Below are 57671 nucleotides of genomic sequence, written 5' to 3'. Positions count from 1 at the left end.
ATACTTACTTAATAAGATTATGAAAAAACTTAATTTATCAGAAAATCAATTTGGAGTTGGTAAAGCTGAATTTTCAACTGGAATAATTTTGAAAAATGACGAAAGTTACTATCTCAACGATGTAGAAGTTGATAAGATTTACGATGTGTTTGAAACATATCAAACCGCAAAAGAGTTTGTGATAAATAAGGTTCAAAGTAATACAAAAATTGAATGTTGGATAATTAATTCCAAAAATCAAACGGTATTTTATTATGACCAAAATGGCGAAAGAAAACTAGAATAAATAAAGTACTACCGCTAACATCGTCTATAAATTATGTCTTGGTTTGGGCAACCTTCCGAATTTTCTCCGAAAATTCAAAAGTTTGCGTTACATTTGTTTTAGTTCGGTCTTGGCAATAAGCCACAATTTTATAGACGAGGACCGTTGTAAACAATTTTGAATAAAAAAATCGCTAAATATGGAATTATAAGCATAATTGGAATCATTTTGATATACCAATTTCTTCCAATTGGTGATTATTGCTCTGGACTTCTCAACTTTTTAAATTCTTTATTCCTTCTTGGATTATTAATAATAATTCTTCTCCTTTTGACAATTCGGAATCTAATCCGAATCAAAAATAAGAATGGGAAATTTGACTTTACCCCTTTAGTTCTTGTTTTGTTTTTTGGAACTATTTGGTATTTGATAATCGATATTCCCGACAGAAAATTCTGGACAGAAAAATCACTGATTGGATTTGTAGAAGAGGAAGGAGCACCCAAAAGTGGGACGTTAGTACTTTTTAAAAATGGCTCATTCGGAGCTTCATACCATCGAGCTGACTATAGTTGCACGTATCAAGGAGAATATAAAATAATTGACAATCGACTAACTCTCAAACGAACTGATTTAACTGAATTAACTGATAGTATTTTTACGACAGAATACTTGATTAATAGAAAGACAGTATTTTAAAACCAATAGAAAACGGTTTTTTGGAAATCGGAATCTCAAAAATGGCTGAATGAAAAAACTGTTTACAACATCGGCTATAAATCATGGCTAGGTTTGCGCATTTTTCCGAATTTTGCTGCGCCAGTTCGCACTTTTGTGCTCGGGTATCCGAAAATTCGAAATTAAATTCTATATTTGGTAACGCTCGGTTTGTGGTTTTCGCCACAATTTTATAGCCGAGGACCGTTAGCAAACATAATTTCTCAACAGAACGTAAAGAAATTTGAAAATAAATCTTTATTTTTGAATTAATAAAAATTGTATGCTATGGATATGACAGCACAAATAAAAAAGAATTTAATTTCTAGAATAAAAGATTCTGAAGATTTGAATTTTCTAAATGCGCTTCAAACAATATTTGATTCGTCAGAACAAGCTTTGTATCAAATATCTACAAACCAACAATCATCTATTGAAACGGGTAGAAATGAAATTAAAGAAGGAAAGTTTCAAAACAACGAAGAAGTAATTTCAGAAATGCGAAAATGGCTGAAAAAGAAATAGTTTGGTCAGAAATTGCAAAACTTCAATTTGCAAATATTTTAGAATACTACGTTGAAAGAAATGGTAGTGAAACATATAGTCTGAAACTAATAGATGAAGTAGAGGATTTATTAAATACACTTTCAAAATCAGAATTAATAGGAAGATTAACTTCCAACAAATTTACTCGTGTAATTTCTATGAAAGTCTATCTTATTTTCTATGAGATTAATGGGAATAGGATCGAGATTGTATCATTTTGGGATAACCGTCAAGAAATTGAACGTAGAAAAGTAAAATAATTACGTTTGCTAACATCGGCTATAAATTATGGCTAGGTTTGCGCATATTTTCCGAATTTTGCTGCGCCAGTTCGCACTTTTGTGCTCGGGTCTCCGAAAATTCGAAATTAAATTTTATATTTGGAATCGCTCGGTCTGTGGTTTTTCGCCACAATTTTATAGCCAAGGACCGTTGTACATGATTTTAAGAATTTGGAATTGTTACCATTTTTTGGTAACTTTATAAAAAATTTAAAGTCATGGGGAAAAACACTTCTGTTTCATTAGGAAATTATTTCGAAAATTTTGTAGAAACTAGTATAAATGCAGGAAGATTTAAGAATGCAAGTGAAGTAATTCGTGCTGGACTAAGACTTCTTGAAGAAGAAGAAAACAAAATTTTTGCTTTGAAAAATGCAATCAAAGAAGGTAAAGAAAGCGGAATTGCAACAAATTTTGATGCTAAAAAACACTTAGAAGCAATTAAAGCTTTAAAAAATAATGGGTAGTTTTAATTTAACAAATAAAGCTGTCGAGGATCTTACTAACATTTGGAATTATACTTTTGAAGAATGGTCCGAAAATCAGGCTGACACTTATTATTTTCTACTTTTAGAAATGTGTCAAGATTTAGCTGATAATCCAACAATTGGAAAAAGTTACAAGGATATTGGTATAGAGATTTTTGGATTTAAAGCTCATAGACATATTATTTTTTATGAAATAAAATCAAAAAATGAAATAGAAATCGTAAGGATTTTACATGGTAGAATGGATATAGAAAATATTCTAAAATAAAAAACCATGTACAACATCGGCTATAAATTATGGCTGGGTTTACGCACATTTTCCGAATTTTGCCGCGCCAGTTTGCACTTTTGTGCTCGGGTCTCCGAAAATTCGAAATTAAATTCTATATTTGGAATCGCTCGGTTTGTGGTTTTTCGCCACAATTTTATAGCCGAGGACCGTTGTAGTTAATTATATGATTGAATGAAAAGAAAATTAATAATAATCTTAGTCATTGTTGGAATTTATTTTCTTGCTTCTAATTTTCCAAAATACTTTTGTGAATATAAATCGAATGATTTTTCAATATCGATTAAAATCTTTGAAAATGTTCTAACTTTTAGAGATCCTGAATATACAAAATGTATAATTATTGAGGATAAAAAAGAAACTCTAAAACTAAAATATTGGTCAGAAAATTATTCATTTAAAATCTATAAAAGAAAAAACAATAAAGAATCCTTTTGGGTAATAGAAGATTATTATCAAGGAATTAGTAGAAGCAAAAATGGAGAATTTAGCAAATTCATTTGTCCAGACTGTTCTGGAATTGAAAATACTGTTGGAATTAATGAAGCTGAATATTCATTTGAAAATGACAAATTAATCAAAATTGAGAAAAAATAACTAACTACAACATTGGTTAGCTGGCATTGTGGCTACTAGCCCACTTCCGAATTTTTGCTGCGCCAGTTCACTTCGTTCGTGTCTCTGAAAATCCGAAAGTATTCGTATATTTGGTTAGGCTAGTAACAAAATACCACAACATCAGCTAATCAAGAATCGTTGTGAAACATTTAAAGAAGACGAAATGATAAAAAACAATCTAACCATAATTTTACTTTTTTTCTTTACAACATTATTTGCCCAAGAGACAGTTGTAATTCCAAGGTTTTTAAATAGTCCGATGGATTCTATCACAAAACAGAATTTCAATCAAAGCTTGGAATCCTTTTTTTCAGAAATGACAAATGGTAAAATAGATGAAAGTCTATTAACACCTAAAAAAGCAGAACTCACTCAATCACAACTTCAAGAACTAGTAAATTACGAAACAAAAAAAGATGGTTCCGTATTGAAACATAAAGACAAGCAGTTGATAAATGTTTATCCGGTTTCAAATAATGAATATTTTATCTCGGTTTCATACACTTATCAGACACCTGAATCCGAACCGATTCTGTTGTATATTATCAATTTAATTGCAACGAAGGATGATCATAAATTTACCTTTTCAGTCCCGATTGATTATTTAACTCGCTACTGGAAAACACAAACTATTGGTAATACCACTTATCATTTTCGAAACAACCTTAATACCGAAAGAGCAAAACTATTTGACAAAAAAAATTCTAAAATAGCTAAAAAATTAGGATTGGAACCAGAGAAAATAGATTTCTATATGACTGATAATTTCCAAGAAATATCAGAACTTTTAAGTTTTGGATATTCTCTTTTTTCTAATGGAAAATACAGAGATGGTTATGGCGTTGATTCAAAAACAATCTTTGCGATAATGAATAACGAAGATTTTTCACACGATATATTTCATTATTACTCAGGGAAAATTAATAAAAGGGAAAATCGAAACTGGATAACTGAAGAAGGCATCGCATATCTGTGGGGAAATGCATATTATACTGACAAAAATGGCGAAATGATTACACACGAAAGATTGGTAACCGAATTGCAAAATTATCTTTCTAAAAATCCAAACACGAACCTTTATGAACTTTTCAATAACAATGAAAAAATTTTCAACGATATAGCACCCGAAATTTCTGTACGTTCTACAATCTCTGGAATTATCGCCCAAGAAGTTGAAACCAAAAAGGGAAATGAAGGTACTACCAAATTAATAAATGCTGGGCAAGAAAACAGACTGGATAACTATTTAAAAGCTACCGATGAATTAATTGGAATCAACAAAGAGAATTTCAATATAAAAGTAAAAAAGCTGATTGAAGAACATTAAAAAACGTTGTACAACAATGGCTATAAGTAATTACTTGTTCTCGCCTACTTTTGAAAACCCTTACAGATTTTCAGTTCGGTGTGTACTTGCAAAGTTTAGTGCTAACCCAAGCAACTGCCCATAGCCGATACCGTTAACATCAATTTTGAATGAAAAACTTGATTTTCAAAACATTAGTAATCATTTTTCTAATTAGTAGTTGTTCTACTGAAAACAAAACTATTTTAAATAGTGATGAATTTAAAACAAAAAATGAACGTATTGAAAATCTAAAAAAAGAAATAATATCCAAAAGTGAATTCTATGATACTGAATTCGAATTATTTAATGTAAACGGATTTACAAAGAGTAGAAATTATGTTCCTGGAGCAACATCTTTAGATTATAAATTTGTGCTAAAAGTAAATCCCAAGGATGTTGACAAATGGACAATTGGAATGATTAAGACGAATTTAAATGATTCAGAAATTAATTGGACAAAAAAAATTGTTGAAAAAAGAATCAATGAATGGAAAACTTTAAGCTCTCCTGAATTTTTTAGTATTGAAAACAAAAAAGTTTTATTGATTCTTTACAGATCAGAAGGAATAATTTATAAACGAATTATTTCAGAATAAAAACTGCTGGTAACATCGTCTAATCAATTATGGCTTGGTTTGCGCATATTTTCCGAATTTTGCTGCACCAGTTTGCACTTTTGTGCTCGAGTCTCCGAAAATCCGAAAGTATTCGTATATTTGGTTTGGCTAATAACAAAAAAACACAACATCTGCTACCAAGGATCGTTAGCGGTACGGTAATACGAAAAACCTAAGAAACAAAGAAATGAATAAGTTTTACCTAATAACATTTTCCGTTTTGTTTTTGGCTTCTTGCAAAAAAGGAAATCAAACAAAACAAACCCAATCAGACGTACCAAGAGATTCGCTGACTACCGAAATCACAGATTTTAGCAAAAACGGAATATTCAATGGTTTTGCCGTATCAATTGTCAACGAAAAAGGAACTTTGTATCAAAAAGGATTTGGATTTTCAGATGTAAAACAAAATAAGAAATATACAAATTCAACGATACAGAACATCGGATCAGTATCCAAAACCTTTGTAGGCATTGCATTACTTAAAGCTCAAGAATTGGGAAAACTTAAATTGGACGACCCAATCAATAAATACTTGCCTTTCAAAGTCGTTAATCCCAATTTTCCGGATACCGAAATAACCATAAGACATTTAGTAACGCATACCTCAAGTATAGCGGACAACGACTTTTATTTGACTAAAAATTATTTTTTGAAAGAACATCAAAACTTGGATGGAATCAGTTTGGTTTTTGATGAAATGCAGATGTTCAATCCTGCCGATTCAATGATATCAATGCAAACCTTTCTCAAAAATACACTAATTAAAAACGGGAAATGGAATACCAATGAAACCTATTCAAAAAACAAACCTGGAGAAATCTACGAATATTCGAATACGGGAACTTCTCTGGCTGCATTTGTTTTGGAAAAGGCTACTGGGGTATCTTTTGATGTATTCACCAAAAAACACATACTTACACCATTAAAAATGTACGCTTCGGGTTGGCATTTTGATGATATTAATTTTAAAAATTATTCCAAACTCTATGCAGACCCAAAAACTGTTTTGCCATTTTATAGTATGGCAACCTATCCTGACGGAAACTTTATCACTTCCATAAGCGATTTAAGCTTGTATCTGACAGAACTGATAAAAGGCTACAATGGAAACGGAACAATTTTAAGCAAAAAAAGCTATAAAGAATTTTTTCGCCCACAATTGGAAGCGCATAATTTTACTGAAAGAAATGAAAACAATCCGTACAATGAAAGTTACAACGTTGGGATTTTTATGGGCTTCGGCTATTCGGGATATATTGGACACGCGGGTGGTGACCCGGGAATTGCCTCAATGCTATTTTTTAACCCTCAAAATAATATCGGACGTATTTTAATAACAAATACCTCGTTTTCAGGAAAAGAAGGAAGTAAGACATTTTATGGAATATGGGACATATTGGAAAAATATCAATCTAAATTAACTAACTAAAAAAGTACTACTGCCATCATTGTATAAATCTAATATGGGAAAAAATACTAAATAGAAACGAATAGAACATTAACAAGCAATCGTCAAACTGAAATTGAAGTGCTTCTAATCCCGCGCTACGCTTATAAGAAATCGTTAGCAGTAATACCATTCAAACAACGTGCAAAAACAACCCGAACGATATGCTACATAAAAAATATTCCTTTCAATTTTTGATAATTCTATTATTCTTAACAAATAAAATATGCGCACAGCAAACTATCGTAAACCAAATTGACAGTTTAATGAATTGGTCGCACAATAACAAAATGTTCAATGGGAATATTCTTGTTTCAAAAAACAATAAAATCATTTATAGTTCCTCATTTGGATTTGCTGATGCTAATAAAACAACAAAATTAACTAGCGATTATAAATTCAATATCGGGTCGATTACAAAAGAATTTAGTGCAGTTGCCTTGATGCAATTAATAGAAAAAGGAGAACTGAAATTAAATGATAAAATTTCAAAGTTTTTTCCGGAATTGCCAAAATGGTCAAATAAAGTAACTATAAAAGATTTATTACAATATACCAGTGGAATACCTGATGTAAACTGGAAAAAAATTAAAAGTAACAAGGATATTTTTGAGGATCTAAAAACAATCGACACATTGAATTTCAACCCGGGAACTCAATACGATTATAATAACAATAATTTTTTTCTCAGACTGTCAGTTATTGAAAAGATTAGCGGAATGAGTTATAAAAATTATGTTCAGCAAAACATTTTCAAACCTTTGAAGATGTATTCGGCAGAAATAACTCCTATTCAAGAAAATAATAATATTGCTAAAGGTTTTAATGACAAATTGGTTGAAGACAAACCCGATTTTTTGGTTGGCGGAGCCTTCTTAACAGCAACTGATTTATTAAAGTTTTCAAACAATCTTCATTCAAACAAAATTATCAGTAAAAATTCATTATTTGAATTAGGTCAACATTTCAATAAAGAAGATACACAATCTGCTTTAGGTGAAGCAAAATTTAAAAACAAAAAATTGATTGAGCATTCACACGACGGACGAGGAGGAAATTATGAGGCACTAATGATTACGGATATAAAGAATGGTTTTAGTATCATACTTTTAAGTAATAACTATCAAGGCAAGATTTTTGAAATTTCTAAGGCGATTATTTCAATATTAAAAAATCAAAAGCCCAATGATAATTAAAGACAATGCAAATTAGCAATACCCTAAACGTTAGTGACAAGCTTAACCGAATAGAACTCAAAAACATAAATGACTTACAATTTTGAAATAATACAGACAACTGAACTAAACGAACAAGCAAAGCAGAAAGCGCTTGACTTATGGAATACTGAATATCTTGAAAACTTAGCCAAACTCAAACATTTTCTGTAGACAAATGACACAAAACTTATTTTTGGTTGAGCTTTGACATTTGAAAGAGATAATGAAATATGGTTCACTATTATTTTATCTGAAAAAGTACAAGGAAAAGATTTAGGACGAAAAATACTTGATGAGCTGAAACAAGTGGAACCAATTTTGAATGGTTGGGTAATTGATCATAACAATGACAAGAAGAAAAACAGACTAATATATGTTTCACCATTGAAGTTTTATGAGAAATATGGATTTGAAATTCAGACTGATAATAAACTTAAACTGGACAAAATTTCAGCAGTAAAAATAAAATGGGACAAACGAAAAACAATAAAATCATCCACTAGCATAATCTTGAAAAATGAAAATCAGTTTTCCTTCTTTTTTTACTTCTTTAATAGTAATTGTAGTTACATTTTCAAGTGGTAATTTATTTTTTAAATTTCTAGCTAAATTGTCTGATGGATCTAAATTTTCATGGGAAATAATTGGAATTCTTATTATTGTTTTGGTATTTCCTATTTCTTTATTTTTTATAATTCTCAAATGGAAAATTATTTTAATAAATAGACATAATATAAAAACAATTTATCCATTGAGATTAAAAATACTTAATATTAATATTAAAGACATAAAAGAAATAGATTGGTGGATTTTAAGTAATCACAGATTTGGAGATTATTTAATACTTGATTTAGTTGATTCTAGTGGGCGAAAAATTTTGATTTCAGATTTAGAGTTTCAAAATTATAAAGCTTTAGAAAAAATTGTTATTGAAAACATTAAAATAAAACCAAACTTAAATAAACGAAAAAGATTATTACTCGAACAAGCCAAATCTAACTTAATTTTTAATTTAATATTTTTATTAGCTTCATTTTACTTAATTTACATTGAACTTTCAAAAGTATCAAAGGGAGAAAATCTTAAAAATATTGATTACTTAATTATAATTTTGAGTATTCTATCTATTATTATACTAATTTTACAAGTAATCGAATATATAAAAACAATAAAAAACTATGAACAACATCGGCTATAAATCATGGCTGGGTTTGCGCATATTTCCGAATTTTGCTATGCCAGTTTGCACTTTGTGCTCGGGTCTCCGAAAAAATCGAAATTAAATTTATATTTGGAATCGCTCGGTGTGTTATTTTTCGCTACAATTTTATAGCTGAGAACCGCTAATAGCAAGTTTTTTTTTATAGCAAATAAAATTTATGAAAAAGATAATTTTACTCATTCTCATCACGCAATTATTCACAAACTGTTCTAGTAAAAAAATCAATTCAAAATTTGAAAAAATAACTTTTCACACATCCAAATGCTTTGGAACTTGTCCAGAGTATCATTTAGAACTTAAACAAAATAGAAAAATTAAACTTTACATAGAAAAAGCTTATAAAGATCATAAACTTGATACAGAAAGAATTGGTTTTTATCGTGGTAAACTTAATAAAGAAACTTACAATGAATTTTTAAGTATTCTTAAAAAAATTGATTTGGAAAAATCTGGAATAGAATCGCCTCCTATTGAAGCTAATACAATTATTTTACGAGAAGGATCTCAGTTAACTTTGATTTTATATTTTGATAATGAAAGAAAACCAATTAAATATATTTATCCAGCAGGGCTTTGGCAGGAATTAATGAGCTTTCTTTATAAAATAGCTGATGACAAAAATCTTTTGAAGGTCAATGAAGAAATCGAAATAGAATCCTTTAATTAAACATCAGCTATAAATTATGGCTAGGTTTATTCCGAATTTTGCTGTGGCAGTTCGTACTTTGTACTCGGGTCTCCGAAAATTCGAAATTAAATTCTATATTTGGAATCGCTCAGTTTGTGGTTTTCACCACAATTTTATAGCCGAGTACCTTTGTAGTTAATTTGGAAATGACAACGGAAGATTTTAAACAAAACATTAAATGGTGGGAATCTAAGAGGATATTTTACAATATTGCAGTTGGACTTTTTGGCCTTATTGCTTTATATGATGAAATATCAAGAGATGATTTTTTTTGGACTTTTGATGATACTTTAGGAATTTTAATTTGGGGAATTGGAGCAAATTTATTTTTCTTTTCTGGTATTTTAATTAGAACTTTTTGATTGGTATTATCTGAACAATAAAATTGGAATAAAAAGATTTCGCTATTTCTTTTATTTAGTTGGTCTTTCATTTAGTTGCTTTTGGACATTGTTTTGTGGTTGGCTTCAATTTTCGAAGCCTTACTTATGGTAAAAAAGCTAACTACAGCATCAGTTTGGGCTCAGCACTTGGCTTTCGCTTTCTTGCCTAAAAAAATTCACTCCGAAGTTTTATCGTATGTTTTTTTGCTATCTTTGGGCTTAATCATGTACCGAATTCAGCAAGCTAAGAGTCGTTATTATATACAATTTTAAAAAAACTCATAATGAACAAAATCTTTTCAATTCTATTTTTAGTAATTTTTACTACATCAATTTTTGCCCAAACAGAGAAAGTAAATTTCAACAAAAAATTTAAAAAAGAATATGATGGAAAATGTATTGTAGAAGTTAATAAAACCAAGGAATTATTGATTATAATGTTAGCAATTACAGATTATGGATTGGGCAACGATGATATGTTTGAACAAAGAGGAGATTATTACCAACGTGTTCTTGAGCAATTCAAGCCATTCAAAAATGAGCCAATTATTAAAAAAATGGATTCATTAATGAATATAACTCCAATAAATTATGTTTTTTTTATTGCTAATTCCGTTTCATATAATTTTAACAAAAAAGGAAAACTTATTCCTGATAAATATTTTATTTTTCCAGGAAACTCTCTTGCAGGAGTTAAAATTTCAGAAAACCCAATAAAGACTTACAAAACTGAAATTGAAGATTTTGCAAAAAAAACTAATTTTGAACAATTCTTTAAAAACGAAAATGATTTTTATAATTCATTAACTAATGATTATAAAAAATATGCAAATATTGAAGGCCAATGGAAATGGTTAGATTCTAATTTCAACACAAAAATGAACGCATATATTGTTTCAATATCTGCTCTTATTTACGGTCTTAATTTTAATGCAGGATTTGAGGAAAATAATTTTAAAATGGCTTATTTATCTCTTCCACCAGTTGAGATCAAGGGAAATGAAATAGAAACAACATCTATAAATTCAAGAGCTTCTTTTACCGAAATTGATCATAACTTTGTAGCATTTCCAAGTGAAAAATATGAAAAAGAAATCAATAGTGCTTTAAAAGATAGAGAAAAATGGGTAAATACAAAAATGGAAGGTACACAATACTACCCTACTGCTTTAAATGTATTTAATGAATATATAACATTTGGTGTTTTTGTCTTATATGCAGAAGAAATGTATAAAAAAGATCCTAAACTTGTTGAATACATAAACAATGATGTAGTAAATACAATGGTAAACAGCAGAGGTTTTATAAAAATGAAAGAGTTTAATGAAGAACTAAAAAGACTAAGAAAAGAAAATATGGATAAAAAAATAGATAATTTATATCCAGAACTATTGAAATGGTGTGCAGGACAATAAAAACTGCATATAAAAATGTATAAATGCAATAGCTAGGTATTTTCCTAATGCAAAGTTTTAATTTTTGAAATCGCTACTGAGATTTCATCTTTCTTTTGTAATTTAATGTAAATTTTACTGGTTTATACTAGTAATTAACAGAGAGATTTTGGAAATTATGAAACTGCTATTACATTTATATTTTCTCATTGTATGTCAGCTAAAAAAGGAACTGAACAATTAATTTAACAAAAATGAATGTCACAAATAACATAAGAATACAAAGTAATAGACTTCTGCTAAGACCTCTTGTTGAAAGCGATATTGAATATGTATTCAAAGGACTTTCTCATCCTGACATAATTAAATATTACGGAGTTAGTTTTGACAGTTTGGAAGCAACAAAAGAACAAATGCATTGGTTTTCAAGCCTTGAGAAAGAAGGAACAGGAATGTGGTTTGCAATATGCTCATTAGATAATAAAACTTTTTACGGAGCAGGTGGGCTTAATGATTTGAGTAAAGAACATAAAAAAGCTGAAATCGGATTTTGGTTACTGACCGACTTTTGGGGAAAAGGAATTATGACCGAAGCCATGCCACTAATTTGTAACTACGGATTTGATGAATTAGGACTCCATAGGATCGAAGGCTTTGTCGAGTCGAATAATACAAATTGTAAAAATGCAATGGCAAAACTTGATTTTCTACACGAAGGAACAATGACAGACTGTGAAATTAAAAATGGAGCATTTATAAGTTTGGATATTTACTCAAAAATAAAAACAGAATAAAGAAGCCGAACGCAAAACACAAGTTATAACCGTAATGAGGAGTTAAATTTTTGTGCTTGTCATTTGATTCGCCTTTTGTATATTTAGTAAAATTGAATATTCAAAGATTCTACTTTACTCCGTACTAATTTGAAAGTTTCAGATTTCAAATCCCGCACTACGCATCTGAGACCGTTGTGTGTAATGTACCTCCTAATTACGGCAAATTAGACTATATCCGAATCCACTCAGAATTATTATCTTTAATCTCATAACTAACGGTTATCCCAACGTTATACTTTAATCTGAAACCTGTTGAAATAATTATCTATGACTATGATTTTTAACAATGAATAGAGAATTTATATTAAATATTTTCTTCCTAATCTTGCTTTAATATTAACATTCGTTACAATTGATCAATTTTATTCGTCAAAACCTAACAAAAGTTATTTAAAAGAAATTGTTGGAAAAGTTACTTCGATTAAAAAAGAAAAATATCAACATTATAAATATACTAAATGATAGAATAACTATTTATTTTGAAGGATTAAAGATAAAATTGAAAAAACTTTTGACTAACTAAAACAGGCTCCAATTGTTAATTTTCGAATGGTTTGATTGAAGATATACCAAAACCTATTAAGCATAACTAATTATCATTCCGCAAAATAATGGAAAGTGACTTTGAATACAAGATTATAAAACCCGATACATCACTTGCTGATTTTGTAGAAAGTTTTTGGCTACTGAAAAACCATTCAAATGACGGCAAGGAAATTATTATATTACCAGATGGACGTATTGACTTAACTTTTTTTCAATCAGCAAAAATACCTTTTCAAGCAGTACTTTCAGGAATAGAAACTCATGCGGATAAGGCTGTTCTTGCTTCCAAAACAACTATGTTTGCTATCAGTTTTAAACTACTTGCTACAGAATACATCCTTCAAAGTACAATTTCTGAATTACTCAATAGTGCAAAGTATTTACCTGTTGGTTTTTGGGATTTTGATGTGAATGACTTAGAAAACTTTGATTTATTTTGTAAAAAAGCTACCAAAAAAATTCAAACTCTTTTACCTTGCGAAATTGATTCCAGAAAACAAAAACTTTTTGACCTTATTTATGCATCAAACGGAACCTTAACTGTTAATGAACTTTCTGAAAAAGTATCATGGAGCAGTCGGCAAATTAACCGCTATTTTAATCAGCAATTCGGTATTTCACTAAAAACATATTGCAATATTCTACGTTTCCGAGCTTCATTCAATCATATTAAAGAAGGGAAGTTATTTCCAGAACAGAATTTTACAGACCAGTCACACTTTATCAAAGAAGTAAAAAAATTATCCGGCGTTTTACCAAAAGAGCTAAAACAAAATCAAAACGACCGATTTATACAATTTACTACCCTGCCCAAGAAGTAATTTTGTACTATTAATTTAAATAATACAGTTATGAAATTACAAAATAAAAAAATAGCTATTGTCGGAGGTGGTCCCGGTGGACTTACATTAGCAAAACTTTTACAACTTCAAGAAGTAAATGTTACAGTATATGAAAGGGATTTGAATAAAAATGCCCGTGTACAAGGTTCTCCTCTTGATCTACATGATAGTTCAGGATTGGCAGCAATTAATAAAGCCAATTTGTTAGACGAATTCAAAAACAATTTTCTTCCTAAAGCAGACAGAAAAAAAATAATGAATGAAAAAACAGAAGTTTTCTTTAGTGATCATGAAAGCAAAATAGAAGAGAATTTTGGTAATCCTAATTTTCGCCCTGAAATAGATAGAGGAGCTTTGCGAAAAATTCTTTTAGAATCGTTACAGCCCGGAACTGTTGTATGGAACAGTCATTTTATTACAATGGATAAGCAAAATGATGGTTGGTTACTTCATTTTAAAAACGGAGATTCAATATATGCCGATATTGTTATTGCTGCTGACGGAGCAAACTCAAAAATTCGTCCCTATATTACTGATATTAAATCTTTTTATTCCGGAATTACAATGGTTGAAGGTACTATTTATGATGCAAAAAATACAGCTCCTAATATTTCAACATTACTAAATGGTGGAAAAATAATGGCTTTCGGAAATCTAGTAAATATATTAATGGGACAAAAAGGCAACGGAGAAATCGGTTTCTACATAAGCTTCAAAGCGAATGAAAATTGGGCAGTAAATAGCGGTTTAAATTTTAATGATAAAGCAGCATTGCTCGAATGGTTTAAAACAACATATTCTGAATGGAGTACTGTTTGGTACGAACTGTTCAAAAGTTCATCAATACCTTTTATTCCCCGTCCGATATATTGCATGCCCTTAGATCAAAACTGGAAAACCATGCCAAACCTGACAATGCTAGGCGATGCAGCTCATGTAATGCCTCCATTTGCAGGTGAAGGTGTAAACATGGCCATGCGAGATGCGCTAGAATTAAGCGATTTTTTGACAGCTAAAAACTATGGTACCTTAGAGACAGCTATTTCTGCTTATGAAGCAAGTATGAGAACAAGAGCAGCAAAAGTGGCAAAAGAATCACTTGAAAACGGAGAATTGATGCATAGCGAAGTTTCCTTGAAAACAATGCTCAATTTTTTTAGTAATCATTGAAAACAATTTAAGACCGGATAATGTATACTGAAAAGTACTTTTTTTATAAGAATACTATAGATTAATCCGACAATTTTTAGAAGAAAAAATAGATATACAAAGTATTAGGCTCATTATCAATACAATGACAAAAAAGTTTCATAACTGGTTTATTTTTAGTACTTTTATTAGAAATAAAAAAAATGTCTTCCAGTAGATTCAATTCAGCTATACAAAAATTATATGTTGCTTTTCATGGCGACACATTACATCCTGAATGTTGTAACCAATGTGCTGTGGGAAATATTTTAGACAATAACGATTTTTGGAAGAATTTTTCTGATACACATGGTTCTTTACAATTAAATTATTTAGGAAGAGTACATCAAAATTTGGGGAGAAAATATAATGGATATTCTCCTTCTGAACTGTTACAAATTGAATACACTTTTTTGAAAGCTATAGGTTATCAACTTCCAATACATCATTTGCATAAAAAACCCGAAAATCCAAAAGATAAAGACTTGTTATTTGAAGGACTTTCGGCTGTAGTAACTTTTCTTTGTGAATTAGACAATCAAAAAGATATTATGGATTGCTCTGTTTTGTTCCAATATACTAAAAAGAAGGGTTCAACCGAATCTATAATGCTATCTTAATTTTTTTAAAATGTTCAGACATCAGGGCAAGAACAGGACGTTTAAACACAATTTGCGAATTGCCACCTTATTATCATTTGTTGCCGGTATTATTAATGTTAGTGGCTTTTTGGCGATACAACATCTTACTACTAATGTTACAGGACATTTTGCTCTATTTATAAATGATTTTGCGCATTTTAAATTTTGGGAAGGAACAGTTTATCTTTTATATATTATTTCTTTTTTAATTGGTTCCTTCTCTTCCAATTTTTTAATTGAATGTTTCAAAGAAAAAACAAAATTCAATGTTTATACAGTTCCTGTAAGTATTGAAATTTTTATTTTGATTATTGTTGCTTTTCTATATTCAAACGAAATTGTTACTTCTACTAACTTTATAGCATGCCTACTGCTATTTGCTATGGGATTACAAAACTCGTATGTTACAAAAATTTCTAATGCAGTGGTAAGAACAACCCATTTAACCGGACTTTTTACTGATCTGGGAATTGATCTATCTCAATTATTATTTCCTAAAAGATATACTGATAGAGACAAGCTGATAACAAATATAAAACTTCGGCTATTTATTATTTTTGGATTTTTCTTCGGAGGTTTGATTGGCGGATTCCTCTTTTCTGAATGGAACCTAAAAATGGATACACTTTATATTCCTGCTTTAATTCTTGCTATCAGTTTAATTTATGCACCACTAAAGTTTAGTTTTTTAACACATAAAAGAATAAAAAAGCCGCTTTAAAAAATAAAGCGGCTAATTCAGGTTAATAGCTATAAGTAAGGAATATTCCTTTTATCGTCAGTTCCATCCGCCTCCAAGCGCACGGTAAATGTTCACCATTGCATTCATCTGCTTCATTTTGATCTCTATCAAATCAAATCTTGCTTCTAAAGCATCTCTCTGCGTTAATAATACTTCCATATAATCAGCTCTTGTTGCTTTGAACAAGTCATTAGAAATAGTTATTGATTGGGTTAAAGCATCAACCTCTTGTGTTTTTAAATTAAAACTACTCTCTAAGTTTTTAATTTTTGACATTTGATTGGCTACTTCAATATAAGCATTCAAAATAGTTCTTTCGTAATTATAAACCGCTTGAATTTGTTTTGAATTAGCAGAATAATAAGTCGCTTTAATGGCATTTCTATTAATTAAAGGTGCTACTAAATCACCTGTTAATGAATACAATAATGATTCTGGTTTGATCAAATAACTAGGATTAAAAGCTTGATAACCAATTCCTGCAGAAATTCCCAGTGAAGGATAGAACATAGCTTTGGCTACTTTTACATCTAACTTCGTTGCTGCTAATTCTAACTCAGCTTGTTTAATATCCGGACGATTTGACAACAAATCAGCTGGTAAACCTGCATGAACTACATTAGGAACTAAATTGTCAAAACTATCTGAACTTCTGTTTACGTGCTGTGGAAATCTACCTACTAAGAAATTAATTCTGTTTTCAGTTTCTACAATTCTCTGTTGAATTTCAAATTGCATTTCTTGAGTTTTCAATACCTGAGCTTGGAATCTTTTCACCGCTAATTCGTTAGAACGAGCAGCTTGTTTCAATAATTTTACAATTTCCAAGGCTCTACTTTGAATCGCAATATTTTGGTTTACCACTTCTAACTGATTGTCTAAAGCTAATAATTCATAATAAGAATCTGCAATCTCAGCAATTAAATTAGTCATCATAAAGTTTTTACCTTCAACAGAAGACAAATAACGGCTTACAGCTGCCTTTTTAGCATTATGTAATTTGTTCCAAATATCAATTTCCCAAGTGGCATAAGCTCCAACCATATAGTCTTGTAAAGGTTCAGGCATTTCTTTTCCTTCTTTAATATCTGTCGTAGCTTCCATGGCACCAATATTGGTATAACGTGCTGCTTTTTCGAATCCTGCACCACCTTTTAGCCCCACAAAGGGCAAATATTCACCTTTACGTGCTCTGATTTCATTTTTAGAAATTTCAATCTCCTGTAAAGTGATATTTAACTCCTGATTGTTAACTAATGCAGTATCAATCAACGTTTGTAAATATTGGTCTGTAAAGTAGTTCTTCCACTGTAATTTTCCAGAATTCACAGAATCTTTAACTAGATTTCCGTAAGCTTCCGGCACAGTATTGTTTTCTTGCCTTGGCGTTATATTACTAGGTAATTTACAAGATGCTAAGGCTAACAATACGCAGGCAATACCTGCGTATTTGTATATTCTTATTTTATTATTCTTCATGTTCAAAAAGTTCTATTTCTTCACTTAAAGGTCCTTCTTCTTCGTTCTTGATGATCTTACGTCCGTCAGCCATTTTACCGAATATGTAATACAATCCTGGTATAATAATTACCCCAAATACAGTTCCGAAGAACATACCTCCTAATGCTGAAGCTCCAATGGTGTGATTACCAATTGCACCTGCTCCTGAAGCAACAATCAACGGTACCATACCTGCAATGAAGGCAAAAGAGGTCATTAAAATAGGTCTGAAACGCATACGTGCACCTTCAATAGCAGCTTCATAAATACTGACACCCTGTTGACGCCTTTGCACCGCAAACTCAACAATTAACACAGCATTCTTACCGAGCAATCCAACCAACATAATTAATCCAACCTGAGCGTAAATATCGTTTGCTAATCCCATAGCTTTTAGCATAAAGAACGAACCGAAAATACCTACAGGTAAGGATAAAATTACCGCTAACGGAATAATGAAACTCTCATACTGCGCAGCTAATACTAAGTATACGAAAACCAATACCACTAAGAAGATATACACCGATTCATTTCCTCTTTGAGCTTCATCGTATGATAGACCTTCCCAAGCGATGTCATAACCGTGTGGTAAGGTTTTAGCAGCTACTTCTTTGATGGCTTTAATAGCATCGGCAGTAGTGTAACCCGGAGCCGGAAGTCCTCTAATAGCAGCTGAGTTATATAAGTTGAATCGTGTAATCTCATTAGGTCCCTGTGTTTTTTTCAATTTCATAAAAGAAGAGTAAGGAACCATTTCTCCTGAATCATTTTTAACATACATGTTTAAAATGTCAGAAGGTAATCTTCTAAACTCAGGTGCAGACTGAACATATACTTTAAAGAACTGGTTGAAACGAATAAATCCTTGTTCGTATGTACTACCAATCATGATGTTCAAGTTATCCATGGCTTTACCTAAAGAAACACCTTTTTGCATTGCTGCCTGATTATCAAAAACTAACTCATATTGAGGATAATTTGCGGCAAAGAAGGTAAATATACCGGTAAGTTCCTTTCTCTTCCCTAAATTTTCCATGAACTCTTTGTTTATTTTATCAAATTCATGGTAATCAGTAGTTGTATTTTTGTCTAATAAACGTAAAGAGAAACCTCCTGATGAACCAAAACCAGGAATTGCAGGTGGTTCAAAGAACTCAATTACAGCTCCTAAACCTCTGGTTTTTTCCTCTAATTCCTCCATAATTTCAGTCACAGTATGCTCTCTATCTGACCACGATTTCAAGTTAATCAAACACGTACCTGCATTTGATCCCCTACCTTCAGTCATGATCTCATAACCTGCTAATGATGATACTGATTCTACTCCATCAATTTCTTCACAAATTTTTTGTAGTTTTCTGGAAACAGCATTCGTACTTTCTAAAGTTGATCCCGGAGGCGTTTGAATAATCGCATAAATTGTTCCTTGGTCTTCACTTGGAATGAAACCTCCCGGTAAAAACTGATTTTCAAGGTAAATTCCGGCACAGAAGATTAATAATACAGCCCAAGTAACTGTTTTTCTATCTACAATTTTTCTAAGGATACCTGTATATCTTCCGGTTAATTTATCAAATCCTTTGTTGAATTTATCTATAAACTTGGTAAACCAATTTTGTTTTTTAGGTTGTCCGTGATTATTTTTCAATAACATCGCTGATAATACCGGAGTCAATGTCAATGCAATTAAAGCGGAAATCACAATCGAACTTGCCATGGTAATAGAGAACTGACGATAGAACGTACCAACAGGTCCGGTCATGAATGAAATAGGGATAAACACCGATACCATTACTAAGGTAATCGCGATAATAGCACCACTAATTTCTCCCATTACTTCGCGAACAGCCAGATAAGGCGACAAATGCTTCTCTTCCATCTTGGCGTGGACGGCTTCCACTACCACAATCGCATCATCGACCACAATACCAATAGCCAATACTAAAGCAAACAACGTTACTAAGTTAATAGATAATCCAAATAACTTGATTACAAAGAAGGCTCCGACCAAAGATACTGGAACAGCCAAAATAGGAATTAATGTAGAACGCCAGTCCCCTAAAAATACAAACACTACTAAAGCTACCAAAATAAAGGCATCACGAAGTGTATGAATTACTTGTTCAATGGAAGCATCAAGGAATTTTGATACGTCATAACTAATTTTGAAATCAACTCCTGGAGGGAAGTTTTCTTTCATTTCAGCCAATTTTTCTTTTACGCTTTCAATTACCTCACTAGCATTACTTCCGTAATTCTGTTTTAATACAATTGATGCTGATGGATGTCCGTCTAAATTCGAATAAATATCGAAGAATTCACTTCCTAACTCTACTCTACCAATATCTTTTAAGTGAACTTTCTCACCTTGTGTATTTGCTTTAACGATGATATCATCGTATTGTTCAGGCGTATTATATTGTCCTTGGTACGTTAATACATACTCTAAAGATTGAGCAGCAATACCAGAACTTTGACCAATTCTACCGGGACGCCCGATAAAACTTTGTTCTTCTAACGCTTTCATTACCTCGTCTACAGAAATGTCATAAGCTCTCATACGGTCTGGGTTCAACCAAACACGCATTGCAAATCTACGAGTACCTAAAATTTGAGCACGAGCAATACCGGGAACCCTGTTAATCTCAGGAATCATACTAACTGTTGCATAGTTGTACAGGAATTTTTCATCCATACTCTTATTAGTACTATACAAGTTAACATACATCAACATACTCGGTTGAACTGGCATAACCACAACCCCTTCTTTCTGAACCAAAGGAGGTAATAATGGTAACACCTGGTCCACACGTGTTTTTACAAGTACAACGGCAATATTAGGATCAGTACCAGGTTCAAAAATAACGTTAATAGTTGCTTCACCGGCACTCGTTGCATCAGCAGCAATGTATCGCATTCCTTGTACTCCGTTGATCGCATTTTCTAGTGTAATCAAACTTGATTTTACTAATACATCAGCACTTGCACCAGGAAAGTCAATTCTAACCTGAACGGTTGTTGGTGCAATATCTGGGAATTGTGATGTAGGCAATTGCTTGATAGCCAAAGTACCTACAAAGACTATAATGACCGAAATTACAATCGCAAAGACCGGTCTATGTATAATTTTACTAAACATATTTTCTTTTTTGGATACTTTTCTTATTCAGCGTATAGCTCAAGACTATTCAATACTTTATTAGGATCTTGGAAATTGATTTCAATTTTTTCATTTTCTTTAACCATTCTAAGACCTTCTAATAAAATTTTATCTGTTTTTTCAAGACCTGATTTCACTACAAATAAATGTGGAAGTTCAGCTTCAATTTCAATTTCTCTAGCTTTAACTACGTTATCTTTAGTAATTACATAAACATATTTTTTATCTAATACTTCGTAAGTAGCTTTTTGAGGAATCAACATAGCGTCTTTAATTGGAGTTGTAATAACCACGTTACCGGTTTCACCAAAACGCAATAAACCATTTGGATTTGGAAATGTAGCACGAAAGGCAATATTACCTGTCTCATTATTAAAATCAGCTTCAATAGTTTCCACAACACCGTCTTGGTCAAATAGTTTACCATTAGCCATTAACAATTTAACATGCATTAAACTGTCTTTTTTAACTTGATTCATATAGTCAAGATATTCAGCTTCCGGAACATTGAAATACACCCACATTTTGCTGTTATCTGAAAGTTCAGTTAATAAATCTCCTTCATCAATTAAACTTCCTAATCTCACATGAAAACGATCCATAATACCATCAAAAGGAGCTCTGATATCTGTAAATTGCAAATGAACTTGCATTAACTGTAACTCTGCTTTTGCTTTTTCATATTTAGCTTTTGCCATTGCTAACTCATTAGGCGCAACAACATCATTATCAGCTAGTTTTTTGGTATTTTGATATTCAATTTCAGCATACTTCAATTCTGCTTCTGCACTTTTTACATCAGCTTGATATAAATTAGGCATAATCTTGAATAACAATTGACCTTTTTTAACATGTTGACCTTCATCAACATAAATGTTTTGTAAATAACCTTTCTCTTGTGCTCTTAATTCAATGTGACTAATTGAACGGATTTGGCACACATAATTTTTATTAATAATAGTGTCTGCGATTGCAGGACTTGTTACCAAAAACTTGGTATGTTCTCCACTTTCTTCTTTTTTTGAATGACAACTTGTATTAATCAATACAACTGACAAACTCATTAACATGAGAATTCTCTTCAACATAATTTTGGGTTTTATTACGATATGGTTTTCTTAATTTTTTTATAAGAAAGGTACTAATAATACAGCATAAAACATTTAAAGTCTCATACTTTATCGATAAGTACAATAAAAAATAGGGTTAAATGTATAAAACCTAGATTAAAAGCCCAGGCAATACAGAAATAGAAAGATAGGAATCACAGTCTAAATACTCTGAAGACGATATAAAGTGATTCTAAAGAGGAATAAAAAAGATGTGCTTTACCGAAAGGTAAAGTTTTACCAAGTAAATAAGAATGTGGATCTGAGATTTTTATACAAAAAAGTCCGAAATAGTTATTATAGTCAAGATATTTCTTAACGTGAAGAATTTCTTCTTCTTCAATCTCTCTTTCAGTAATCTCTATTTTTTCACGACTTTTCTCTCTAGCTGTTAAGGAATGCTTATTGTCAGAAGTATCATCTGTTTGAAAATCAGCCTTGGTTATCAATCCTAAACTCTGAGCCATTGCCTCTTGAGTTGTATTTGACATTTCCTTTACTGTGGTATGTGAAGACACATGTGTATACCCTCCTAAAAGGATAATACATAATAAAAGGAAATATTTTTTAAAAGTCTGCTTCATTTCGGAAACAAAATTATGTAAAGTTATTGTCACATACAAGAGCCTATTCTTAAAATATAGTTAAATCATTTTAACATTTTTAAAAATGTCTTAAATATTTAACAGATAAAAAACAATAAAAGCGCTCGTAATTAACAAATTAATTAAAAAAAACAACAATATAAATACTAATTTACAACGTTATAGTTCATTTAAAACAGAGTAAACTAATGCTCTTATTACTTTTATCTTTTTCCCAAAAAAAGACCTTGATTAAATATATCGGGCAAAATTATGTTTTTTTTAATACCAAATTGAAATCTTAAGTTTTAATTTAGTATCCAACCCGATTTTTAACATTATGAAAGTACTTATTACCCGAGAAGTTCCACAAATTGTGTATCATTTATTAACCAAAGAGCATATTGAATACATCGTTTGGAATAAAGATCAGAACCCAACAACTGAAGAAATTTTAGATTTATGCAAAGATGTCCAAGGGTTACTAAGCGCCGGAATGTTTAAAATGGATGCTCATTTTATGGAAAAAGCCCAACATTTGAAAGTCATTTCGCTATTATCTGTCGGGTACGATCATGTAGATTTAAATGCTGCTAAAAAATTTGATATTAAAATCGGAAATACACCAAATGTTCTTAGTAACGCAACTGCCGACACTGCATTCTTATTGCTTTTGGCAACTAGTCGAAAAGCTTTTTATCACTACAGAAGAATAACCGAAGACAATTGGGGAATGTTTAAACCCACCGAAGGTTTAGGAATTGAATTGTATGGCAAAACATTAGGCATTTTTGGTTTGGGAAAAATAGGGTTAGAAATGGCTAAACGTTGTGCTGCTGCTTACCAAATGAAAATTATTTATCATAATAGGAATCGAAATTTGGAAGCCGAAAAAGAGCTCAATGCACAGTATGTAGATTTTGACGAATTATTAGCTCAAAGCGATGTTATCTCACTCCATAGCGCCTTAACAGCAGAAACTAAAGGAATATTCAATCTTGACATTTTCAAAAAAATGAAGAAAAATGCTATTTTCATCAATACCGGAAGAGGTGGATTACATGTTGAAGCCGATCTAATTACTGCATTAGAAAACAAAATTATTTGGGGTGCCGGATTAGACGTTTTTGAACAAGAACCTACGCGTTCATCTAATCCTTTGCTGTACATGGAAAGTGTTTGCTGCCTGCCACACATTGGTTCCGCTACAGAAGAAACCCGAAATGCTATGGCTAAATTGGCAACTGAAAACTTAATTGCAGCTTTAAAAGGATTATCGATGCCTTCAGAAGTTTAAAGATCAGTAACCTCAGCCATTTTGCACCCATTTTTTAAATTCTGAAACTTTCAGGCGGCTTACTATAATTTTGTCCTGAAAGTTAACTTTAGTATGAATTAATATTTTTCGGTTAAAATAAGGTTCAAAAGCTGTGACGGTATTACGGTTTAAAATAATTTGTCTGTTTACCCTAAAAAACAAGTGCTCTTCACAAACAGAAGCCACATAGTCTAATGTTTTATACAATGGATATTTTTTACCGTCAAAGCAATACATATAGGTCATTTCAAATTCAATAGCAAACAGAGCAATATCTTTAATTTTAATAATGATCGATTTTTCCCGATACTGACTTAAAAATGATTGTTGTGAAACGGCAGTATTTTTTATTACTACCGGTGTCAGTTTCCCTTTGATGTTATTTCTAAAACTTTTATACTTGAGCAAAGCTTTCTCAATTTCTTCTTCTTTAAAAGGTTTCAGAATATAATCTATTCCATTGTTTTTAATAGCCTGTAAGCTATATTCATCATAAGCTGTGCAGAATATTACAGGAACAACAACATCTATATGCTTAAATATTTCAAAACTATAGCCATCAGCTAGTTGTATGTCAAAAAATAATACATCTAACTGGTGTTGATACCTACTTAAATAGATTACTGCTTCTTCTACAGATTCTAAACAATCTACTACTGTAAAATCAGTATTCTTGCTAACTATTTCTTTCAGAAGTTGAGCTGTATGTTTTTCATCTTCTACTATTAAAACATTCATACAGCTATTAATTTTAATGTTACTTCAAAGATCTCATCCGTTTGGTCTGTTATTACACCATCTTTAATATTCAATAATTCATAACGTTTGTTCAAATCCGTTAATCCAAAGCCTGATTGTTCTTTCACTTCTAATTTTGGTTGCGAATTGTTGCTGATTTTTATTGTATTTCCATCGCTTGTCCAAACTCTGATAAAAATGGGCTTTTTAGCTGTCATGGCGTTATGCTTAAAACAATTTTCCACTACCGTTTGTAAAGCCAAAGTAGGAATTAGGTAAGAAGAATATCTTTCATCTACTGAAATAGTGATTTGAACAGCATCTTCATTACGACTTTTCATTAGAAAAAAGTAGGATTTCAAAACTTCAATTTCATCCTTTAGAGGAATTGTCGTAAATTCATTGTATTTCAAAGTTTCTCTATAAAAATCAGATAAACTCAATACAAACTGTTCGGCATGTTCGTGTTTATTTCGAATCATTGTCCGCAAAGTATTTAAAGAATTAAACAGAAAGTGCGGATCTACTTTTGTCCGTAGTGCATCTAATTGTACTTTGTAATTTTCGGTTTTCATCTGTTCGTTAATCAATTGCAGACGTATGATATTTTCATTTGCAAATAGAGCGTACTGAATTACTAAGAAAAGAATGGAAGCAAATAAGAATTTGAAGATAAAATTCCATTTAAAACCGGGTATGACAAAAATAGTATAGGATAAAAACAGATAGACAAAAAATAAGAGACAGAAAATGGATATTGTAATTTTAAACCAGTTGAATACACTTCCTTTTTTTGTGATGATCCTAACCACAAACCATAATATAAATAGTGTTATTGAAGTAACGAACCATCTCCATAAATAATCGAAAAGACTAGTTGCCGAGTCGCTCAAGATTTCTTTATTACTGATTAAGTTAATAACCGGCAACAGGAACGATAATGCAAAAGGCAGTATTTTATTAATTGACGTTTTCATTTTTTCATGGTATTACAATACAAAACGATAACCTATTTGAAACTTAATTCCTTTCGTTTTCAATTCACTAATCGGTTTTACGGATTTATTTAAATCAAAAGTAAATAAAGTTACTGTATTAGCCTGATTGTCATTGTAAAACTTCAGATTATAAATAAAATCAAATCCTGCTCCAAATGAGAACATGTGGTGTTTTCTAACTAAAAATTCCATTTTGCTTAAATAATACCAATTATTGATTCTGATAAAACTATTGTTATATTCTGTTTCTGATAACCTGAAAGTAGTTAAATTACCAAAGAATTCATTGCTCCAACTTACTTTATCATTGATTTGATACATTAATTTCGGGCGAACAGGGAGTAATCCTGTCAATTTTAATTTCGGATTAATTTGATAATCAATATACAAAAAAGGATTAATCTGATGTCCTGAAAATTGCTTGCTATACCCTATTCCATATCCCATTTTTAGCTTTTCATGCCAATAATTCAAATATCGCATTCCTATTGAATACCTAAAATCTTTTCCACTAATATCTTCTAAATCAGAAAAAATTCCTATTTGTGTAAAAAGGTTCAATTTGTTTTGATTACTCAAATTCTTATCCCAAAAAATATTGGTTTCAATGCCATATAACGTATGATTATAGGCGTCATCAAGATCTGCTATGGTCTGCGATGTGAATTGTGTTCTTCCTATAATTTTTCCTTTTTTCAATTTTTTTATCGGGTAACTCAGAAAAAAATCAAAATTATTTACTTGTCCTACTGTATCACCTTTTTTTAAACGATCATATTGATATGTTACACCTACTAAAGGGAATTCATTAGACTGAGCTCTTAAAAAAGAAGGACAACTAAGGAAACTTAATCCTATTAAAAAAATGATTAACCTACTCACTTAATTTATATTAACTTAAAATTTTACCATCAACAAGTTCTATTATTCTGTCACAATTAGCAGCAAACTCATCGTCGTGTGTAACGGCAATAATTGTTTGGCCTCTTTCTTTAGCTAGCTGTCTGAAGATCTCAAAAACAATTTTGGTATTTTTAGAATCTAAGTTTCCCGTAGGCTCATCACCCATAATGATAGCAGGCTCATTAATTAAGGCTCTGGCAATGGCCACACGTTGTTGTTGTCCTCCTGAAATTTTTGAAGCTTTTTTTATTTCATGTCCTTTTATATCTAATAACGTTAATAGTTCCATTGCCCGATGTTCAATCTCTTCTTTAGAAGAACGATTAAGTTTTAAAGCAGGCAGCATTACATTATCGAGTACTGAAAAATCAGGTAGTAAGTAATGAAACTGAAATACAAAACCGATGTGTTGGTTTCGAAAAGTAGCCAATTGGTTTTGAGATAATCCTGTTACTTGCTCTCCGTTAATGGTGATCGTTCCGTTGTAATCGGTATCCATTGTTGATAACAAGTACAGAAGAGTCGATTTTCCTGAACCTGATTTTCCTATAATTGAAACAAACTCTCCTTTTTTCACATCAAAAGAAATTTCTTTTAACACTTGAAAATCAAGTGGCTCGTGAAAAAATTTATTAATATTTTTAGCTGAAAGTGCAAAATTCATAATTCTTTTTTTTATCCTCTTAAAATATCTACCGGATCAATTTTAGAAGCTCTTCTCGCAGGAAGATATCCTGCTACAAAAGTGATAATCAATCCAAAAAACAAAGCCATAAAATAATCTGTCGGAATATAGGCTATTGGTAAATCGGTTAATGATGCTATTTTGAACGGAATTCGGTCTACTATCGCAGAAATTATATAACCTAACAATAAACCTATGAAACCTCCTAGCAGTCCGATTATTAAAGATTGTACCAAAAAGATATTGACTATATCATTTCCCCCGAATCCCATGGCTTTAAGAATAGCAATTTCTCTCATTTTTTCGTTTACCGTCATATTCATGATATTATATATCCCGAATCCGGCCACAATAAGTATTGTTAAAGAAACCACAACTGCTAAAATATCACGCAATACGTTAGCCGATTCTAACTGGCTATTCCCTTCCTGCCAAGCTTCTACTTTATATTTGATAAAAGGTTGTAAACGTTCTGCTACTTGCTGTGCTTCATTATAATCTGAAACATTAGCCAGAACTTCTGTGGCATAACTTCTGTTCTTTGATAGCAACTGACGTGCTGAAAGAATGGATATTATGGCTTTCGTTTTATCTACGCTTCCACTCCCCGTTTCAATTAACCCAATTACTTTAAAAGTTTTGGTTACTCCTTCGGAAGTAGTCAATGAAATATTATCATCCAGTTTAGCACTAATTTTATCTGCCAACCCCGTTCCTAATACAATTCCGTCTGTTCTTCTTGCCAATTGGAATAAATCGCCTTGTGTAATATATTGGGCTGTATTAAATAATCTATCGTCATCTTCTACATTCACTCCATATAAAACACCATTTACTTTGGTCACGCCATTTCTGAAAAATACGTTTTCACTTAACTGAGCCGAAACAGCCTTTACATCTTTGTCTCTCTTTAAAATTTCTGAAATTTCCTGAACGTTTCGTATACCTTCGGTATAATTAATCCGTTTGGGATTACTGAGCATAACCAGTGTATCACTTAGGGCAGAATGGGGCAAAAAAAGTGGACTTTTTTGAGGTAAATCGTTATATACTTTTATATGTGACATTGATGTAAAGGTAATTTCTGTTTGGGCATCATTTACACCATTCATAAAACTGTTCATAAAAATATACATGGAAATACCAAACGTAACGCTTAATACGGCTACTATAAGCTGGCGGATTCTGGAAGTTAAATGTACCCATGATATTTTATAATTGGTATAATTCATAGTTATGGCATTTCAATTAGTATATCATCTTCTTTCAAACCTGATTTTATTTCTACCCATTCTTCATTTTTATATCCGGTTTGAACTTCTATTTCTTCTCCACTTTCTAATTTTACATATTTTCCTTTTATCAGCGCTTTTATGGGAATGACCATCACATTTTGATGTACATCCAGTTTAATATTAGCCTGTAGCTGCGTTCCTGAAAATATTTCTTTTGGTAAATTTTTAAATTGTGCTTCTACCACATAGGATTGTTCTGTTTCATCAAATGCCGGCCAAATTTTAGTAATTCTTCCTTCAAAAACTTCGTCAGGATATGTATTTAACTGTATTGCCACCTGCTGTCCGTTTTTAATTTTCACGATGTCATCTTCTGCTATAAAAAGTTTAGCCAAGTAAGAACCACTACCTATTTTAGCAATGATCTCTCCTCTTTTTACTAATTCTCCTTCTTTTTTATATACATTCAACACCATTCCTGATTTTTCTGACTTCACAAAATAATCGTTGTAAATTTCTCTCTGAGAATTGAGTTGAGTTAAGCTTTTTTCTTTTACCAGTCGCAATGTTTTTTCTAAATCTAAATATTGATTTTTCAACAATTGTAACTGTTCTGACGACGTTTTATATTGCAATTCTGCTTTTTCAAAATCTAATGTTGATACTGAATTTTTATCATGTAATTCTTTGTATCTCAAATAGTTTTTATAATCTAAAGCTACTTGTGCTTTTGCTTGTTCTATTTGTGCATTTATCTGCTTTAACTGTAAAGAACCGGATGACGCATTAAACTGAGCATCTTTAAAGTTGAGTTGGGCTTCATCCAATTGATTTTTTGACACATTATGTTCAATGGTTGCAAATACTGCATTTGCCTGTATTGTTTCTCCTTCTTTGTAACTTACGTTTTTAAGCACTCCGTCATAACTGGCTGCCAAATAAAATTCATTCTCTTGAGATAAGGTTCCGCTTGCAAATACAGCTTCTTGTATTGTTTTTCGGACTGGAGATACTTTTTTTTCTCTATTACAGGAAAAGAAAATGAACATAAAGAGCAGAAATATATAGGTATTCTTTACTGACATAATTATTGGTAATTTAAGTTTCGTATATATAATTTGTAATAGTTTAAGCAGTAGCTCCCAAAGCTTTGTAAATAATCATTTTGAACATTTAGTAAATCCTGAAACTTTTCTAACCGATCTTCTAAACTGATAATACCGCTTTCATATTTATTGTCTACATGTTGATCATTAATAGTTTGTAAGGCTAAAATCTCTTCTGTATTTTCCAATTCTTCTTTAGAACTGCTAAAAGCGATTACTAAATTTTCGTCTTCTTTCTCTGATTTTAATTTCTTGTCTTCCAAAGCAATTTTCTGTTGCTCCTGTACAATTTTCATCTGATGAATTTGTTCCCGTACAGTCATTCCGTTAAAAACCGGAACTGAAAGCTTTACCCCTAATATTTGTTGCGGAAGTTCGTTTGAATTTTGAAAATTCATAAAGCTGTCGGTTGCCCAACTGTAATTATATTGATATCCAATACTTAAAGACGGAAATTGGGCTGCTTTTGCTTCACTCAATTTTGATGAAATTTCTTTTAATTCATATTGTTGTACTAAAACTTCCGGATGCTCAGTAAAATCTTCTTTTATCACATTCTCTTGGTCTAAATAAGTTAGTTCTTCTGTAAGATTAAGGACATCCGTCAAGCCTAATTGTGATTGCAAATCATTGTATAATTCGCGTAAAGAATGCACCATAACATCCCAACTATTTTTAATCTGCAACAATTTAATATGAGCAGCATTTAGTGCTTCTTCAGAAATAATTCCGGCTGAATATTTGTTTTCTGCATTCTTATAAACACGTTGCATAACTTGATAATTCTGTGATTGAATTTCCACCGATTTTTGAGATAATAGAATACTATAATACGTATTGGCTAGCTGGTTGTATACAGAATATTTTGTGTAAAAACGTTGTGCATTGCCCTTTTCCTGCTGCCATTTTGAAGTTTTAACAGCAAACCATTTTTGAAAATCCAGCACATTCCAATTCGCCGTAAAACCTGTATTATAAACATACTTTCTACCAAATGTAAATTCCTGATAGGTGCCTTCGGGGGCAGAAGGATTTAAAAAGGTAGAAGGCACCAAAGTAGGCTGTAATGTAATATTATCATTGAATCCGGCCTGAGCATTCAATGTTGGCAACAGATCCATTTTAGATTTTCTAAATTCAGAAGCATAAATTTCATTTTGCAAATCTGCCGATTGTATTGAAACTTCGTGTTCATCAGCATATTGCAAAACTTCTTCTAACGAATTAAAATTGACTTGTGCTTTTGTTTTCAGACCAATTGATAATAAAAGGATCACAAAAGCATTTTTTAAAAAAAACTTCATCATACTATTCATTATACTTGCTCCACTTTTGCTTTTTTGAAAACATGCCAATAGTTGCTTTCAATTCTATGCTTTCAGAATCTAAAATTTTTACGGAACAGAATGCTGTTTTATTCTTTTGAAAAATATGTAAAACCCCACCTTCATAAAATCCTTTTTCATTAGATAATCTTAAGTTGGTAATTTGTTTTTTACCGATTAATGACTGATCTTCTGCTTTAATAATAACAGCTTCATAGCCAGAACCTGATTTTATAAATTCTAATACCCGGCTTTTATCTTCATTTGTCCATTTTCCCAGAATAGGATCATTGTTCGTTTGTGCTTTTGCAATCAATGAAAGGGAAAAAATTACTATCGTTAAAATGATTTTGTACATAACTCTTCTTTTAAGTAGTACAAAGTTGCTTCAGTATTTTTGAAGTATGATTCGGTATTAGAGTGAAATGAACATTTCGCCTTTTGAAATGAACTAATTTTAAAAGTAAATGAATTTCATATTTATGAATCTACAGAAGAAATATGTAATGCTGTTGAAAATTAGCTATTGAAAACTTGATTACCGCTTTAAAAGGTTTACCAATGCAGTCGGAAGTGAAATAAAGTCGACATCATGCATTTTAATTAAACCCGTAATTAGAAGACATTAAATAGTATTGTCTTTTGCTTCATAATAATCCATCCAGTTTTGGATTCTACCAACGAACATCTTAAGATAATTTTCTGTAAAAAATATATTGGACCAATCAAATCTTTGCGCCTGAACACCAAGATAAAATATAAAAATAGAGGCTCCTGCTTCAGGAATTAATGTTAGTTCTTCATCAGATAAATTTCTTTCTTTTCTGTAACCGTCCAAAAAACTTTCAACCTTTTTTTCGTATTCGTTTTTATCAGACTCAATGAAAAATAGTTGTTTACAAAAATAACCGATATCCAAAATTAGAGAGCCGTTTCCACAATTATCAAAGTCGAAAATAGTAATTTGATTATCCTTATTTACACTTAAATTATCATACCAAATATCAAGATGAACAATTCCTTTTAGACTTTTAAACAAATTGCTTTCTTCAATTTTCTTGGAGATTTGCTTGATATATCTCATTTCACTCAATTCTTCAGAAAAAAAAGAATTCAATAGATCATACGGTTTATTTAAAAGGACATCTGAAGTATAGTTTACTCTATCTATTTTTTCATCAGCTGTAATATTGTGTATTTTACCAATTGTAGCACCAATAGCAAAGCAAGTTTCATTCGTCATAAACCTCATCTTTTCACCTTGAGCAAATGAAAAAAGTACTGCATACCGAATTCCTTCGGGAGCTTTAATTTCCTGAATGAAGTTTCCATTTATATCTGAAATGGGGTAAGAAATTGGCAGTGAATTATCTTTGAGAAGATTTAGAAGTCTTAATTCTTCTTCTATTTCAATTGTAGTTCGCCATTTGTGACAATACACTCTAAGAACAAATTGAGTTTCGTCATTAGAAATAAAATAGGTATGATTAACTCCTGTTCTGAATAATTTACAATGAAAATTTTCTGTTAGATTATATTTTTCTTGTACAAAACTTTCTAAAGCTACTTCTGATAATGTTGAAGCTATTACTGGAAAAGATGTCATTTAGTTTTTAATAAATATGAGCCATTAAAAAATATCCAAACTTCCTTTTCCTTCACGAATGATTTCCGGCTCGTAACCCGATAAATCAATGATAGTTGACGCTACATTATCGCCATAACCGCCATCGATTACCATATCGACTTTATTTTGCCATTTTTCAAAGATTAGCTCAGGATCGGTTGAATATTCCAAAACCTCATCTTCGTCATAAATAGAAGTTGAAACAATAGGATTTCCTAACATTTTTACGATTTGTATCGCAATATTATTTGCCGGAACACGGATACCGACCGTTTTCTTTTTACGAAATTCCTTTGGCAATTCATTATTGCCGGGTAAAATAAACGTATAAGGTCCCGGTAAAGCTCTTTTTAAAATTTTGAAAGTCGAGGTATCGATTTGTTTGATATAATCGGAAATATTGCTCAGATCACTACACACAAAAGAAAAATTGGCTTTCTCTAGTTTAATTCCTTTGATTTTAGCGATTTTTTCCAAAGCACGAGAATTGGTGATATCACACCCCAAACCATACACTGTATCGGTTGGATAAATCACTAAACCGCCATTGCGCAAAACATCTACCACTCTTTGAATAGCGGCTTCACTGGGTTTGTCTTCGTATATTTTTATAAACTCTGCCATTTCTATGGAATTTTCTTCAAATTACGAAAATTCCACAGAAATAAAGAAGTCTTTTCCTTTTTATTTTAAATATAAAAACGGATCTACTAATTTGTATTTCGGGCTTCTTTTCATAAAATCATTAAAATAAGCCGTATGTGTTGCTCCCATTAAAATAAAGACTCTATCATTTGCCTTAAACTCAATTTGGTTTAAATTAGAATACATTCTAATGTTTCGGTGATAGAATTTTGCGGCTTCATCGGCGCCTTCAAATTTGTTTTTTGTTGAAACATGTGTCAAAATATCGGCATTGATATTGATCAGAAAATCTAAATATTGAGGATGGTTTTCAACTTTTAATTTCTCCAATAACGGAAGATTATCATAATCCAGTTTTTTCTCTTCTACAGTGATTAATTGAAAATATTTTTCATACGTTTGATCGTTAACTTTATTGGAAATAGAATTAGCAATATTGTAATTGTATCCCATTTTATGATCAATGCCATAAATACGTGTTGCTCCGCTCAAACGTCCCACTTCATACGCTAAAAGTTCAATTTCAGAAGGGTTTTCAAACTTCATTTTCGGGTTTTTCAAATATTCTGTATATTCTTTTTGCAACGCTTCATTAAAAGCAGGTGTTGCTTCTACAATAATAACCGTTGGTTTAAATTCTGCCAGCATTTTTGCTATTTTTCTAACTTCTTCCTGATTTTTTTGATTGTTTTCATCAAAATCTACGGAATTAGCATCAGAAGTAAATCCCATGTGAAACGTACCGAAATTCAGCACCGGAATAGCATCATCAAATTTATCTTTGAAAATAGTTTGCTGTGCTTGAATTTTTGAAATAACCAGAAAAGCGAAAAGAATAATTAATTTGTTCATGATATTATTTTTTAATGTTTGAACCAAAATTGAAACTTATTCTAACTTCTCGCTTTATTTTTTCGATGAACACCCCGTTTTATTCTACAAACACTTTTCTGCTTTAAAAAAGCTCCCTTATTTTTACCAAATGAAAATTCAAACCAAATGAAGCTATTTTCAAAACAAAAAGAAAGTATTGTTCACCTACTCTATTGGATAATATTTGCTATTGGATTCTTTATTATACTCAAACCCGAAAACGACTTTATTTTTGGCTTTGATGATATCTCCATTTTTAGTATAAGCTATTTGATTATAACTGTTTCTACATTTTACATTAATTATTTATTCATTTTAAAGCATTTCTTTGACATTAAGAACCTGAGCAAATTTTTAATAGGATTGTTTTTGATTTATACTTATTTCATTACTCTTCGCTATTTAATGGAAGAAGTTTTATTTTTGCACTTGTTCGGAATCGGGAACTATTCTGAAGGAACCAGCATTCCCTATTATATTTTTGATAATTTGCATTGGGCTTCTACCCCTATTTTTTCCAGTACAATCATTTGGATTGTCATTAATTTTATCAGAACGCTGCAAAGAGAAGTTATTCTAAATGAAGAAATGAAAAAAGCAGAAATTCAGTTTTTAAAATCGCAAATCAATCCACATTTCATTTTTAATACACTTAATAATATCTACTCTATGGTTTTTAGAAAATCGGAACAAGCTTTACCTGCGCTAGAAAAATTGAGTGAGATTATGCGTTTTACCACTTATGAAACCCAAAAAAAGCAAATTCCTATTAGCAGTGAATTGAATTACATTGAAAGCTATATTGACTTGGAAAAAATCAGAAATACTAAAGATATCTATATCAATCTAAATTTGGAAGTACAAGATAAAAACCAAATGATTCCTCCTTATTTATTGCTTCCGTTTATTGAAAATGGTATCAAACACGGTATTTTAGATGATGTGGAAAATCCTGTTGTGTTCTCCATTCAATCCAATAACAAAAAACTTATTGTTGAAATGGAAAACCAAATTAATAAAAAACTGAAAGATACACATTCCGGTATCGGTTTAGCAAATCTTGAAAAACGTTTGGAGTATTATTATCCTGATCGTCATTCATTTAGAATAACAAATAATGGAATAACATTTAAAAGTTATCTTGAAATACAGTTATAGTCATGAAAAAAATAAAATGTATAATCCTTGATGACGAACCATTAGCTGTGGAACTTTTAAAAAGTTATGCTACTAAACAATTGCTACTAGAAATCGTTTTAGCAACAACTGATGTGTTTGAAGTTATTGAATATCTTCAGCAACAAACTGTTGATTTAATTTTTATTGACATTCAAATGCCGGAATTATCCGGAATACAACTGATGCAAATGTTTAATAAAGATCATTACTTCATTGTAACTACTGCTTATGCAGACTATGCCTTAGAAAGCTATGATTACCGTGTAATTGACTATCTACTCAAACCCGTCAGTTTTGACAAATTTCATAAATCGATACAGAAATTCACTGATTTTGTTACTTTGGAAACCAATACCAATAAGCATTTATTTGTGAAAGTGGATGGACGACAAGTAAAAATTAACCCAAAAGATATTATTTTCATCGAAGGTCTTAGCGATTACATTCGAATTCATTTACCAGATGAGCGCTTGATTGTTTTAGATAATTTAAAAGATTTTATCCATAAACTTCCTTCAAAGGAATTCATGAGGATTCATAAATCGTATATCATACAACTTGATAAAATAAAATCAATTGACGGCAACCTGATTTATCATGATCTTGGCTCTACTCCTATTGGTGAAACCTTTAAAAATGAAATAAAAAAATGGATTGGAAATAAAGAGTAAATTTTTTAAACATGCCTCCAATTAGAATCCTTTAGAATTAATTCACATTCAAATAGTCAAAATACAAATGAGATTTTCTACATCTTGAAATATGGCTATTTTACCCAATTACGTCTAACTTAGCAAACTTCAGAAGCAATTTTTTCAATCCGCCAACTTCAAATTTAATCTCGGCTTTTCTATCTGCTCCGGCACCTTCCAAATTTACAACTTGTCCTTTTCCAAAACGTTCGTGTATTACAATGTTACCAACAGCTAAATTGTTGTCGAACAAATTTGAATTTCCTTGGGTTTTAATGCCTGAAACCGGTTTTAATTTACGAATGTTCGGTTTTGGCGGATCTTGATCGGTTAAATACTTTGGCGGCGTTCCGTTTACCGGTTTAGCCAAACGCAATTTGGATTTATCTACTTCGCCAAAAATATCTACATCCATCATCGGTTTGTAGCGATACGAAGGATTCGTTTCAATGTTCAAATATTCCAAATAACGCTCGTCTATTTCTTCAATAAAACGAGAAGGTTCGCTATCCACTAATTTTCCCCAACGATAACGCGATTGTGCATAGGTCAAATACGCTTGATGTTCTGCTCGTGTTAAAGCCACATAAAACAAACGACGCTCTTCTTCCAATTCGCTACGGGTATTTAAACTCATAGCACTTGGAAACAAATCTTCTTCTAAACCAACAATAAACACATGCGGAAACTCTAATCCTTTAGCCAAGTGAATGGTCATTAAAGCCACACGGTCATCGTCTCCGGTATCTTTATCTAAATCGGTTGCTAGAGCTACATCTTCCAAGAATTCAGATAATGCACCACGAGCTCCGTCGACTTCTCGTTGTCCTTCGGTAAAATCTTTGATACCGTTTAGCAACTCTTCAATATTTTCAATGCGGGCAATACCTTCCGGTGTGCCGTCTTTTTTCAATTCCTGAACTAAACCTGTTTTTTTAGTCACATGTTCGGTTAAATAAAAAGCATCCTGATTTTCATTAATCACCTGAAAGCTTTTTATCATCGTCACAAAATCCTGAAGTTTTGCTTTGGTTCCCGAATTCAATCGCAAATCGATTTTATCGATATGTTCCATTACTTCAAAAATAGAACGCTTGTAATGATTGGCTGCAACAGTTAACTTTTCAACAGTAGTATCTCCAATTCCACGCGCCGGATAATTGATCACACGAACTAGCGCTTCTTCATCTTTTGGATTGATAACCAAACGCAAATACGCCAAAACATCTTTGATCTCTTTTCGTTGATAGAAAGACAAACCACCATAAATACGATACGGAATATCGCGTTTACGCAACGCATCTTCAATAGAACGCGATTGTGCATTGGTTCTGTACAACACCGCAAAACTAGAATTGGGTAACTGATTTTGCATTTTTTGCTCAAAAATGGTCGACGCCACAAAACGCCCTTCTTCCCCATCGGTTAAACTACGATGCACTTTGATCTTCGGTCCGTCTTCATTATCGGTCCAAACTACTTTTTCCAGTTTAGTTTTATTCTTATCAATGATATTATTTGCGGCTTCTACAATATTTCGAGACGAACGGTAATTTTGTTCCAAACGGTACATTTTAACGCCATCATAATCTTTTTGAAAATTTAAAATATTGTTGATGTTTGCTCCGCGGAACGCATAAATACTCTGCGCATCATCGCCCACCACACAAATATTCTGAAATCTGTCGGAAAGTGCTCGAACAATTAAATACTGTGAATGATTAGTATCTTGGTACTCATCTACCAGAATATAACGGAAACGGTCTTGGTATTTGGCTAAAACATCGGGAAAGCGATTCAATAACTCATTAGTCTTTAACAACAAATCATCAAAATCCATAGCACCCGATTTAAAACAACGATCGACGTAATTTTGGTAAATTTCGCCCAAACGTGGCTTTTTACTCATGGCATCGGCTTCTTGAAGTTCGGGATTGTTGAAATAGGCACGAACAGTAATCAGTGAGTTTTTGTATTGCGAAATGCGACCTAAGACTTGCTTGGGTTTATATACATCTCTATCCAATTGCATTTCTTTGATAATTGAACCAATCAAACGCACAGAATCTTGCGTGTCATAAATCGTGAAATTAGACGGATAGCCCAATTTATCGGCTTCGATACGTAAGATTTTAGCAAAAACCGAGTGGAAGGTTCCCATCCAAAGGTTTTTAGCCTCGTTGCTTCCCACAATGCTGGCAATACGCATCTTCATTTCACGAGCTGCTTTGTTGGTAAAGGTTAAAGCTAAAATATTAAAAGCATCAACTCCTTGATTCATTAGATAAGCAATACGTATCGTCAGTACACGCGTTTTACCCGATCCTGCGCCTGCGATAACAATCATAGGGCCGTCTTTTTGTAATACCGGTGCGCGTTGCGCTTCATTCAGTTGATCTATATACTGTTGCATAGTTCTCTTTCAAAGTTGTAACTAAACTACAAAAATACGCTATTCGGTAGCAATAGCAAAACGCAATTTTGAAATAATAAAGTGTTTTTTTAACTGAGGAAAATTGAAGCACTGATGTGGGAATTGAATTTGGATTTTGCAAAAGTTTAGCTTTAATTTGCAGTAGTTAAATAGCCCTGATAGAGCCATTGTTGGAGCTCTCCTGACCCAAGGGAAGCGACTGGCGAAAGCAGGATAAAGCTTCAAAAAAATGAATACAGACAAAATTTTAGAACTTGCTGCTTATACGCTTCCGGCTTTGATTACCGGCGGAACGGCTTTTATTTTACTTCAAAAGTTTTTTAACAATGAGGAGAACAAAAGACGTTTTGAATTATTGAAAGAAAATCAGAAACAATCGTTACCGATTCGTTTGCAAGCTTACGAACGTTTGGTTTTGTTCTTAGAACGAATTAATCCGGTGCAATTGTTGTTGCGAGTTCCCGGAACAGGATTAAACCCGCAAAGTTATGCAACGCTTTTAGTACACAGCATACAAACGGAATATGAGCACAATATTACGCAACAAATTTATGTTTCGGAAGAAGCTTGGAACACGGTTTTAAAAGCTAAAAACGGAATTATTGTTTTGATCAGAAATAAGTCGATCACTGAGGGAATTACGAATGCCGACGAAATGCGTCAAGCGATTTTAACGGAATTAATGGAAAGTGATTCGGTTAGTGATATTGCGATTGCTTTTATAAAAGAGGAATTGAAGAAAGTGTTTTAATACAAAAATCCCAATTGAATGATTGGGATTTTTATTGTTTTTAGTTATTTCGAATTACGTGGGCTACTCCTGTAATTATTCTATTTGGATTGTTTTAGTCAATATAATTGCCATAGAAACTTATATCAATATAATCACCAACTACTCCAAATTAGTTATAATATTTTTATATTAAGAAATATCGTAAAATTTCTGTTTTCACTTTTCATTACAATTCAAACTTCGCTAAAACTTCCATGACATAATCGTGCATCACTTGGCGGTAATCTAAATGGGTTACCAAGCGTAATTTTCCTTGTCCCATGGAGCTCATCAAAATATTTTTCAGTTTCATTTTTTCGATAAACACCTTCTCATTAATATACGGTTTCAGCGTAAAAATCACAATATTCGTTTCGGCAGGTTCAACCGTTAAAACCCAATCTTTTTGTGCTAAAATGGTAGCCAAATCTTTTGCTCTTTCATGATCTTTTGCTAAACGCTCCACATTATTTTGAATCGCATACAATCCAGCAGCGGCTAAATATCCGGCTTGTCTCATGTTTCCACCAAATAGCTTACGTACTCGCATTGCTTTTTTCATGTCTTCAGCACTTCCTACTAAAACAGAACCCACCGGTGCACCTAATCCTTTGGACAAACAAACCGAGATTGTGTCAAATAGTTGCCCAAATTGTTTGGGGTGCTGATTTTTGGCTACCATAGCATTCCACAAGCGAGCACCATCTAAATGATATTTCAATCCGTTAGCGTTACAAACCTCTTTAATGGCTTGTAATTCTGTTAATTCGTAACACGCTCCACCTCCTTTATTCGTCGTATTTTCTAAACTCACTAATCGTGTGATAGGCGCATGATAAAATTCAGGATCATTGATAACTTCTTTCACTTGCTGGGCGGTAATTTTTCCTCTGCTTCCGTCAACCAAATGACATGAAACACCACTATTCGCTGCTACTCCACCACCTTCATACAAAAAAATATGCGCCCATTTATCGCAAATAACCTCATCACCAGGTTTAGTATGCAATCGAATAGCCGTTTGATTAGCCATGGTTCCACTCGGAAAAAACAAAGCCACCTCTTTACCAAACAACTCTGCCGTATAGCGCTCCAACTCATTAACCGTAGGGTCTTGCTTAAAAACATCATCACCCACTTGAGCTTTAAACATTGCTTCAACCATTTCGGGCGTAGGCTTGGTTACAGTATCGCTAATTAAATTTATTTCCATATCTAAAATAGATGTCTTACTTTTGAGTTTTAATTTTTGAAGCTATTTCCCGCTATCCGCTTTATCTTTTTGTTCCTTCGAGCGGAGTAAATAACAAAAAGGATATCGCTTCTATCGGGGCTAATTCATTTAAACAAAACTACAACAAATATGGTAAACACAGAACAGGTTAAGGATATTATTGATCGCCTTGGTGCGTTAAGGAGGTATCTTTGACATCGATAAGAAATTAATCGAAATTACAAACGAAGAAGAAAAAACTTTAGCTCCCGGTTTTTGGGACAAACCCAAAGAAGCCGAAAAAATTGTACGCGAAATCCGTTCTAAAAAGAAATGGGTTGACGATTACACTAAAGGAGTTGACATGGCTGATGAGCTTCAAATTATGTTAGATTTCCTTAAAGAAGGAGAAATTTCAGAAGAAGAGGTCGATGAGTTGTATCACAAAACCATTGCTCATATCGAAGATATTGAGTTCCGCAATATGCTTTCTGACGAAGCGGATAGCATGAGTGCTGTATTGCAAATTACGGCCGGTGCCGGTGGAACCGAAAGTTGTGACTGGGCTTCTATGTTAATGCGTATGTATTTAATGTGGGGCGAAAAACAAGGGTACAAAATCAAGGAATTGAACTTTCAAGAAGGCGATGTTGCCGGTATAAAAACAGTTACTTTAGAATTTGAGGGTGATTTTGCTTTTGGGTATTTAAAAGGTGAAAACGGAGTGCATCGTTTGGTGCGCATTTCTCCTTTTGACAGTAATGCCAAACGTCACACGTCTTTCGTTTCGGTATACGTTTATCCATTGGTTGACGACACTATTGAAATTGTAGTCAATCCGTCTGATATTGAGATTACAACCGCTCGTTCAAGTGGTGCCGGCGGACAAAATGTAAATAAAGTGGAAACCAAAGTACAATTGGTTCACAAACCTACCGGAATTCAAATTCAATGTTCGGAAACGCGTTCGCAACATGACAACCGTGAACGTGCGATGCAAATGTTAAAGTCCCAATTGTATGAAATTGAGATGAAAAAACGTTTGGAACAACGCGCCGATATTGAAGCCGGAAAAATGAAAATTGAATGGGGTTCGCAAATTCGTAACTATGTAATGCATCCTTACAAATTAGTAAAAGATGTTCGTTCAGGTTATGAAAGCAGCGATATTGATGCCGTAATGAATGGTGAAATTGACGAATTCTTGAAAGCCTATCTGATGATGATGGGACAAAAAGATGAAGAATAATAAAAAAGGGCTTTTTTTAAAAGCCCTTTTTTGGTAATTAACTTTAAAAAAATAATAACACAAATTTTCTTTTTATTATTGAGTTACCGATTTCTCAATTTCATCTAAGATTCTTCCGAAATCGTAGAAATAAAACTCTTTAGAATCGTTCATAGCTACAAATAAACCTCTAGGATAATTGGCTCCTAAATTAACCGTTACTACATCGCAACCATCCGTTTCAACAGTAGCTAAATTTATCGCTTTGATGAAATCATTGGTTTCACGATCAAACACATTAAAAGTTCCTCTTTGCTGATCAGAAACAATGATATAACCACCTTTTGCTGATGTTTTTGCAATGGCAATTCCTTCGATGTCGCTTAAAAATTTATCTTGTCCGAAAACAGACAACTCTTGGTTTCCTTTGGAAGGTTCGGCATAATATTTATGAACTCCAAACTGTTCATCTGAATAATAAATATATCCGTTTTCAGCATCTACAGCAATGGCTTCAATTTCTTTTTTCCCATTGAATTTTCCAAATTTTCGAACCAAAACGGCTTGTAAACCAGTTCCCGTTGGTTGTAATTCATATTGATACAAATAGCCTTCTGCCGGACCGTCTTTTCTTCCTACAACAGCATATACTTTATTATCTACTGGCGATTTATACAAGGCTATTCCCATGGGCCATTTGTAGGCTTCATTGGTTTCATCTTCAAAAACTTTGAATCCGCCATTATCTAAAGGTTGCATATCAGGAACCGAAAATACTCTGATTTGTTGTCTTTCTCTTTCGGTAAAGGCAATAATGTCAACTACAACTGAATCGTTTACCGAAACTTGGTAAACCAAATCAACATTATTAGGTCTTTTCATGTCAAGAAGCGTTTTTTCTTTGATGATTTTACCTTGTAAATCAAAGGCATAAATACCTCCGCTAGTTTCTTTATCGGTTCCAAAAACAATACTTTCAGCCGGATTATTCGGGTTTACCCAAATTGCAGGATCATCAGTATCATTTATTGTTTTTTCGGTAATAACATTAGGTGTGATAGGCGTTAAATCAGACTGAGTTTTGCAGCCCACAGCTAAGATTGCTGAAACTAAGCTTGTTAAATAAATTCTTTTCATTGTAAAAATTAGTTCTTAATATAAATCGTATTTGATACCGAATGTTAAACGTCTTCCATAGTATTCTACCTGTTGTGTATATTGACTCGACGACTGGTAATAACGTAAAGGTTGATCGGTAATATTTTTTAACTCGGCGTATAATCTTAAATTTTTTGACAAAGTTACACCTAAATTAAAATCTAAGAAAAACTGTTGGTCATAATAACGATCTTCAAATTTATTTCCTCCGATCTCATCAATATAAGCATCTGAGAAATTAGCCGATAAGCGAGCATTGAAATATTTATGATTGTATCCTAATGAACCGTTGAACATATTAGGTGAAGTATTGGGTAAATCCAGATCGTCACGCTCTTCCCCATCTTCGTTACGAATACCTTTTGCATCAGAAGTCAAATAGGTATAATTTAAATAAATATTGAAGTTTTTAGCAAAACCAGGTAGGAAGTCTAAATTTCTTTGGAACGAAACTTCTGCTCCAAAAATAGAAGCTTTGTCTCCGTTTAGTGGCTGATACACTCTGTATCCCGCTGTTCCTGTTCCATATAAATCGGTATCAATTTCTGTTTGGTATCGGTAAATGAAGTCACTGATGTCTTTATAAAACAACCCTCCGGAAACTAAACCTACACTTTTAAAGTAGTATTCTCCTATCAAATCAAAGTTGGTTGATGTTGTTGGTTTTAAATCGGGATTACCTACATAGATTTCTTCATCAGAAGTTACCACGTCTAAACTTGGAATTAAATCCACATAATTTGGTCTTGATAATGTATTAGTTACTGCAAAACGAATTACTGCATTATCATTTGGTGTATATTTAAAGTGGACACTTGGTAAAACATTGATATAATTGTTTTTATCCGTAATAGTCCCTACTAATTCTTCTTCATCCTCAATCCTGTTTCCGGTTGCTTCTAATGAAGTATTTTCTACTCTTACCCCAAGCATTAATCCTAATTTATTAGTGATTTGTTGGGTCGTCATTACATAACCTGCCCAAACATTCTCTTTTACATCAAAATTGGCTCTTAAAAACTCATCCGGAACCGATTCTCCGTTAACCAAATTTAATGAACCTAACCAATCTGCACTCGCATAACTTCCTAATTGGTATTGGCTTCCCGGTAAAAAATCTGAATTGGTGTAATCTTTTAAACCTGTTAAATTCATTGTTGCATAAGCATCTTCTAAATCGTATTCAAAGAAATTATTTGCTCTGTTTTTGTTTTTAAAACGTGCTTTTGTTCCAAATTTTACCGTTCCGTTTCCGTTTCCAAAGAAATCAGCCGGAACTTCAAAATTAACTAAGGCATTAATGTCTTTTTCTTCTGTATATTGATATTGTTCTGTAATTTCATCATATTCAAAATTTCCGTAATTCACTTCATCTGCCGGATTTACCGCATACATTCTTGGGAATTCTGAATCGGTATTGTCATTAAATACATTATATTCTGACTGGAAACTTGCGTATCTTTCGTTTTTACGTTCTTCTGAAGCTTTAGCAAAAGAAACCATCCAATCCGTTTTTATTGTTCCTAGTAAATGCTTTCCTCCTAATGAATAATTTTGCATTCTTTGGTCTTCCAAACGGCGGCTTTTATTTCTGTTGTTGTTGATACCTCCTTTAGTTTCACGCTTTATTTCGGCAGGAAAACTTGTTAAATTTCCGTTCGTAATAGTAAAATCTCCGGCTTCAATATCTTCTCCGTCTAAGATCTCATATTTGGTACGGTAACGATTTTCTCTATCATCACGCCAGTTGTACATCGATTTAAAATACAATTCGTTATTAGGATTGAATTGGTAATCAAAATTCAAAGCAAAACTTCTACGAACTCTTTGTACCAAATATTTACGTGTTTCAAAACTTTTGGTATACGGATTGACGTCTACTTCTTCTAAAATAGGTTCGCCATCACCATCAATTGCTCCTGTGTTGTATTCAAATTTATCGTCCCATTCTGCTTCAATATTATCAGAACCGAAATCGGTATCGTTAATAGAAGCGGAAGCCATCCAACCGAATTTTTTGTTTTTAGAACGATCACCCACTAAAAACGATCCGTTTAAAATTCGTTTATCGGTAATAAAACTAACTCCCGATCCTAGAGTTGTTGATAAGCGAAATTTCTGCGGAGCAGTTGCTGTAATCAAATTGACAGAACCTCCCAATGCATCTCCGTCCATATCGGGTGTAATGGTTTTATTTACTTCAATGGTTTGAATCATATCTGACGGAATTAAGTCCATTTGAACATTACGATTATCTCCTTCAGCAGAAGGAATTCTACTTCCGTTTAAAGTAACTGAGTTCAATTGAGGCGATAAACCGCGAACAATAAGGTTAACAAGTGGTTACTTTTAAGTTATTTTCATAACTTTTAGTACACTTTTTTTATTTAAAAAATTATCACTCTATTTTGGTTTTTATAATTGAAAATTCATTCTCTTTTCTTATTTTAGCGCATACTTTTTAGATTTCGCAAAAAATGAATATAAATTTTAACAAAAACGAAGATTTCAATAAACTTTTAGTTTCTGATTTAAGAAGCAAATTTGCCAAGGTAAAATTAGGTGGAGGCCAAAAACGTATTGAGAAATTACACGAAGAAGGAAAAATGACAGCTCGTGAGCGCATTGACTACTTATTAGACGACAACGCTAAAAGTATCGAAATTGGTACTTTTGCAGGTGAAGGTATGTATCCGGAACATGGTGGTTGTCCTTCTGGCGGCGTTGTAGTTAAAATAGGCTATATCCAAGGAAAGCAATGTATTGTTGTTGCCAATGATGCTACAGTTAAAGCTGGCGCTTGGTTCCCTATTACTGGTAAAAAGAATTTGAGAGCACAGGAAATTGCCATTGAAAACCGATTACCAATTATTTATTTAGTGGATTCTGCCGGAGTGTATTTACCAATGCAAGACGAAATTTTCCCGGATAAAGAACATTTCGGACGTATTTTCCGTAATAATGCGATTATGAGCAGTATGGGAATTACTCAAATTGCTGCCGTTATGGGGAGTTGTGTTGCAGGTGGCGCTTATTTACCCATTATGAGTGATGAAGCACTGATTGTAGACAAAACCGGAAGTATTTTCCTAGCCGGAAGTTATTTGGTAAAAGCTGCTATTGGTGAAAGTATTGATAATGAAACCTTAGGCGGTGCAACTACACATTGTGAAATTTCAGGTGTGACTGATTTTAAAGCGAAAGATGACAAAGACGCATTAGACAGAATTAAATCGGTTGTTGGTAAAATAGGCGATTATGATAAAGCAGGATTTAATAGAATTGAACCCCAAAAACCGGTTGAAAAAGAAGACGAAATTTATGGTATTCTGCCTAAATCTCGTTCCGATCAATATGATATGATGGAAATCATCAAACGATTGGTTGACAATTCTGAATTTGATGAATACAAAGCAGGTTACGGACAAACGATTATTACAGGTTATGCTCGTATTGACGGTTGGGCGGTAGGAATTGTAGCGAACCAACGTAAAATTGTGAAAACAACCGGTGCCAAAACAAAACCCAGCGAAATGCAATTTGGCGGTGTCATCTATTCGGATTCTGCAGATAAAGCCACTCGTTTTATAGCTAATTGTAACCAAAAGAAAATTCCTTTGGTTTTCCTTCAGGATGTTACCGGATTTATGGTAGGAAGCAAATCTGAACATGGCGGAATCATTAAAGATGGTGCTAAAATGGTTAATGCTGTGTCCAATTCGGTTGTTCCAAAATTCACGGTTGTCGTTGGAAATTCGTATGGAGCCGGAAATTATGCTATGTGTGGAAAAGCCTATGATCCACGATTAATATTTGCTTGGCCAAGCGCTGAATTAGCCGTAATGGGTGGCGCTCAAGCGGCAAAAGTATTGCTACAGATTGAAGCCGCTTCGTTAAAAAAATCAGGAGAAGAATTAACTCCGGAAAAAGAAGCCGAACTTTTCAATAAAATCAAAGCCAAATACGATGCACAAGTTTCACCTTATTATGCCGCAGCTCGTTTGTGGACCGATGCTATTATCGATCCGCTAGATACGCGCACATGGATTTCTATGGGAATTGAAGCCGCTAACCACGCTCCTATTGAAAAACAGTTTAATTTAGGTGTAATTCAAGTTTAATTTTTAACCCTATTATTATATTTATTTTGATGAAAAAATTATTGTTTTTAAGCGCAATTTTTGTTTGCGGATTTAGTTTAGCTCAAGAAGTTGAGATAAAAAAAGATAAAGTATTTTTAAATGGCAATGAGTTTTTAAAATACGAAAAAATTAACATTGCAAATCATTCTTTTTATGATATGAATGATAATGAAATTATCAATTTCAGAACATTTAACAATGAAACTCCTGATTACGTTGATGATGATTTTTATGTAATAAACTTTATTGAACAAAAAGCCAAAGTTGAATCAACTGATTTCAGCCGTATTGTATCATTTTTAAACTCTAAAAAATCTTGTGAAAAATTAATTAAATGGATGGTTAAAGATAAAGTTCTCAGAGAAGACGGAACAATTGACGATTCTAAATTGGAAAACCTCATTATGAAATATAATGAAAACATTCAAGACAGAACAACCAGATAATCAAATTTAGAAATATTTAAAAAATCAGTTCTTTTAAGGAACTGATTTTTTAGTTTTTCTCTTTTCGTAAGTTTTCAATAAAGTAAGAAGGTGAAATTCCCATTTTCTTTTTAAAAGCTACGGCAAAAACTTCTCTTGAAGAAAAACCACATATTTCAGCAAGATAACTTATTTTATATTCTCTGGATTTGGGTTCTTCATATAGAAGTTTTGTAATATAATCTATTCTCAGATCATTGATATATTGACTAAACGTTTTGTCTTTGTATATCTTTAGTATTTCATTCAAATATTTAGAATTGGTTCCCAAATAATTTGAAAGATAAGAAAAGCTAACTTCTTGTTTAGTAAACTGATTATTTCTTTCAAATCTATCCAATTTCATAAGTAATGTTTTTGCCATTGCTTCAGACATATTCAATGTCTTTTGAATATTGTCTTCTTTATTAGCTTCTTGGAATACTGATATTTTTTGAGATTCCGCAAGGTTTGCTTTTAGAGTTTCTATAATTTTTTCATACGTTTTATGTAGTCTTCTTTTCTTTTGTTTCCAAACCAACATTCCTATAATAAGAAATGCCAAAATTGAAATACTGATACCAATAATAATTGTCCTAAGCTTTTCGGAATAACTTTTCTCATTCTTTTTAACAATCTGTTTTATCGGTTCTTCTACAGCCTCTTTTTCTATCTTGTTTATACTGTCGTTAAGCTTTGAAAATAAGTCTAGATATTTCTGAGAAATTTGACTTTTTTCTAGCCCTAGATAAGCCTTGGCAAGAACCATATATCCTACTCGCCTTTCGTATGGCATACTATACGATTTCTCAAGTTCAAGCAATCTTTCTCCATATTTTATAGCTTTATCATATTCTCTTTTACCGTTATAAAATTCTAAAAGAGCTTCAAAAAGACTGATTTTAGAATCCGTATCTATTTGATAGTTATCTATTTCTGCATCTTTTAAAGCCGCTGAAAAATATGATTCTGAAAGTTGCAGGTTTCTATTTGGATTACTATTCATGAAATAAAAAATCCCAAGATTTGTATTAATAGAAACCAACAGATTCTTTTTTTTGTTTAACGAAATTTCATCGTTGTTATCTTTTATTTTTTCAATCTCAATTTTACTTTTCTCAAGATAATCTATTGATTTTTCTAAAGAAGTATCTTGATAATAAGGGGCAAGATTGTAATAAATAAATCCAATACTATATAATTTTAAATATTCTTTTTCAATGCGTTTTGCATAAGTTAAAGCCGTTTTATATTGTTTGATAGATTCATCATATAATCCCAAATTATCATATAATGTAGCTCTTGTTGTATATAATGTAGAAAGATTAGAATAATTTTTAAGTTCTAATGCAATTTTTTCTGCTTTTTTAGATATTTCAAGCGCTTTTTTATAGTCATAAATCTGAGCATATTGTAACATTAAATTCTTATAGCAAATTAATTCTGCTAATTGACAATCAGCCAATCTTGAAAGACTAATAGCTTCTTGTAAAACTTTAATAGTCTTTTCTGATTCTCCGGCTTTATTAAATTCAATGGCTTTATCTATTAAAACATCCACTTGTCTGTTTTCCGGGCATGTTATGTTTTGTGAAACGGTCTTAAAACTTAAAAACCAGAAGACAAAAAAAATAAAATTTCGCATAAAGTGTTTTGTTTTTCTAAAAGTCGTTTTCACAAATCTGTATATACAATTACAAAGGAAGAACTCTTTTATAAGACATTGTTGTTTTGATTTGTAAAAATATAAAATATCATATAAATGCTGCTTTTTACATGTGATTAATTACAGAATTACCAATGTATATAAAACAATACAATAAGCTAATTATGAATAAATTAAATATCTTTTTTTAATATTTAAAAATGAAATAATTTGTAACTGAATTATCTCTAAAAAAGACATTGTTTTTACAGAAAATATATCATTTACCTTTTTATAATACTTCTTTTTATTTATAAAATTGTAAGCAATAAAATATCATTTTGACATCAATAATAACTTTTATGTATTTGGGGACTTAGGTACACCAGTAGAGATAATCTTTTCTGCTGTTTAACCTGAGTAATAAAAGAGCATCTCTACAGGTGCTCTTTATAATAAAAGTATAATATTTATTACGCTTATGAATAAGTTTAAAAAACATAATAAAAAGAATATTATGAATCGGACAACAAAATTGTCGGTCTTATTTTTATTCTGCGTATTAGCCAATTCACACTCTAAAAATAACCATCCAAATCACTATCACTCAAAAACTAAAATTCCTGTATATCTACCTCAAAATATTGAAAAAGGACAAAAAGAAAACAGTTATTCCTATTCAGGCTTAGGAGGATTTGGTCCTCATTGGATATTATAGTCAAAATACTAAATTGTTTTTGTAATTTAGCCAAAGATTTAACTGCATTTGGTTAACTCTTTTTATCTTTTTTTACTTTTACATGAAAAAGTCTGAATTTCAGTATTTTAAAACAAATATTTCTCATATTTCTGTTCCCGAAAAATTCACTTTCCCGTTTTATTACGAACCTCATGAATTGAGTAAAATTGCTGCGCAAGAATTGCAAAATTATCTGGAAGCACAATCCGATTTCGATCACAACTTTGGTTTACAGGAAAATCAGGAAGGCTATGTCATCGGAAAAATGTTTGGAGTTTTAGTATGTCAAGATGAAAATGGAAAACTAGGCTATTTATGGGGCGTTTCCGGAAAATTAGCCAATAGCAATCATCACGATAAATTTGTTCCTCCCGTTTTTGATATGCTCACCCAAGATAGTTTTTTCAAACAAGAAGAAGCTATTTTGAATCAATACAACCGAAAAATTGAAAAGCTAGAGCAAAGTGAAAAGTTGGCAAATGCCAGAGAAAAGCTGAAACAAACTGAAATTGAAGCTCAAGCCGATTTACAAAGACAAAAACAACGCATCAAAGATTTAAAAATAGAACGTGATGAAAAGCGTGCTTCTTTTGAAAATTTGTCCCCAACAGCAATTGAGCAATTAGAATTTGAACTTTCGGAAGAAAGTAAAAAGGAAAGTATTTTGCTTAAAAAAATGACTAAATATTGGAATTTAACCGTCGAAAGTCAAAAATCGAAAGTCGAAAGTCTTCAAGCCGAAATTGAAAAATTAAAAGAAGAACGCAAACAAAAATCAAGTGAGTTACAACAACGACTATTTGCCGAATATGCCTTTTTGAATCAAGAACAAAAATTAAAAAGTGTTGGCGAAATCTTCGATAACAATCCCCCAGCCGGTGCCGGTGAATGTGCTGCGCCTAAGTTACTGCATTATGCTTTTCAAAACAACTTAAAACCCATTGCTTTAGCCGAATTTTGGTGGGGACAATCGCCTAAATCAGAAGTGCGCAAACACAAACAGTTTTATCCGGCTTGCAGAAGCAAATGCGAGCCAATTTTGGCACACATGCTTCACGGAATCGAAATGGACGATAATCCGTTATTGGAAAATCCTGCCGAAGGAAAAGACATTGAAATTATTTTTGAAGACGATTATTTAGCCGCAATTCATAAACCTGCGGAGTTTCTTTCGGTTCCCGGAAAAAATATTCGGGATTCGGTTTACGAACGTGTCAAAAAATGCTATCCGGAAGCAACCGGACCGTTAATTGTGCATCGTTTAGATATGTCTACTTCTGGTTTGTTATTAATTGCAAAATCGGAAGAAATTTACATTCAGTTGCAATCGCAGTTTATCAAGCGAACAATCAAAAAGCGCTATGTGGCGTTGTTAGATGGCATTGTAAAACAACCTGAAGGCATTATTACTCTTCCATTGCGAGTGGATTTAGACAATCGCCCGAATCAGTTGGTTTGTTACGAATACGGAAAACACGCCGAAACGCATTTTAAAGTCATTGAAATTAGAAATAAAAAAACACGCATTCACTTCTTCCCTATTACCGGACGAACACATCAATTGCGTGTTCATGCTTCACATAGTTTAGGTTTAAACGCACCCATTGTTGGCGATGATTTATACGGAACCAAAGCAGATCGTTTACATCTTCATGCCGAAGAAATTACGTTTACCCATCCTGTTTCAAAAGAGAAAATGACTATTCTTAAAGAAGCAGAATTTTAAGATTTCACGTCACAGAGTTGAAATGTCTTATTATCGGTTTAAAACTATTACATCCGTAAAATCAGGTATAAAAGCTACAAAAAATCCCTAAAAATAGGTATTGGTTCAACTTTTATTAGTTCATATTTTTGAATTAAAAATATTTCATTAATACTTTATGGAAGGAAAATATACTAAAGCAGGAACTATAATTGGTGGGATAGGTTTAATCATAACTATAGTTGTAACCATAATAGGTTTTGTCCCTAAAACATCAAATGATTTGTCCGGAGAATGGCTAATGACATCTACTATTGAAAAAGCAGATTTAAAAGATTATATAGGAGCAGAAGTTGAATGGAAAATGTACATAACTGAATGTGATAATAAAATTAAAGGTAGCGCTGAAAAAATTAAAATAAACGGTAAAGACTTAGATTATAACCAACGAACTTCATTAGATTTTGAAGGAGTAATTGAAGATGATAACAAATTAGTTATAAATTATATTGAAAATGGTAAACTAAGAAAAACGAATGGTATAATTAAGGCTACTTTCAGTAAAGATAATTTTGAAGGAGTATTTTCTCAAACTGCTTCAAGTGCTAATGGGAAAATTAAAGCTGAAAAAATTATTCCAAACTAACCTTTTACTTAAATTCTGTTTTTTTATGTTTTTCCGTAAAATTCAAGAAAGTTTAATCCATTCTTTTGTTTTTCATAAATTTAAAATATAATACTTATGGAAAAAATGCAAGCAATTAAGCCTGGACCAAAACCTAAAAAAGAAGACGGAACAGATGATCAAAGAAGACGTGTAAATCCTGAGACTAAACCAAAACATCCTACACTAAAACCACATGAACACAAGCCTAAAGATTAATTAGTCTTTTGATTCAACCTTTACAATATCAAGAAATATCATGATATTTCTTGATATTTTTTATTTCAAAACAAATTGTATTTGCTTCTGTAATTAAGGTAAAATCTCTTATTTTTGAAAAAGTATAGTTGTAACATTATTTTATGTTTTTAATACATACTGATTCAAGCAAATATAGTTTCATGAAAAATATAATAGTTCTTTTAGGTTTAAATCTTATCTGTTTTCAAAATGTTATAGCCCAAAACTTCACGCGTAGAGATTCCTTACACGGCGGATTGCGATTGGAACGTACTTCTTTTGATGTCCAACGTTACGATTTGAATATCACTATTAATCCGGATGAAAAAAGTATTGCGGGTTACAACGACATTACTTTTAAAGTAGTGAAACCCACAAAAAAAATTCAATTGGATTTGTTTGACAATATGAAAGTGGATTCTATCGTTTGGAACCACCAAAAACTAAAATATACCAGAGATTTTGATGCCGTTTTTATCGATTTCCCTTCTAAATTGCAACAAAACTCGACTGAAAAAGTACAATTCTATTATTCTGGAAATCCAAAAGTAGCTAAAAATGCACCTTGGGATGGCGGATTTGTTTTCAGTAAAGACGCAAATAAAAAAGATTTCATCGCTGTTGCCGTACAGGGAACCGGAGCTAGTTTGTGGTATCCGGTGAAAGATTCTCAAACTGACGAACCCGATAACGGAGCTTCCATTAAAGTTGCTGTTCCTAATGGCTTAATGGATGTTTCCAATGGGCGATTCTTGGGTTCACAAGATTTAGGAAATGGTTACACACGTTGGGATTGGGAAGTTAAAAATCCGATCAATAATTATGATATTACGGTAAACATTGCCGATTATGTTCATATTCACGATACTTATAATGGCTTAGATTTGGATTATTATGTTTTACGAGAAAATGAGGAAAAAGCCAAGAAACATTTTGAAGACGATGTAAAACCCATGTTTGCCTGTTTTAATGCTAAATTCGGAAATTATCCGTTTTGGGAAGACGGTTACAAATTGGTAGAAACGCCATACTTGGGAATGGAACATCAAAGTGCTGTAGCTTATGGTAATAAATATCGAAAAGGATATTTAGGACGAGATTTATCACGAACTGGTGTTGGAATGGAATTTGATTTTATCATCATTCACGAAACCGGTCACGAATGGTTTGGTAACAGTATTACTAGTAAAGACATTGCCGATATGTGGATTCACGAAGCTTTTACAACCTATAGTGAAACTGTTTTTATTGAATGTCAAAAAGGGTATGAAATAGCGATGAAATACATCAACGGACAAGGATTTAACGTACAAAATGATCGTCCGGTTATTGGGCAATATGGCGTTAATAATGAAGGCAGCGGCGATATGTATTACAAAGGTGCACTATTACTGAACACTTTGCGTCACGTGATAAATGACGATTCCAAATGGTGGACTTTATTATACGATTACAGCGAACATTTTAAAAAGCAAATCATAGATACGGATCAGGTTATTGCGTATTTCAACGAAAAAAGCGGTATGAACCTCACTCCTATTTTCAATCAATATTTAAAAACCACTGAAATTCCTGAATTTGTTTACAAAACGGATGGCGATTATTTTTATTACCGTTGGGCAAACGTAAATCCTGATTTCAACATGCCACTAGACATTGAATATGACAAAAAGAAGGTTCGTTTGTATCCAACAACAGCCGAACAAAAGTTGAAATTGCGTAAACTGAAAAAGTCAAAAAGCTATCAGATTTTCGATAATAAATTCTTTATACAACTAAAAGAGGAAATGTAAGTTATTGATTTTTAAAGGCTATAACTGTAAATTCATCTTAAAACATTTTATTAATTCTTTAATTTTCAGTAATTTAGTAGAAAACAAAAACTAAATAGAATGGCTACAATTAAAGAATTGAACAAATGGGCCAATGCGCACACGTATTACCCTTTGGATTTTGTTCGTGTCCTATTTGGTGCTTTTTTGCTACTTAAGGGAATAACATTTATTACCGAAACAAAGTATCTGCATGATATTTTGAATGCTGCCGGAAATTTTGGTAGCGAAATGTTAATTATTCACTACGTAGCAATGGCTCACATGGTTGGAGGTGTCATGATTGCCATGGGCTTCTTAACAAGATGGTCTGTATGGGTTCAAGCTCCCATATTAGTTTGTGCTTTACTATTAAATTTCATCGGGGAATTTAATATGATGAATTTCATACAAGCTACTGTTGCTTTGGTTTTAGCCGCTTTTTTTATTTTTTATGGTGGCGGAAAGCATTCAGTAGATTACTATTTAAAAATGCAACAATGAGAAACGGGCTTAGTTAAGCCCGTTTTTTTCTAATGTTACTTTTCTATTTATTTTTCCATTTTCCGTTTCGCTGAATTGCGGAACATTCCAAATTTCTTTAGGTTTTTCATAAGTATCTAAACCTTCAAAAACTTTAGTGTCTATTGTATTGGTGTCATTTTCAACCACCAAAACAACCTTTTGTCCTAAATGCTCATCTGCAGTTGATGTAATAAAATAACGAAAAGGCAATTTACCGTCTAACTTTTTCTCAACCAATTCAGGTACAATTTTAATGCCACCCGAATTAATAATATTATCTTTTCTACCGATCCATTTAAACGTGTTTTCGCCTGTAATTTCTATTAAATCATTAGTAAAGATCTTTTCAGCAGAGACTCTTGGCGCTTCAATAACCAAACAACCTTCAATATCTTTTGAAATCAAAACATCAGGCAAAACCGTAAATTCTTCTTCACTAATTTTTTTTGCCGCAATATGCGTGATAGTTTCGGTCATTCCATAGGTTTCAAAACTATGGGTTGACTTATGTTTCAGTTGCTCTATTAAATTTTTAGAAACTTTGGCTCCGCCAATAATCAATTTATCAATTTGTTCTATGTCTTCCATAGCGTGTTCAACTTGCAACGGAACCATAGCGGCAAAGTCGTATTTTTTTTGAGTATTAGCTAACGGATTTCCTTTGGGTGAAACCAGATCCATTTCTAATCCTAAAATAATGGAACGAACCAACATTAATTTTCCGGCAATAAATCGGGATGGTAAACAATGTAAAGCGGTATTTCCGGGTTCTAAACCAAAGAAATCTCCGGTTGCTAAAGCAGAATTCACCATAGCTTGTTTGTCAATCTTAATCATCTTTGGCTTACCGGTTGTTCCTGACGTTTGTGTGTCTACAAAATCTTTATCATCGAACCAATCCAATAAAAACAATCCGGCTTCCTTTTCAAAATCTTCTCCTTCTTTAATTAAGCTGTACGCCAATTGAAATAAAGAATCTCTGTCTAAATGAAAACCATTAATTTTAAATCGGTTATGAATATTTTTAAAATGAGGATGTGCTACTAACATATTTTTATCATTTAATCCTTTAAAGTTCCGAATAATTTTTCTTTCCAATTCGTCCAACCGTATTTTTTTGAAAAAATAAAAATTAAAGCCGGATAAATTACTAAGACAGGAAACAAAACATCAAAATTAATACTGGGTTGAGAAACGTCCTTAAGCACAGAATAGGTTTGAAAAGCTGTCCAATCGGAAGTAACTAATAAAGCGCCTACTAAATTATTGGCAGCATGAAAACCTAATGCCAATTCCATTCCGTCGTCTAAAAGTGTAATCAAGCCTAAAAATAATCCGGTTCCGATATAATAAATCATAATAAAGGGACCTATTTTTTCAACTTCGGGATTCGCTGCATGCATTAACCCAAACAAAACTGAACTTACTACAAAACCGATAAAAGGCCTATAAGTTCCTAAACTCAAACCTTGTAAAATTTGTCCTCTAAACAAAAATTCTTCAAAACTAGTCTGCATTGGGATTAAAATCACAGCCATAATAAAAAAAATAAGGAATCTTTCCGGTTTAAAGTTCCATACAAAATTTTCAGGAGTACTGTAATAAGCCCATAACGTAGTTAAAATGGTAAAAACAGCCCAAATACTAAACGAAAAGAAAATTCTTCCCCAGTCTATTTTTTCTCTTCCTGAAATAAAAATAGTTAAAGGAATTCTATGAATAAACTTTGTCCAAACTAAAACAATAAGAAATCCTAATGCCAAGGGAGCTATTAAAGATAAGAAAGTAACATTTACACCTAAAGTAGCTATCGATTGCTGCATTACTTCGGTAGTATCTACTTGTGAAGAAAGGAAAAAATTGATCAACATTAAAAGAATAAAACTTAAAGGAATAGGCCAATATAAAAGTAAGCTTGGCTTTAATTTCTGAATGCGCTCTAAATACATAAAAGATAGGTTTACTTACAAAGGTAGCTTTTAAAGGAAAAAACAACAAATAGTTTTTATCAAAATTAGTTTCAGTATCTTTACATTCTAATAAATATTACATCAATGATTACAATATATCACAATCCTAAATGTACAAAATCCAGAGAAGGTTTATGCGAATTAGAAGATCTAAAACAAGATTTTACTATTCGCAAATATTTAGACGAACCTTTTACCAAACAGGAATTACAGGAAGTTATTCAAAAATTAGGCATCAAACCTATTGAATTAGTACGTACCAAAGAAACCATTTGGAAAGAGCAATTCAAAGGAAAAGAATTAACCGATAAAGAAATCATTGAAGCCATGCTTGAAAATCCTAAATTGATTGAACGACCTATTGTTGTTAACGGAAATAAAGCCATTATTGCAAGACCTAAAGAGCGTATTCAAGAAATTTTAAATTAGCTTAAAGCTTATCCTAACATTTCTTTGCATTTTTTTAACAAACATTTGTGATTTTACGCTTAAACCAAAGTTTACTTTTGTCGTCTAAGAGATAAACTTTAATACATGCAACGTATACTAACCACATTTGCGCTACTTCTATTAGCCTCAATCACAGCTTTTTCTCAAGGAAAAAAGGTAAAAATTACCGGAAAAATCATTGAAAAAGGTTCCAATCTTCCATTAGAATATGCTACCGTAGTTTTTCAAGATGTCAAAAATCCAGAAAAATTATCAGGTTCTGTTACCGATATGGATGGAAACTTCAATTTTGAAGTCTCTACCGGAACCTATAATGTTCGTTATGAATATATTTCTTTTAAAACGGTAGAAGTTAAAAATAAAACCATTACTGCTGATACTAATTTAGGTTCAGTTTTTATGGAAGCTGATATTGCACAATTACAAGGTGTAGAATTAGTTGCCGAAAAATCTTTAGTCGAAATAAAGTTAGATAAACGCGTTTACAACGTAGGAAAAGATATGACCGTAAAAGGT

Annotated in this window: 56 protein-coding genes and 1 pseudogene (1 of these 57 running past the window's edge); 35 read left to right on the top strand and 22 right to left on the bottom strand. The window is 32.1% G+C overall.

The features are described from left to right. Positions 1–19 precede the first annotated feature (19 nt). The 20 genes from ACUSJC_RS01650 (at position 20) to ACUSJC_RS01555 (ending at position 16297) form a co-directional block, all read left to right on the top strand. Positions 20–286, top strand: coding sequence for a hypothetical protein (locus ACUSJC_RS01650; protein WP_449267809.1), 267 nt, complete (start codon positions 20–22; stop codon positions 284–286). Between the two features lie 309 nt (positions 287–595). Further along, the gene (locus tag ACUSJC_RS01645; RefSeq protein ID WP_449267808.1) at positions 596–964 is read left to right on the top strand and encodes a hypothetical protein; all 369 of its coding nucleotides are present in this window, start codon (positions 596–598) and stop codon (positions 962–964) included. Positions 965–1270: 306 nt separating this feature from the next. Beyond that, complete coding sequence (locus tag ACUSJC_RS01640) at positions 1271–1507, top strand: hypothetical protein (protein WP_130736935.1); 237 nt, start codon at positions 1271–1273, stop codon at positions 1505–1507. Further along, a complete protein-coding gene (locus tag ACUSJC_RS01635; protein ID WP_449267807.1) occupies positions 1489–1788 on the top strand; it encodes a type II toxin-antitoxin system RelE/ParE family toxin in 300 nt (99 codons plus the stop codon). The genes ACUSJC_RS01640 and ACUSJC_RS01635 overlap by 19 nt, the downstream gene beginning before the upstream one ends. A 239-nt stretch (positions 1789–2027) precedes the next feature. Beyond that, positions 2028–2276, top strand: a complete 249-nt coding sequence (locus tag ACUSJC_RS01630; RefSeq protein WP_449267806.1) for a type II toxin-antitoxin system ParD family antitoxin — start codon at positions 2028–2030, stop codon at positions 2274–2276. Then, positions 2269–2565 (top strand): type II toxin-antitoxin system RelE/ParE family toxin, encoded by a 297-nt coding sequence (locus ACUSJC_RS01625; RefSeq protein ID WP_449267805.1) that lies wholly within the window; start codon positions 2269–2271, stop codon positions 2563–2565. The genes ACUSJC_RS01630 and ACUSJC_RS01625 overlap by 8 nt, the downstream gene beginning before the upstream one ends. 195 nt (positions 2566–2760) lie before the next feature. Beyond that, a complete protein-coding gene (locus tag ACUSJC_RS01620) occupies positions 2761–3183 on the top strand; it encodes a hypothetical protein (RefSeq protein ID WP_449267804.1) in 423 nt (140 codons plus the stop codon). A 184-nt stretch (positions 3184–3367) separates the two neighbouring features. Next, the gene (locus tag ACUSJC_RS01615; RefSeq protein WP_449267803.1) at positions 3368–4531 is read left to right on the top strand and encodes a hypothetical protein; all 1164 of its coding nucleotides are present in this window, start codon (positions 3368–3370) and stop codon (positions 4529–4531) included. A gap of 149 nt (positions 4532–4680) precedes the next feature. Then, positions 4681–5148: a hypothetical protein gene (locus tag ACUSJC_RS01610; protein WP_449267802.1), complete on the top strand. Its 468-nt coding sequence runs from the start codon at positions 4681–4683 to the stop codon at positions 5146–5148. Between the two features lie 208 nt (positions 5149–5356). Next, complete coding sequence (locus tag ACUSJC_RS01605) at positions 5357–6601, top strand: serine hydrolase domain-containing protein (protein ID WP_449267801.1); 1245 nt, start codon at positions 5357–5359, stop codon at positions 6599–6601. Between the two features lie 284 nt (positions 6602–6885). Next, entirely contained in the window at positions 6886–7815 is a 930-nt protein-coding gene (locus ACUSJC_RS01600) for a serine hydrolase domain-containing protein (RefSeq protein ID WP_449267800.1), read from the top strand. 538 nt (positions 7816–8353) lie between these two features. After that, on the top strand, positions 8354–9034 hold the full coding sequence (locus ACUSJC_RS01595) for a hypothetical protein (RefSeq protein WP_449267799.1): 681 nt from the start codon (positions 8354–8356) through the stop codon (positions 9032–9034). A 181-nt stretch (positions 9035–9215) separates the two neighbouring features. Then, positions 9216–9725, top strand: a complete 510-nt coding sequence (locus tag ACUSJC_RS01590; RefSeq protein ID WP_449267798.1) for a DUF6438 domain-containing protein — start codon at positions 9216–9218, stop codon at positions 9723–9725. Between the two features lie 167 nt (positions 9726–9892). Then, on the top strand, positions 9893–10108 hold the full coding sequence (locus ACUSJC_RS01585; protein ID WP_449267797.1) for a hypothetical protein: 216 nt from the start codon (positions 9893–9895) through the stop codon (positions 10106–10108). Positions 10109–10413: 305 nt separating this feature from the next. Further along, positions 10414–11544, top strand: coding sequence for a DUF4932 domain-containing protein (locus tag ACUSJC_RS01580; RefSeq protein ID WP_449267796.1), 1131 nt, complete (start codon positions 10414–10416; stop codon positions 11542–11544). A 233-nt stretch (positions 11545–11777) separates the two neighbouring features. Next, positions 11778–12317, top strand: coding sequence for a GNAT family N-acetyltransferase (locus ACUSJC_RS01575; RefSeq protein WP_449267795.1), 540 nt, complete (start codon positions 11778–11780; stop codon positions 12315–12317). A 653-nt stretch (positions 12318–12970) separates the two neighbouring features. Further along, positions 12971–13726: a DUF6597 domain-containing transcriptional factor gene (locus ACUSJC_RS01570; protein WP_449267794.1), complete on the top strand. Its 756-nt coding sequence runs from the start codon at positions 12971–12973 to the stop codon at positions 13724–13726. A gap of 30 nt (positions 13727–13756) precedes the next feature. After that, positions 13757–14917, top strand: a complete 1161-nt coding sequence (locus ACUSJC_RS01565; RefSeq protein WP_449267793.1) for an FAD-dependent oxidoreductase — start codon at positions 13757–13759, stop codon at positions 14915–14917. A gap of 182 nt (positions 14918–15099) precedes the next feature. Next, positions 15100–15555: a Na(+)-translocating NADH-quinone reductase subunit F gene (locus ACUSJC_RS01560; RefSeq protein ID WP_449267792.1), complete on the top strand. Its 456-nt coding sequence runs from the start codon at positions 15100–15102 to the stop codon at positions 15553–15555. A gap of 10 nt (positions 15556–15565) precedes the next feature. Beyond that, positions 15566–16297 carry a YoaK family protein gene (locus ACUSJC_RS01555; protein ID WP_449267791.1) on the top strand — a complete coding sequence of 244 codons (732 nt, stop codon included), beginning with the start codon at positions 15566–15568 and terminating at the stop codon, positions 16295–16297. 57 nt (positions 16298–16354) lie between these two features. Here ACUSJC_RS01555 and ACUSJC_RS01550 read toward each other — a convergent pair whose 3' ends face one another. The 4 genes from ACUSJC_RS01550 to ACUSJC_RS01535 form a co-directional block, all read right to left on the bottom strand. Continuing rightward, complete coding sequence (locus tag ACUSJC_RS01550) at positions 16355–17797, bottom strand: TolC family protein (protein ID WP_449267790.1); 1443 nt, start codon at positions 17795–17797, stop codon at positions 16355–16357. Next, positions 17787–20957, bottom strand: a complete 3171-nt coding sequence (locus ACUSJC_RS01545; RefSeq protein WP_449267789.1) for an efflux RND transporter permease subunit — start codon at positions 20955–20957, stop codon at positions 17787–17789. The genes ACUSJC_RS01550 and ACUSJC_RS01545 overlap by 11 nt, the downstream gene beginning before the upstream one ends. 23 nt (positions 20958–20980) lie before the next feature. Then, positions 20981–22063: an efflux RND transporter periplasmic adaptor subunit gene (locus ACUSJC_RS01540; protein ID WP_449267817.1), complete on the bottom strand. Its 1083-nt coding sequence runs from the start codon at positions 22061–22063 to the stop codon at positions 20981–20983. A gap of 179 nt (positions 22064–22242) precedes the next feature. Beyond that, complete coding sequence (locus ACUSJC_RS01535; protein WP_449267788.1) at positions 22243–22671, bottom strand: hypothetical protein; 429 nt, start codon at positions 22669–22671, stop codon at positions 22243–22245. A gap of 340 nt (positions 22672–23011) precedes the next feature. On the opposite strand from ACUSJC_RS01535, the gene ACUSJC_RS01530 reads away from it, so the two are divergent. Then, a complete protein-coding gene (locus ACUSJC_RS01530; RefSeq protein WP_449267787.1) occupies positions 23012–23968 on the top strand; it encodes a 2-hydroxyacid dehydrogenase in 957 nt (318 codons plus the stop codon). Between the two features lie 12 nt (positions 23969–23980). On the opposite strand, the gene ACUSJC_RS01525 is transcribed toward ACUSJC_RS01530, so the two are convergent. The 11 genes from ACUSJC_RS01525 to ACUSJC_RS01475 all read right to left on the bottom strand — a co-directional run bounded on the left by ACUSJC_RS01525 (position 23981) and on the right by ACUSJC_RS01475 (position 34106). Next, a complete protein-coding gene (locus tag ACUSJC_RS01525) occupies positions 23981–24727 on the bottom strand; it encodes a LytR/AlgR family response regulator transcription factor (RefSeq protein ID WP_449267786.1) in 747 nt (248 codons plus the stop codon). After that, on the bottom strand, positions 24724–25704 hold the full coding sequence (locus ACUSJC_RS01520; RefSeq protein ID WP_449267785.1) for a sensor histidine kinase: 981 nt from the start codon (positions 25702–25704) through the stop codon (positions 24724–24726). The genes ACUSJC_RS01525 and ACUSJC_RS01520 overlap by 4 nt, the downstream gene beginning before the upstream one ends. Positions 25705–25716: 12 nt before the next feature. After that, complete coding sequence (locus tag ACUSJC_RS01515) at positions 25717–26607, bottom strand: DUF6268 family outer membrane beta-barrel protein (RefSeq protein ID WP_449267784.1); 891 nt, start codon at positions 26605–26607, stop codon at positions 25717–25719. A 10-nt stretch (positions 26608–26617) separates the two neighbouring features. Then, positions 26618–27292, bottom strand: coding sequence for an ABC transporter ATP-binding protein (locus ACUSJC_RS01510; protein WP_449267783.1), 675 nt, complete (start codon positions 27290–27292; stop codon positions 26618–26620). Positions 27293–27303: 11 nt separating this feature from the next. Beyond that, positions 27304–28545 carry an ABC transporter permease gene (locus ACUSJC_RS01505; protein ID WP_449267782.1) on the bottom strand — a complete coding sequence of 414 codons (1242 nt, stop codon included), beginning with the start codon at positions 28543–28545 and terminating at the stop codon, positions 27304–27306. Positions 28546–28547: 2 nt separating this feature from the next. Continuing rightward, positions 28548–29633, bottom strand: a complete 1086-nt coding sequence (locus ACUSJC_RS01500; RefSeq protein ID WP_449267781.1) for an efflux RND transporter periplasmic adaptor subunit — start codon at positions 29631–29633, stop codon at positions 28548–28550. Between the two features lie 2 nt (positions 29634–29635). Next, positions 29636–30961, bottom strand: a complete 1326-nt coding sequence (locus ACUSJC_RS01495; protein WP_449267780.1) for a TolC family protein — start codon at positions 30959–30961, stop codon at positions 29636–29638. A gap of 1 nt (position 30962) precedes the next feature. Continuing rightward, entirely contained in the window at positions 30963–31337 is a 375-nt protein-coding gene (locus ACUSJC_RS01490; protein WP_449267779.1) for a DUF2147 domain-containing protein, read from the bottom strand. A gap of 267 nt (positions 31338–31604) precedes the next feature. After that, entirely contained in the window at positions 31605–32585 is a 981-nt protein-coding gene (locus ACUSJC_RS01485) for a phosphotransferase (protein WP_449267778.1), read from the bottom strand. A 24-nt stretch (positions 32586–32609) separates the two neighbouring features. Next, positions 32610–33230, bottom strand: a complete 621-nt coding sequence (locus ACUSJC_RS01480) for an L-threonylcarbamoyladenylate synthase (protein ID WP_449267777.1) — start codon at positions 33228–33230, stop codon at positions 32610–32612. 60 nt (positions 33231–33290) lie between these two features. Then, complete coding sequence (locus tag ACUSJC_RS01475; protein WP_449267816.1) at positions 33291–34106, bottom strand: DUF5694 domain-containing protein; 816 nt, start codon at positions 34104–34106, stop codon at positions 33291–33293. A gap of 144 nt (positions 34107–34250) precedes the next feature. Here ACUSJC_RS01475 and ACUSJC_RS01470 point away from each other — a divergent pair, with 144 nt between their 5' ends. Together ACUSJC_RS01470 and ACUSJC_RS01465 are read left to right on the top strand one after the other, a co-directional pair. Then, positions 34251–35282: a sensor histidine kinase gene (locus ACUSJC_RS01470; protein ID WP_449267776.1), complete on the top strand. Its 1032-nt coding sequence runs from the start codon at positions 34251–34253 to the stop codon at positions 35280–35282. A gap of 2 nt (positions 35283–35284) precedes the next feature. Further along, positions 35285–35974, top strand: a complete 690-nt coding sequence (locus ACUSJC_RS01465; RefSeq protein ID WP_449267775.1) for a LytR/AlgR family response regulator transcription factor — start codon at positions 35285–35287, stop codon at positions 35972–35974. A gap of 100 nt (positions 35975–36074) precedes the next feature. Here the strand turns inward: ACUSJC_RS01465 and ACUSJC_RS01460 are convergent, their stop codons facing one another. Next, a complete protein-coding gene (locus ACUSJC_RS01460) occupies positions 36075–38408 on the bottom strand; it encodes an ATP-dependent helicase (protein WP_449267774.1) in 2334 nt (777 codons plus the stop codon). 250 nt (positions 38409–38658) lie between these two features. On the opposite strand from ACUSJC_RS01460, the gene ACUSJC_RS01455 reads away from it, so the two are divergent. Then, on the top strand, positions 38659–39180 hold the full coding sequence (locus tag ACUSJC_RS01455) for a DUF7935 family protein (RefSeq protein WP_449267773.1): 522 nt from the start codon (positions 38659–38661) through the stop codon (positions 39178–39180). A gap of 208 nt (positions 39181–39388) precedes the next feature. Here the strand turns inward: ACUSJC_RS01455 and ACUSJC_RS01450 are convergent, their stop codons facing one another. Then, positions 39389–40414, bottom strand: coding sequence for a threonine aldolase family protein (locus tag ACUSJC_RS01450; RefSeq protein WP_449267772.1), 1026 nt, complete (start codon positions 40412–40414; stop codon positions 39389–39391). 150 nt (positions 40415–40564) lie between these two features. On the opposite strand from ACUSJC_RS01450, the gene prfB reads away from it, so the two are divergent. Beyond that, positions 40565–41663, top strand: a protein-coding gene (prfB, locus tag ACUSJC_RS01445; protein WP_449267771.1) for a peptide chain release factor 2 whose coding sequence is annotated in 2 segments (ribosomal slippage) — positions 40565–40627 and positions 40629–41663 — 1098 coding nt in all. Because the reading frame shifts where the segments join, the coding sequence is not laid out codon by codon here. Positions 41664–41738: 75 nt separating this feature from the next. Here the strand turns inward: prfB and ACUSJC_RS01440 are convergent. Together ACUSJC_RS01440 and ACUSJC_RS01435 are read right to left on the bottom strand one after the other, a co-directional pair. Beyond that, positions 41739–42779 carry a phytase gene (locus tag ACUSJC_RS01440; RefSeq protein ID WP_449267770.1) on the bottom strand — a complete coding sequence of 347 codons (1041 nt, stop codon included), beginning with the start codon at positions 42777–42779 and terminating at the stop codon, positions 41739–41741. A 15-nt stretch (positions 42780–42794) separates the two neighbouring features. Beyond that, a pseudogene (locus ACUSJC_RS01435) lies at positions 42795–45134 on the bottom strand (TonB-dependent receptor); the annotation flags it as partial. A gap of 143 nt (positions 45135–45277) precedes the next feature. On the opposite strand from ACUSJC_RS01435, the gene ACUSJC_RS01430 reads away from it, so the two are divergent. Further along, entirely contained in the window at positions 45278–46921 is a 1644-nt protein-coding gene (locus ACUSJC_RS01430; RefSeq protein ID WP_449267769.1) for an acyl-CoA carboxylase subunit beta, read from the top strand. Between the two features lie 29 nt (positions 46922–46950). Then, the gene (locus tag ACUSJC_RS01425) at positions 46951–47388 is read left to right on the top strand and encodes a hypothetical protein (protein ID WP_449267768.1); all 438 of its coding nucleotides are present in this window, start codon (positions 46951–46953) and stop codon (positions 47386–47388) included. A gap of 49 nt (positions 47389–47437) precedes the next feature. Here the strand turns inward: ACUSJC_RS01425 and ACUSJC_RS01420 are convergent, their stop codons facing one another. Further along, entirely contained in the window at positions 47438–49051 is a 1614-nt protein-coding gene (locus ACUSJC_RS01420; RefSeq protein ID WP_449267767.1) for a helix-turn-helix domain-containing protein, read from the bottom strand. Positions 49052–49568: 517 nt separating this feature from the next. Here ACUSJC_RS01420 and ACUSJC_RS01415 point away from each other — a divergent pair. The 6 genes from ACUSJC_RS01415 to ACUSJC_RS01390 all read left to right on the top strand — a co-directional run bounded on the left by ACUSJC_RS01415 (position 49569) and on the right by ACUSJC_RS01390 (position 54714). After that, positions 49569–49769: a hypothetical protein gene (locus tag ACUSJC_RS01415; protein WP_449267766.1), complete on the top strand. Its 201-nt coding sequence runs from the start codon at positions 49569–49571 to the stop codon at positions 49767–49769. 82 nt (positions 49770–49851) lie between these two features. Continuing rightward, positions 49852–51516 carry a pseudouridine synthase gene (locus ACUSJC_RS01410; RefSeq protein ID WP_449267765.1) on the top strand — a complete coding sequence of 555 codons (1665 nt, stop codon included), beginning with the start codon at positions 49852–49854 and terminating at the stop codon, positions 51514–51516. Positions 51517–51673: 157 nt separating this feature from the next. Continuing rightward, complete coding sequence (locus ACUSJC_RS01405; protein WP_449267764.1) at positions 51674–52141, top strand: hypothetical protein; 468 nt, start codon at positions 51674–51676, stop codon at positions 52139–52141. 96 nt (positions 52142–52237) lie between these two features. Beyond that, positions 52238–52378, top strand: coding sequence for a hypothetical protein (locus ACUSJC_RS01400; RefSeq protein ID WP_449267763.1), 141 nt, complete (start codon positions 52238–52240; stop codon positions 52376–52378). 182 nt (positions 52379–52560) lie between these two features. After that, positions 52561–54192, top strand: a complete 1632-nt coding sequence (locus ACUSJC_RS01395; protein ID WP_449267762.1) for a M1 family metallopeptidase — start codon at positions 52561–52563, stop codon at positions 54190–54192. A gap of 99 nt (positions 54193–54291) precedes the next feature. Next, a complete protein-coding gene (locus ACUSJC_RS01390) occupies positions 54292–54714 on the top strand; it encodes a DoxX family protein (RefSeq protein ID WP_449267761.1) in 423 nt (140 codons plus the stop codon). A gap of 9 nt (positions 54715–54723) precedes the next feature. Here the strand turns inward: ACUSJC_RS01390 and ACUSJC_RS01385 are convergent, their stop codons facing one another. After that, on the bottom strand, positions 54724–55785 hold the full coding sequence (locus tag ACUSJC_RS01385) for an AMP-binding protein (RefSeq protein WP_449267760.1): 1062 nt from the start codon (positions 55783–55785) through the stop codon (positions 54724–54726). Positions 55786–55796: 11 nt separating this feature from the next. Beyond that, positions 55797–56684: a CPBP family intramembrane glutamic endopeptidase gene (locus tag ACUSJC_RS01380; RefSeq protein ID WP_449267759.1), complete on the bottom strand. Its 888-nt coding sequence runs from the start codon at positions 56682–56684 to the stop codon at positions 55797–55799. A 105-nt stretch (positions 56685–56789) separates the two neighbouring features. On the opposite strand from ACUSJC_RS01380, the gene arsC reads away from it, so the two are divergent. Then, a complete protein-coding gene (gene arsC / locus ACUSJC_RS01375) occupies positions 56790–57134 on the top strand; it encodes an arsenate reductase (glutaredoxin) (RefSeq protein WP_449267758.1) in 345 nt (114 codons plus the stop codon). A 105-nt stretch (positions 57135–57239) separates the two neighbouring features. Further along, on the top strand, positions 57240–57671 hold the 5' portion of the coding sequence (locus ACUSJC_RS01370; protein WP_449267757.1) for a TonB-dependent receptor domain-containing protein. Its footprint extends 2025 nt past the window's final position; only the first 432 of its 2457 coding nucleotides appear in the window; its start codon is at positions 57240–57242; its stop codon lies beyond the right edge, outside the window.

This window comes from Flavobacterium sp. U410, assembly GCF_053570605.1.
Note: the sequence above shows the minus strand (reverse complement) of the source record. Positions and strands in the feature narration are given on the sequence as shown.

Coding starts and splice junctions, on each gene's coding strand:
- ACUSJC_RS01650 (WP_449267809.1), top strand. CDS start 20: ATGAAAAAACTTAATTTATCAGAAAATCAATTTGGAGTTGGTAAAGCT.
- ACUSJC_RS01640 (WP_130736935.1), top strand. CDS start 1,271: ATGGATATGACAGCACAAATAAAAAAGAATTTAATTTCTAGAATAAAA.
- ACUSJC_RS01635 (WP_449267807.1), top strand. CDS start 1,489: ATGGCTGAAAAAGAAATAGTTTGGTCAGAAATTGCAAAACTTCAATTT.
- ACUSJC_RS01630 (WP_449267806.1), top strand. CDS start 2,028: ATGGGGAAAAACACTTCTGTTTCATTAGGAAATTATTTCGAAAATTTT.
- ACUSJC_RS01625 (WP_449267805.1), top strand. CDS start 2,269: ATGGGTAGTTTTAATTTAACAAATAAAGCTGTCGAGGATCTTACTAAC.
- ACUSJC_RS01620 (WP_449267804.1), top strand. CDS start 2,761: ATGAAAAGAAAATTAATAATAATCTTAGTCATTGTTGGAATTTATTTT.
- ACUSJC_RS01615 (WP_449267803.1), top strand. CDS start 3,368: ATGATAAAAAACAATCTAACCATAATTTTACTTTTTTTCTTTACAACA.
- ACUSJC_RS01610 (WP_449267802.1), top strand. CDS start 4,681: ATGAAAAACTTGATTTTCAAAACATTAGTAATCATTTTTCTAATTAGT.
- ACUSJC_RS01605 (WP_449267801.1), top strand. CDS start 5,357: ATGAATAAGTTTTACCTAATAACATTTTCCGTTTTGTTTTTGGCTTCT.
- ACUSJC_RS01600 (WP_449267800.1), top strand. CDS start 6,886: ATGAATTGGTCGCACAATAACAAAATGTTCAATGGGAATATTCTTGTT.
- ACUSJC_RS01595 (WP_449267799.1), top strand. CDS start 8,354: ATGAAAATCAGTTTTCCTTCTTTTTTTACTTCTTTAATAGTAATTGTA.
- ACUSJC_RS01590 (WP_449267798.1), top strand. CDS start 9,216: ATGAAAAAGATAATTTTACTCATTCTCATCACGCAATTATTCACAAAC.
- ACUSJC_RS01585 (WP_449267797.1), top strand. CDS start 9,893: ATGACAACGGAAGATTTTAAACAAAACATTAAATGGTGGGAATCTAAG.
- ACUSJC_RS01580 (WP_449267796.1), top strand. CDS start 10,414: ATGAACAAAATCTTTTCAATTCTATTTTTAGTAATTTTTACTACATCA.
- ACUSJC_RS01575 (WP_449267795.1), top strand. CDS start 11,778: ATGAATGTCACAAATAACATAAGAATACAAAGTAATAGACTTCTGCTA.
- ACUSJC_RS01570 (WP_449267794.1), top strand. CDS start 12,971: ATGGAAAGTGACTTTGAATACAAGATTATAAAACCCGATACATCACTT.
- ACUSJC_RS01565 (WP_449267793.1), top strand. CDS start 13,757: ATGAAATTACAAAATAAAAAAATAGCTATTGTCGGAGGTGGTCCCGGT.
- ACUSJC_RS01560 (WP_449267792.1), top strand. CDS start 15,100: ATGTCTTCCAGTAGATTCAATTCAGCTATACAAAAATTATATGTTGCT.
- ACUSJC_RS01555 (WP_449267791.1), top strand. CDS start 15,566: ATGTTCAGACATCAGGGCAAGAACAGGACGTTTAAACACAATTTGCGA.
- ACUSJC_RS01550 (WP_449267790.1), bottom strand. CDS start 17,797: ATGAAGAATAATAAAATAAGAATATACAAATACGCAGGTATTGCCTGC.
- ACUSJC_RS01545 (WP_449267789.1), bottom strand. CDS start 20,957: ATGTTTAGTAAAATTATACATAGACCGGTCTTTGCGATTGTAATTTCG.
- ACUSJC_RS01535 (WP_449267788.1), bottom strand. CDS start 22,671: ATGAAGCAGACTTTTAAAAAATATTTCCTTTTATTATGTATTATCCTT.
- ACUSJC_RS01530 (WP_449267787.1), top strand. CDS start 23,012: ATGAAAGTACTTATTACCCGAGAAGTTCCACAAATTGTGTATCATTTA.
- ACUSJC_RS01525 (WP_449267786.1), bottom strand. CDS start 24,727: ATGAATGTTTTAATAGTAGAAGATGAAAAACATACAGCTCAACTTCTG.
- ACUSJC_RS01520 (WP_449267785.1), bottom strand. CDS start 25,704: ATGAAAACGTCAATTAATAAAATACTGCCTTTTGCATTATCGTTCCTG.
- ACUSJC_RS01510 (WP_449267783.1), bottom strand. CDS start 27,292: ATGAATTTTGCACTTTCAGCTAAAAATATTAATAAATTTTTTCACGAG.
- ACUSJC_RS01505 (WP_449267782.1), bottom strand. CDS start 28,545: ATGAATTATACCAATTATAAAATATCATGGGTACATTTAACTTCCAGA.
- ACUSJC_RS01500 (WP_449267781.1), bottom strand. CDS start 29,633: ATGTCAGTAAAGAATACCTATATATTTCTGCTCTTTATGTTCATTTTC.
- ACUSJC_RS01495 (WP_449267780.1), bottom strand. CDS start 30,961: ATGATGAAGTTTTTTTTAAAAAATGCTTTTGTGATCCTTTTATTATCA.
- ACUSJC_RS01490 (WP_449267779.1), bottom strand. CDS start 31,337: ATGTACAAAATCATTTTAACGATAGTAATTTTTTCCCTTTCATTGATT.
- ACUSJC_RS01485 (WP_449267778.1), bottom strand. CDS start 32,585: ATGACATCTTTTCCAGTAATAGCTTCAACATTATCAGAAGTAGCTTTA.
- ACUSJC_RS01480 (WP_449267777.1), bottom strand. CDS start 33,230: ATGGCAGAGTTTATAAAAATATACGAAGACAAACCCAGTGAAGCCGCT.
- ACUSJC_RS01470 (WP_449267776.1), top strand. CDS start 34,251: ATGAAGCTATTTTCAAAACAAAAAGAAAGTATTGTTCACCTACTCTAT.
- ACUSJC_RS01465 (WP_449267775.1), top strand. CDS start 35,285: ATGAAAAAAATAAAATGTATAATCCTTGATGACGAACCATTAGCTGTG.
- ACUSJC_RS01460 (WP_449267774.1), bottom strand. CDS start 38,408: ATGCAACAGTATATAGATCAACTGAATGAAGCGCAACGCGCACCGGTA.
- ACUSJC_RS01455 (WP_449267773.1), top strand. CDS start 38,659: ATGAATACAGACAAAATTTTAGAACTTGCTGCTTATACGCTTCCGGCT.
- ACUSJC_RS01450 (WP_449267772.1), bottom strand. CDS start 40,414: ATGGAAATAAATTTAATTAGCGATACTGTAACCAAGCCTACGCCCGAA.
- ACUSJC_RS01440 (WP_449267770.1), bottom strand. CDS start 42,779: ATGAAAAGAATTTATTTAACAAGCTTAGTTTCAGCAATCTTAGCTGTG.
- ACUSJC_RS01430 (WP_449267769.1), top strand. CDS start 45,278: ATGAATATAAATTTTAACAAAAACGAAGATTTCAATAAACTTTTAGTT.
- ACUSJC_RS01425 (WP_449267768.1), top strand. CDS start 46,951: ATGAAAAAATTATTGTTTTTAAGCGCAATTTTTGTTTGCGGATTTAGT.
- ACUSJC_RS01420 (WP_449267767.1), bottom strand. CDS start 49,051: ATGCGAAATTTTATTTTTTTTGTCTTCTGGTTTTTAAGTTTTAAGACC.
- ACUSJC_RS01415 (WP_449267766.1), top strand. CDS start 49,569: ATGAATCGGACAACAAAATTGTCGGTCTTATTTTTATTCTGCGTATTA.
- ACUSJC_RS01410 (WP_449267765.1), top strand. CDS start 49,852: ATGAAAAAGTCTGAATTTCAGTATTTTAAAACAAATATTTCTCATATT.
- ACUSJC_RS01405 (WP_449267764.1), top strand. CDS start 51,674: ATGGAAGGAAAATATACTAAAGCAGGAACTATAATTGGTGGGATAGGT.
- ACUSJC_RS01400 (WP_449267763.1), top strand. CDS start 52,238: ATGGAAAAAATGCAAGCAATTAAGCCTGGACCAAAACCTAAAAAAGAA.
- ACUSJC_RS01395 (WP_449267762.1), top strand. CDS start 52,561: ATGAAAAATATAATAGTTCTTTTAGGTTTAAATCTTATCTGTTTTCAA.
- ACUSJC_RS01390 (WP_449267761.1), top strand. CDS start 54,292: ATGGCTACAATTAAAGAATTGAACAAATGGGCCAATGCGCACACGTAT.
- ACUSJC_RS01385 (WP_449267760.1), bottom strand. CDS start 55,785: ATGTTAGTAGCACATCCTCATTTTAAAAATATTCATAACCGATTTAAA.
- ACUSJC_RS01380 (WP_449267759.1), bottom strand. CDS start 56,684: ATGTATTTAGAGCGCATTCAGAAATTAAAGCCAAGCTTACTTTTATAT.
- arsC (WP_449267758.1), top strand. CDS start 56,790: ATGATTACAATATATCACAATCCTAAATGTACAAAATCCAGAGAAGGT.